Source organism: Roseovarius sp. YIN77 (assembly GCF_057219155.1).
Map to the genome: position 1 here is coordinate 1 of NZ_JBXVVI010000003.1, position 56,910 is coordinate 56,910.

Below are 56,910 nucleotides of genomic sequence, written 5' to 3' on the forward strand. Positions count from 1 at the left end.
CATGCCCGTAAGGCAGCAAATTGTCGCTCGATATCCCAAGCTTCTCCCCAATCTCAATGATCGGACGCTTGACAGCCTCGCGAGCTATCTCAATGTCAGACTTGTAACTCATATATAGGATCCCCCTTTGGTTCCTTAGACCTAAGCGGCCATGTTTCTGATTTTGTGTTGGTTTTTAACTCGGTCCCTACACAACATATTTGACCGATGTTTCAATCGCATGCAGGAAAGATCCCGCTGTGGACCAGGCGGACAGAAGCAAGAAGCTGTCGCCGTCTTCTGCCACGATGGTTGATCCCATATGTTCCATAACCGTTCGCGCCACTGCCCCGGGCAGAAACACATCCGGATGGATGTCAATCTGACAAGTACGTTGCAATGCTTCGCGGGCATGACCCCCGGACAGGCGCAGCGCCACCCAGTTATCGGACTGGAACGTATAGTATCCGGCATCACCCAGTTTCTCTGCAATCACCCGATCGCCATCGGCACCCGCGTGATCAAAGATTGCGAAGGCCTGATCCGGCCCCATGCCAAGAAATTGAACTGATCCGTCTTCGGATCTGGTCGACTTTCCTGCCGTCGGGAACTCTGCCCCATAAGCAGATTTCATCGCCGCGTTCAGAGCATCCTCCCCTTCGCGTGGAACGGAAATGGACACGATGGAAAGCCCGGTAACCTCTTGGATTTTGGTGTCGCCAAAGGTTTGGTTGAAACCGCCCAAAACCGGGGCTGCTGTAAGCGTATATTCAGACACGGAGACGTTCTCCTTCAGGGTCAACAAAGTGGGCAGAGCAGATCTCTACCTCGATATCGTGGCCACGAACCAGATCAACGGCACGCACAGTGTCGCCCATACGTTCTGATCCGCGCTTGATGAAGCCAAGCCCGACGGAATGGCCGAGCGAGGGTGAGAAGGCGACCGATGTCATGTAGCCCAGGTCGTTTTCCAAGGTCTCTGCCGCACCTTTTTCAAGGAAATGCGCACCGCCGGTCAAAAGGCTCTTGCCATCCACTGGCTTGAAGCCAACCAGACGCAGATCGCCCTCTTTGTTCAATTCGGGTCGTTCAGACAGAGTATTGCCGATGCAGTCTTTCTTCTTCGACACCATCCGGCCCATGCCAAGATTGACGGCCGTGGTCTGACCATTCAGCTCATTCCCGGCTGCGTGGCCCTTTTCAACCCGCATGACACTTAGCGCCTCGGTCCCATAAACAAGGCCACCAAATTTCTGGACTGCCTCGTCCAAAACTCGGATCATGCCATCGCCATAACGCGCCGGAACTGCGAGCTCATAGGCATGTTCGCCAGAGAACGAAATTCTGAATAGGCGTGCGCGCGTTCCGCCGCATACGGTGATGTCACCGCAGGCCATGTAGGGGAACGCCTCGTTCGAGATGTCATGTTCTGGATCAACGATGGTTTGCAGCATCTCACGCACCTTGGGACCTGCGACAGAGAATTGCGCCCATCCATCCGTGGTCGAAATCAGATGTACATCCATTTCTGGGTACAGAACCTGACGGCAGAATTCCATATGCTGATAGACCGGGCCTGCCTTAGCCGTGGTTGTGGTCATGACGAAATGATTTTCGCCCAGACGTGCCGTCGTGCCGTCATCCATGGCTATGCCATCTTCGCGCAGCATCAGACCATAGCGGACCTTGCCCACCGCCAATTTAGCAAACCCGTTAATGTAGAGCTTGTTCAGGAAGTCGGCCGCATCGCGACCCTGAATGTCGATCTTACCCAGCGTGGTTACATCGCAAACCCCGACAGCAGTTCGGGTGGCTGTGACCTCTCGGTTCACGGTTTCGCGCCAATGGCTTTCACCTGATTCCGAGAACCACTGCGCCCGTTTCCACATGCCGGCATCAGTGAAGGTTGCACCTTTTTCTGCGGCCCAGGTGTGGCTCGGCGTCACGCGCAGCGGGCGGAAGCCCATTCCGCGCGCTCGACCGGCCAATGCACCGATGGCAACCGGGGAATACGGCGGACGATAGATCGTCGTGCCGGTTTCGGGGATCGATTTACCGGTGCATTCAGCCATGATGGCCAAGGCCGGGATATTAGCTGTCTTGCCCTGATCGGTGGCCATGCCGAGCGTTGTATAGCGCTTCAACAGTTCGACGGATTTATATCCTTCCTGATGAGCGAGTTTAACATCCTTGACCGTTACATCGTTTTGCTGATCCAGCCAGGCGCGGCCCTTGCTTTCCTTGACATGCCAGAAGGCGCTTTGGCTGACGGGTTCGTCTTCGGCTGCGGGCGCGACCGATGATACGGGGGTCATACCAAGTTCGGTCAGCGCCTGTTTCGCAGCTTCCTGCCCAGCCTCAAGGGAAGAGAAGAGTGACATTTGACCGCTGGCGGCACCGGCGACGATCATCCCCGGAGGTAAATCACTACCCGGAACGAAGGCGGACAAGTCGTCGCGCCATTCAGGCCGACCGCGATGGTGGCACGTCAGATGCACGTTAGGGTTCCAGCCGCCAGAGACAGCCAAACAATCCGCAGGAACTGCGCCGCCTTCGGCGAGGATAATGGATTTCAAGCCCTTGCGGCCTGTGGTGCTGATCACACGTCCGCCCATCTGAATCTTTGCGCCGGGGATATCAATCCGTTGTGCATCTGCGCGGCTATCAATCACCGCAGTCACGTCAATCCCCTTGGCGACCAGATCCTGCGCAGTGCGCCAGCCGTCATCATTGTTTGTGAACACGGCCACCTGTTTGCCGGGGGCAACGCCGTAGCGGTTGACATAGGTGCGAACCGCACCCGCCATCATCACGCCCGGGCGATCATTGTTGCCAAAAGCGATCGGGCGTTCTGTTGCACCGGTAGCCAGAACCGCACGTTTGGAATAAACCCGCCACAAAATCTGACGCGGCTTACTATTGCTGGTTGGCAAGTGATCGGTGACACGCTCTAGCGCACTGTAAACACCGTGATCAAACGCACCCATGATGGTGGTGCGCGGCATCACCTGAACATTTGGCATTGCTTCCAGCTCTGCCCGGGCGTTTGCGGCCCATTCTGAAGCAGACATTCCATCGATTTCGTAGGTCTCGGCGTTCAGGCGCCCACCCAGTTCGAAATCCTCGTCCGCCAGAATGACTCGTGCAGAGGAACGCCCTGCGGTCAATGCAGCCATTAAGCCAGCGGGGCCGGACCCAATAACCAGCAGATCACAATGCAGGAATCCCTTCTCATACGTATCAGGGTCCTCGCGAGTGGACATTGCACCCAATCCGGCCGAGCTGCGGATGAAGGGTTCGTAGACTTTTTCCCAGAACGCTTTGGGCCACATGAAGGTTTTGTAGTAAAAGCCTGCCGAAAAGAACGGGGCCATCAAATCCAGCCCGCCCATCAAGTCATGTTCGAGCGATCCACGATGGTTCTGACTGGTTGCTGTCAGGCCGTTGAAAAGTTCTGCCACCGTGGCGCGGGTGTTGGGTTCTGTATGGGCTCCGCCACGCAGATGGACCAGCGCGTTAGGCTCTTCACTGCCGGCGCTCAGAACGCCGCGCGGGCGGTGATATTTAAACGAGCGCCCCATCAAAACTTGCCCGTTGGCAAGCAAAGCAGAGGCGAGCGTATCGCCCTGATAGCCCTGCATCTGGCGACCATTGAAGGTAAAATTCAAAGGTGCGCTGCGATCAATCAGGCCGCCGGATATACGATTTGTCTGCGTCATTTGCTCCGCCCCCGCGAAAGCGCGACATCGCGCGCCAATTCTACGTTGGTGATTTCATGTGTGGTGGTGTCACGGGTCACGACCAGCCAGGACCGGTCGCCGTTTTCGTGAAACCAAAGCTCTTTGTGCAATCCAGCAGGGTTATCGCGCAGGTACAGATATTCATAGAATTCGTCCTGAGCGGTTTCACTCTGCCAATCTGGTCGATCGATCAGCTGTGCATCGCCGAAATAGCGAAACTCGTTGGCGTCGCGGGGGCCAAGGAGCGGGTGGTTGATAATCATGTTTCCGTTCCTTTCCGTCAGTGCAGGTTGGGCTGTGCGCCCTGACCTTTTTCGTCGATCATGTGGCCACGACGGAACCGGTCAAGCCGGTACTCTGTTGCAACTTTGTGGGGCTGTTCGGTGGCGATCAGATGGGCGTAGGTGAAGCCTGAGGCAGGCGTAGCCTTGAACCCGCCATAACACCAACCACCATTGAAGAAGAGCCCATCAATATGGGTCTTGTCGATGAATGGTGAGCCGTCCATCGACATGTCGACATTACCACCCCACGCGCGAAGAAGCCGAGCCCGGCCAATCATGGGCATGATCGCCATGCCGCCTTCGCAGACATCCTCGATTACCGGCAGGTTTCCACGTTGGGCGTAAGTGTTGTACATGTCCAGATCGCCACCAAAGACAAGGCCGCCCTTGTCTGACTGGCTAACATAGAAGTGCCCGGCACCAAAGGTCACAACACCCGGGATCAAGGGTTTCAACCCCTCAGACACGAAGGCCTGCAGAACGTGGCTTTCGATGGGCAAGCGCATCCCGGCCTTGGCCATGACCTTGCCAGAATTACCGGCGACAGCGACAGCCACTTTTTTCGCCTTGATCGCACCGCGTGAGGTCTGAACGCCGGTCACGACGCCATTGTCGACGTCAAATCCGGTGACTTCGCAGTTTTGGATGATGTCGACACCGCGCATGTCCGCCCCACGGGCATAGCCCCAAACAACACCGTCATGACGGGCCGTGCCACCACGGGGTTGCCAGATGCCGCCCTTGATCGGGAAACGTTCGTTGTCGAAATTCAGGAACGGGCACATCTTGCGCACGCCCTCGCGATCCAGCAAAACTGCATCTGCACCGGCCAGACGCATCGCGTTACCGCGACGGGCAAAGGCATCATGCTGGTTGTCGTTATGGCTGAGATTCAGGATGCCACGTTGGGAAATCATCGCGTTGAAGTTCAGCTCCTGCTCCAGATTCTCCCACAGTTTCATGGAGAATTCGTAGAAAGGTTCGTTGCCTGGCATCATATAGTTGGAACGGATGATCGTCGTGTTCCGCCCGGCATTGCCGCCGCCGATCCACCCCTTTTCCAGCACGGCAACATTGGTGATGCCGTGTTCCTTTGCCAAGTAGTAGGCCGTGGCCAGCCCGTGCCCGCCGCCGCCGACAATGATGACGTCATATTCGTTTTTTGGTTCCGGATCTCTCCAGGCGGGTTTCCACCCGGTATTGCCTTTCAGACCTTGCAAGAACACATTCAAAGCAGAGTATCGCATGTTCACCCATCACGTTTATCTGATTCCCAGTTTCTACCTTTACGTCTGCTTTGACTTTTACAAAACGGACATATAATTTCAAAAAATGGACGCAGGTGAAAAAGGTTTCACATTTGGAAAACACTCCAGAATTGGGGTGTTGATCATTGATGACTTTGCATTGATGTCTTTCGCGTCCGTGGTAGAGCCATTTCGCGCTGCCAATCTGATCGCAGGAGAGGAGCTGTATGAGATCCTTTATTTCCCAGCTTCAGGTGCTGTTGCGACCAGCAGTAACGGCATTCAGGTTCGATCACATGGCGACATTCTTAATTCCGGGAAGCTTGATTTTGTCTTTGTGGTCGCAGGGGGCAACCAAAGGGAGATACTAACTGCCCCTGTGGCACCCATCCTACGGCAGCTTGATCATCGGGGCGTCACTTTGGGGGGTGTCTCGGGCGGGCCCCTGTTGCTGGCTCATGCCGGGTTGATGGCCGGGCGCCGAATGACGGTTCACTGGGAACATGCTGCAGCGCTTGCAGAACTATCGCCCGCACTTTTGGTTGAACGGTCGCTTTATGTCATTGATCGCAACCGGGTAACTTGTGCTGGCGGAATTGCCCCCATGGACATGATGCACGCGCTGATCGCGGATCGTCACGGCAATGAATTCGCCCGTAAGGTCAGTGATTGGTTCATGCATACCGAAATCCGGCCATCTGCCAGTTCGCAACGGTCAAGCCTGGCAGAACGCTATGGCACAAACAATCAAGCGGTTCTGGATTCGATTGAACTGATGCGAAGCCATGTCGCAGACACTTTGCCATTGCCGCGGCTGGCTGAGTTTTCCGGCGTTGGAGTGCGGCAACTGAACCGGCTGTTCAACAACGAGCTTGGTATGACCGCCATGGCGTTTTACATGGATCTTCGCCTGGAATTGTCAAAAAATCTTCTGCGAAACAGTTCTCTGCCAATGACGGAAATCGCGCTGGCCTCTGGTTTTTCCAGTTCCTCGCATTTTTCGACTGCTTTTCGAAAAAAATATGGTGTTTCCCCTTCGAAATTGGCAAGCTCGTAGTTAAATTAATCTTATGTCAGTAAAATCTAACAGGGGGTCGGCTATCGCGACGATCCCCCTTAAAACCAAAGGCGGCATGTAATGTCCTCCGAACTCCGAGATGCTCATGAACTTTCCGCAAGCGACCGTGGGTCGCTCTTGCAGCTTGCCATTGGTCGGCAAATCCGAAAACTGAGACATCTAAAGAACCTGACAGTGACCGATCTGTCCAAGGCATCATCGGTATCTGTCGCGATGATTTCAAAGATCGAGAATGGACAAACCTCGGCTTCTCTCACCACGCTGGAACGTATTGCAGAGGGTCTAAGTACTTCAATTACCACACTTTTCACTCAGTACGAGGAGCACCGAGATGTATCATATGTCCGTGCCGGTGAGGGGCTGGAGATTGAGCGGCGCGGGACGCGCGCCGGGCATCATTACCGTCTGCTGGGCCATGGTGTTCGGGGTGAAGTTGATGTCGAACCCTATTTGGTAACGCTCAGCGATAAGGCTGATGTCTTTCCCTGGTTCCAACATAGCGGCGTGGAATTTCTGCATATTCTGGAAGGCGAAATGGATTATCGCCACGGCGATGAGATTTATGAAATGGGCCCGGGTGACAGTCTTTTCTTTGATCCGCTATCCGTTCACGGCCCGGAAAAGCTGAAAAAATTTCCAATCCGGTTCCTGGCGATCATCAGTTACGAACGCAAAGCTTAACCTGGATTAAACGTCGGTATTGCGACTGTATTTCGTCGGTATTGGATTTTGTGCGTCAATCTCTTGGCAATAAAAGTTCATACCAGGATCTGTCGAATTCCCATTCCAAACAAACAGCTCAAAACGAAAAACGCCGGCCTGAGGGCCGGCGTCTGTTTCTCTGGGTGTCGGGATCAGTCCGCGCGTGCGCGGGCCTCCTCGTCAAACACCCTTTGCAATCTTTCTGGATTGCGGGCTTCGGCTTCGTCCGCCTCAAGCTCCTTGGCTTCGATCTTGCTCTGGATGACGTGGAACGCCAGCCAGAATGCCAACCCGATCAGAAACAGTATGAACTCTGTTCCCACCATCGGGTAGATCGGACCAATTTGCGACAGATCTGCGCCTGCCCAGGTTTCGATTCCTGTCGTAGACATATCAGTACCTCCTTAAAGCAGTCCGATTCTCTTGGCTTCTTCGATATCAGCTTGTGACACTGCGATTGCATCTGCCTCTTCGGCAAACTCTTCGCTCATGTCCAAACCAACCAGCTCAACCGCTGCCGGTATCCGCAACATGCCCATGCCGGACAAAATCTTGGATACGACAAATGCTGGGATGAAGCCTAGGACGATGGCCATGATGCACGCACCGATGAACTGACCCCACGGCGTGATCACCGCAACTTCAGCGTGGTACGCGGCAGTTGCCGGGTGACCCCAAAGAACGAAACCACAGATGATCAGACCGATGAAACCAGCATAACCGTGTACAGCGACAGCGCCAACCGGATCGTCGATTTTGAACTTACGCTCGACCCAGAAGTGCAGCTTGTAGGCACAGTATGCACCGATGGCACCAATGATCATGGCCTGGATCGGATGATACAGGTCATTACCCGCAGATGCGGTAATCACACCGGCAAGTCCAGCAGAGTAAGTCCAGAACGCTTCGCCCTTGGACACCATGTAGCCCATGATCAGACCGCCCGACAAAGACATCAGGAAGTTGAACACGATGGCCGACAGTGTGGTTGGTGTCAGGTAGATTGTTGTCGCGGTAAAGTTCACGACACCTTCTGCACCGCCCAGCGCCTGGTGATCAATGATCGGCACGTTACAGGCCACGTAGAAGCCCCAGAAACCGGTGTAGATCAGGAACAAGCCGATTGTGACCAGCCACTTGTTGTGCGGGTTGATGTTGCGCGGGGTTCCATCGGGGGCAAATTTGCCGATCCGTGGACCCAAAACAACGATAACACCCAAGGCAAAGCCGCCAGCAATCGCGTGGATAACACCAGAAGCGTAGGCGTCATGATACCCCAGTTGGGTAACCATCCACCCGTCAGGATGCCAGCCCCAGGCCGCATCGATGATCCAGGTGAAGGAGCCGATGACAACCGCCAGAATCCAGAAGGCCGAAGGACGAATCCGTTCGATAGTGGCCCCGGACACGATCGAAGCTGCTGTCCAAGAGAACAGCAGGAACGCCGCCCAGAACACACCATTCAAGCGGTTCCAAAAGCTGTTGCCAAGTTCAACACCGTAGCCTTGCGCAGAATCCAGCGCCGGGCCAGGACCACCCAAGTGTGTCCCCATCAGTTCCGACCACGGAACAGCATTATCTGATTGCGTAATGCCGCCGGTGATACCCGGACCATTGGGGAAGGCGAAGTAAATCCACCAGCCAAAGAAGAAGAACGTGACGGTAACCAGCGGGATAAGCATGGTGTTTTTCATCACCGTGTGCATGTGGTTTTTGTGACGGGTCGCGCCAACCTCATACATACAGAACCCGACGTGAATCAGGAACATGAGTGGAATTGTTACCCAATAGTAGAATTCAGTGAATATCACTGTCAGGGCACCGATATCGGTATCCATTTACACCTCCATGTGTTGCGCGGCCTTCCCGCCGCAGTTTTACGAGTATGCGCTCCCAAATTCGACGGTTTGGACAATGTGCCCTTTGTCGGGATGCCCCTTGAGGGGTTCTTCCTGGGGGATTTTTTGCGCATTCCCAGATTTATAGTGAAAAAATTTTCACTGCCGGTCAACTTTTATTTCCGGGTGAATATGTTTCCACCAGCGATGCGGGGCATGGTTCATGCCCCGCATTGTAATGGCTTAGACATCCAATCCGTTGCGACGTTCCCATTCAGAGAAGTGGTGCATGAAGTCAGTCCATTCGTCCTGCTTGAGCTTGAGATAGGAACTGCACAGCTCCTCCCCCAAAAAGGCAGGCAGATTGGATGATTCTTCGAACAGACGCATGGCGTCGACCATATTCAACGGTAGCTTTGGCGCATCCTTGATGGTGTGCCCCTCTGCATACATGTCGATGTCATAGCGCTTACCCGGATCTGTCTTGTTCATGATCCCATGCAAACCGGCGCCCGCGACCGCGGCCTGCAACAGATAGGGGTTTGCGGCCCCATCAGGAAGGCGACATTCAATCCGGTTGCTGGCCGGGACCCGGATCATATGTGTCCGGTTGTTTCCAGACCAGGTCACCGTATTGGGGGCCCAGGTCGCGCCAGACGAGGTTCGTGGCGCATTGATTCGTTTGTAGCTGTTGTGGATCGGATTCAGGATCAGCGTCATCGCAGCGGCATTTTCCAGAAGGCCGCCAATGAAGTTCAGTGCGAGCCCTGACAGGCCCAACTGATCGTCACCCTTCATCAGGTTGGTTTTACCATCTGCCGTCCAGACCGAAGCGTGGCAGTGCGTGCCGTTGCCGGTAAGACCCTGGATCGGTTTCGGCATGAACGTGGCGCGCAGCCCGTGTTTTTCTGCCAGGGTTTTGACCATGTACTTATAGAATACGTGGCGGTCTGCGGTCACTAGAGAATCTGCCGGACCCCAGTTCTGTTCAAACTGGCCATTGGCGTCTTCGTGGTCGTTCTGATACGGGCCCCAGCCCAGCGACTGCATGTGATCATTCAGCTCTGCGATCAGATCATAGCGCCGCATCACAGCCTGCTGATCGTAGCAAGGTTTGGCACGGGTATCGAATTCGTCTGCGACAATCGTCCCATCGGGAGTGAGCAAGTGGAATTCGCATTCCACCCCAGTCAAGATACTGTAGCCTTGGTCATTCGCGCTTTTCAGAACGTTTTTCAGAACCGTCCGGGGACAGTGGCCGAGGCGTTCTTTGCCCAGAAACAGATCACCGGGCACCCAAGCGACTTCTGGTTTCCATGGCAACTGGATCATATAATCCGGGTCGGGCAACGCGGTCATATCCGTATCCGCCGGTGACAAATCCAGATGCGCGGCGAACCCGGCAAAACCGGCGCCGTCTTCTTGCATCATGTCAATCGCTTCTTTTGGCACCAGTTTCGAACGGGTTACGCCAAACAAGTCGGTGAAGCTGCACAGGAAAAAGCGAATGCCTTTTTCTTCTGCGACTTTTTTGAGGCTCGTTGCCATTTTTATCCTCCCAATTCTGTATATGAGAACGGCGCCTCAAGAGATTGAAGCGCCGCCCGTTTGTATTATTCGCGTCCTGGCACCCAGTTGGTACCAGCCAGCGGAATGCCGGACATTGCTGCCGCCTCGACAGTCAAGGCGACCATGTCTTCGGGTTCCAGGTTGTGCACCGAACTTTTTCCGCAAGCCCGGGCGACTGTCTGAACCTCCATCGCCATGACGCGCAGATAGTTGGCCAGACGATTGCCCGCCGCGACCGGATCAAGGCGCGAGGCCAGTTCCGGTGTTTGGGTGGTGATCCCGGCAGGGTCAAACCCGTCTTGATAGTCCTCCCAGCAGCCTGCGGAAGAGCCGAGTTTTTCATATTCAGACTGTAACGCCGGATCCTGATCGCCCAAGGCAATCAATGCCGCCGTGCCGATGGAACACGCATCTGCGCCCATTGCCAGAGCCTTGGCCACATCTGCACCCTTGCGAATGCCGCCGCCAACAACCAATTGAACCTTGCGGTGCATATCGAGGTCTTTCAGGGCCTGAACGGCCTCTTTCACGGCAACCAAGGTTGGCAGACCAATATCTTCGATGAAAACGTCCTGCGTTGCAGCGGTGCCGCCCTGCATGCCATCAATCACCACAACATCAGCGCCTGCTTTCACAGACAGGGCCGTGTCATAGTAGGGACGGGCCGCGCCAACCTTGATATAGATCGGTTTTTCCCAATTGGTGATTTCACGCAGTTCGCGGATTTTAATCGCCAGATCGTCCGGGCCGGTCCAATCCGGGTGACGACAGGCAGAGCGCTGGTCAATGCCAACCGGCAATGTACGCATCTTACCAACACGTTCGGTGATTTTCTGGCCTAGCAACATGCCGCCGCCACCGGGTTTCGCACCCTGGCCGACGACAACCTCGATCGCATCAGCACGGCGCAAGTGATCAGGATTCATGCCGTAGCGCGATGGCAGATATTGATAAACGAGTTGAGTGGAATGGCCGCGCTCTTCTTCGGTCATGCCACCATCACCAGTCGTGGTAGACGTACCGACGGCGGACGCGCCACGACCCAGAGATTCCTTGGCCTGACCGGAGAGCGATCCAAAGCTCATCCCGGCAATAGTGATCGGGATTTTCAGCTCAATAGGCTTTTTTGCAAAACGAGTGCCCAAAGTAACACTAGTGTCACATTTTTCCCGGTATCCTTCGAGCGGGTAACGCGAAATCGAGGCCCCGCGCATCAAAAGATCGTCAAAAGTTGGCAAGTCACGCTTGGCGCCAAACCCACGGATTCTGTAAATTCCGGTTTCTGCCGCACGACGGATGTAATCGATCGAATAATCGTCGAATGCTGCCGACGGGCGCTGCTTCATAGTACGCGTAGTCATGGATCGATCCCCCCTTAGTATTCGTTACCGTCGTTCCAGTTATAGAGCTGGCGAGCAGATCCATAACGTTTGAACTCTGATGGCTTCATGTCGTCAAAGCCAGCTTGATCAAGCAGGGCCTGCAATTGATCCAGGTGCTCTTGTTTCATCGGTTTTTCGATGCAATCGGCACCCAAGCTTTTGACAGATCCGCGCACATAGATGCGGGTTTCATAGAGTGAATCACCCAGCGCATCGCCAGCGTCACCTCCGACAACAAGCGTACCCGCTTGTGCCATGAAGCAGCTGAGATGGCCGACACTACCGCGCACAGCGATATCGCACCCTTTCAGAGAAATTCCGCAGCGTGACCCGGCATTGCCCTCGATGATCAACGTGCCCCCATGGGCGGTTGCACCAGCGGAAGACCCTGCATCGCCCTTGACGTGAACGCGGCCCGACATCATGTTTTCCGCCACACCCTGCCCGGCATTGCCATTGATGGTGATATTGGCGGTTTTGTTCATGCCAGCGCAGTAATATCCGGTGTGACCGTTGATGGTCAGATCGACCGGAGAGTCGAGACCGACACCTAAAGCATGCGATCCCAACGGATGTTCCAGCGTGAAGGATGATTTGCTATCTGTCCCATTTGCCGCCTGCAAGGCGACATTGACCTCGCGCAGGTCCTGTTTGGACATATCCAGAACTGTCGTCATCAGTGGTTGCCTCCCCAGCTATAGACCGTTGCGGGTTCGGGTTCCCATACTTTTGCCTCTTCGATCCCCGGCAGGGTCACCAATGCGTGGTATTCGGAGGCAAACGCGACATAGTCGTCGGTTTCGGCCAGAACGGCTGGCTTACAAGCGATGGGGTCACGCATCACGGCAAAGCCATCGCGGGTGCCGGCAACGAAAGTATAGAACCCATCGAGCGCATCTAGGCAGTCCTCGAACGCTTCGTGAAGCGTGCGGCCCTCTGCCATCTGATTGGCAATATAGGCGGCGCCGACCTCTGTGTCGTTCTGCGTGCGAATTTTAACACCCTTATGGGTGGTCAGATGTTCGCGCAAGCGATTGTGATTGGACAGCGACCCATTATGCACGAGGCACAGATCAGACCCGGTTGAAAACGGGTGAGAACCATCAGTGGTGACCGCGCTTTCAGTGGCCATACGCGTGTGGCCGATGATATGCGTACCCTTCATATTCTTCAGATGAAAGCGCTCTGCCACTTCGGCGGGCAGCCCGGTTTCCTTGTAGATCTCGATCCGGTCGCCATAGCTGGTGACGTTCAGATCGGGATCGTTTTCGTGTATGGCATCCACAACGGCAACCGGATCGGCGGTGGTTGTGATCAGGCAATGCGATTCATAAACAGTGTCTTCGAAATCACCGCTGAACTGATCGCGCAGGCTGTCAGTCAACTGGCCCCAGTGAAAGCTTGGATCCGGGTGATAGACTGTGATCTTGGCTGACCCAGCCTCTGCCGGGTTGTGATAAATCGCAAATCCAGCACTGTCAGGGCCGCGATCTGTCATCTTTTCCAACAAGGGGACGAAAAGCTCCCCCAGCTGATCTTTCAATTTCTCATTCTTGAGATAGAGACCAACGATTCCGCACATTGAAACCTCCCATTAGCGTTTTACTCTCAAGAAAGTTATTTCACCAATAGTATTATGTCAATCCGTTTTGCAGTGACTTTTTGAGGGGATCATTAAAAACCCGGCACTTTGAAACCCTGGGCGACTTACATCTTTGAAATTTAACAATTTAATTGAAGGACTTCTGCTACAGAAAGCATTAGGGCCGATGCCCCAACCATGCGAGATTTAACTTTCCAATTGCAATTGTTGATTGCCAAATAGGACACTAGGCAATTGTAAACCAATGATTTTTCATGTCGTGAAACCGGATGTCGGCTGAATGGGTGCGAAACGCACCTGCTTCACTCCCCCGTGTCCCTAGTCTTGCACTGAGGGGAAACCGGCAATGCCGCAAAAAAACACGCCGCGAATCTCGCGGCGTGTCGATTGGGCCCGATGTCGGGAAACTTTAGCTTAGATCGACGACCTGTGCGTCTGGGGCGTTCCGCTTTACAGAATCGATCCCATTGTCACGGCCTGATGTGCTGGTATAGCTTTCAGACGTGCCGATCACCTGGCCATTCGTGGCTTTCAGATTGAACATATGTCCACCGGATTTGGTTTCCTTACGTTCATACCGGTCATCGTCTGAGGCGTTCTTTTTGACTGACTCGATGCCGTTTTCGGCGCTTGCCTTTTGCTTGTATCCTTCGCTTGCCAGAATGATTTCGCCATTCCCGGCTTTCAGGCGGAACCGGTATTCCCCGGCCTTATCTGTATAGAGTTCAAATTTTCCAGCCATACGCACTGTCTCCCTGTTACGTTAACTACAATTGCGCCGAAACTATCGGACAGATTTGATTTGGTTGCAAATGGTGATCCCAAAGCTTACGCAACGTTGTCCAATCCCCGCCCACGTAGAAGCGCCGCTACCCCCGGCATGCGACCCCGAAACAGGGTGTAGAGGTCATCAGCATCAACCGATCCGCCGCGTGACAGGATGTTGCGTTCCAGATTTTCAGCCATCGCCGGATCAAAGGGGCCGTTTGCCTCCTCAAACGCTGCGAATGCATCTGCATCCATGACTTCTGACCACATATAGCTGTAATAGCCGCTGGAATAACCGTCACCAGCAAAGACATGGGCAAACTGCGGGGTGCGGTGGCGCATTTCAATCGCCTCTGGCATGCCCAACCCGACCAGAACCTCGGCTTGTTTTGCCATCACATCTGAGGGCGCCGGTCCATCATGGAAGGCCAGATCGACAAGGGCAGAGGCCACATATTCCACGGTTTGATAGCCCATGTCGTAGGTTTGCGCCGCCAAGAGCCGGTCCAAAAGTTCTTTGGGCATCGGTTCGCCAGTGTCCGCATGCGTGGCAAATTCTGCCAGAACCTCGGGCACCTCCAACCAATGTTCATAAAGCTGGCTGGGCAGTTCGACGAAATCACGGGCAACCGAGGTGCCGGAAATCGATTCATAAGTCACATCTGACAGGATGTGATGCAGGGCATGGCCGAATTCGTGAAACAGAGTGCGCGCATCGTCATAAGAGAGTAGCGCCGCCTGACCCTCTGGCGGTTTGGCGAAATTGCAAACATTCACCACGATAGGCCGCACCGTGCCATCCAGCTTTTTCTGCTGGCGCATGGCCGAACACCACGCACCAGATCGTTTCGATCCGCGGGCAAAATAGTCAGCCACGAAAACCGCCATCAGATCGCCATCGCGGGAGATTTGCCATATGCGGACGTCCGGGTGGTACTTCGGTGCATCAATTTCCGTGAAGGACAGGCCAAACAGACGGTTTGCGCAAGCAAAGGCGGCCTCGATCATCCGATCCAACTGAAAATAAGGTTTCAGCTCTGCCTCATCCAGATCATGTTCTTCTTCGCGGCGCTTGCTGGAATAGTAATGCCAATCCCACGGCATTAGCGGACCATTGATCCCGTCTGCCTGCATGCGTTCCGCCAAAATGGTCGCATCCTTTTCAGCCTGAGCCTTCGCGGGCACCCAAACCGCCATCAACAGATCGCGCACTGCCTCGGGTGTTTTCGCCATTTCGGTTTCAAGTTTATAGGCCGAAAAGCTGTCATAACCCAAAAGACGCGCCCGTTCTTCGCGCAGGGTGAGCGTTTCTGCGCAGATCGCGCGATTGTCCGTTTCGCCCCCATTTGCACCGCGCGCCGCCCATGCCTTGTAGGCCGTCTCGCGCAGGACGCGGTTTGGGCAAAACTGCAGAAAGGGCACGATCAGGGATCGCGACAGAGTGACAACAGGGTCATCTGCGCCCCGCTCTGCGCCAGCGGCCGTCATCGCGCTGACCAGAAATTCAGGCAGGCCTGTCAGGTCATCGACCGGCATCGACCAGTCGCGTTCATCGGCCAGCAGGTTTTGTGTGAACTCGGTCCCCAGCACCGCCAGTCGTTCCTTGACCTCTTTCAGTCGATCCCGATCTCCCCCCGTTAGCGCCGCACCTGACCGGATAAAATTGCGCCGGTAGAGCATGAGGAGTCTGGACTGCTCATCATTCAGGTCTAACGTATCCCGCGCCTGCCAAAGCGTCTCTATCCGGGCAAAAAGCGCTGGATTCATCGTCAGTTCCGATGAATAGGCCGCGAGTTTCGGAGCAAAGTCGCGTTGCAGGTTCTGGCGGGCCTCATTGCTGTCAGCACCGGCCAGGGCATAGAAGACAGACAGCACGCGACCTAACAGGTGATCCGCGCCTTCCAATGCCTCTATCGTATTTTCAAACGTCGGCTCGGCGGAATTGTTTGCAATCTTTGTCAGATTGGCGCGGGCCTCTTCCATCGCAGCCTTGAATGCGGGGGCAAAGTCTTCGTCAGAAATCTGGTCAAATGGGGGCAGTTCGAACGGTGTCTTCCAGTCGGATAGAAGCGGATTGGTCATGAAAGCTCTCCTTTGAGGGGAAGCTATGGCGACCGGTTCCAAAGTTCCAGAGGGGATAGATCACAATAAAAATATTCGGGGTCACACCGCCCCGTTCAGAGGCTGCTTAATCCCGGGGAATGCGATTGCGCATCTTTTCTTCCAGTTTTCGGAGCATCAGCGACAGGGTGACTGTTAGTGTCAGATACAGGATCGTAACCACATTATAGGTTTCAAAATATCGGAAATTGGCCACTGCGGTCAGCTTGCCCAACTGTGTGATATCCAGCACCCCCAGAACCGAGACCAAGGAGGAATCCTTGATCATAGCGATGAAATCATTGCCGAGCGGCGGCAGGATCGTGCGGATCGCTTGCGGAAAGATGATCAGCCGAAATCTGTGCCAGCCATTCAGGCCCAGCGCTTCTGCCGCCTCGATCTGGCCTTCGTCAACTGACAGCAACCCGGCCCGAAAGACCTCCGCAATGAAAGCCGAATAGCCGATCATCAGCGCGATGATTGCGCGCCACAGAAAGGTAAAGTCACGGCTGCGCATCGGATCCAGACCGACACTTTCGGCGATCCAGTTCCACCCCACGACAAGCGCAGGGGCCACAACAAAAGAGACATAGAGCAGGATGACAAGGATCGGCAGCCCGCGGATCACCTCTATATAGAACCGGGCGATCTGGCGCAGGATAATAAAGCGGGACAAGCTGGCCACCGCCAGCAGCAATCCGATCAGCGATGCCGCAAGAAAACCGATGAGCGAGACGAAGACCGTAATTTTCACGCCTTTGGAAAGTTTTTCCAATACGTCATAATAATGTGGAGAGGCCACAATCCAGCCAAAGGCCCCCACGCCCAGCACCACCAAAGCGACCAGCCAATAGGGAAAGTCCTCTTTCTGCCGGGAGGGTTTGGTGATCATCGCAAGGGGACCTTTTGATCAGGTTTGATCAGAATGTCAGTTGCCGAGCTTGTATTCCAGAAACCACTTCACATTCAGCGCCTCTAGCGTGCCGTCTGCCCCCATCGCGCCGATCGCGGCATTGATCGGCGCGACCAGGTCAGAGCCCTTTGGGAAGATGAATCCGAAATCTTCTGTGCCCAGAGGCTCACCAATGACCTTCAGCCCACCATCACTTGCCGCGACATAACCGTTGGCGGCTGTGCTGTCTGACAGCGCGAGATCCACATCGCCGGTGCGCAGGGCCTGAAGGGCCGCGCCAAAGGTTTCAAAAAGCTGGATCCTTGGATTGGATTCGTCGCCGTCCAGGATATCGTAAACCGTCACATAGAACGGTGTCGTGCCGGGTTGGGCACTGGCCAACAGATCGGGATTGGCGGCGAAACTCGCGGCGTCGGTGAACCGATCCTCATCGCCTGCTACCAGCATCAACATCTGGGAGGTCATGTATTTATCAGAAAAATCCACCGCCTCCATCCGATCCTCGCGGATGGTGATGCCGGTCATGCCCAGGTCAAACTGCCCGTCACTGACAGCCGGGATCATCGCGTCCCAACTGATGTTTTCATAAGTCACCGTGATGTTGATGCGTTCGGCAATTTCGGCCATCGCATCATATTCCCAGCCGACCGCATCGCCCGAGGACGGGTCAATGAATTGCAGCGGGGGATAGGCGTTTTCGGTCACCACAACGACTTCGCGTCCGCCAAGATCGGGCATCTCCGCAGCCAAAGTCAATGTCGTGCTGGCCGCCAATGCGCCCGCGAACATTAGTCCTGCAAGTTTCATGTCTTAATCCCCCTGTCACCGAAAATTTAAGTCTACCGGGCGTAGTATTTATCAGATTTGGCCAAAGGCCAAGCATTCATAACGCAGCGCAGGTCGGGCAATCTGCGCGCCGCTTCACCGTAAACTGGCGACTTTCGCCGTAAAGCGCGTCATAGATCAACATGGAACCACGCAGGGGCGTGCCTGCATCGGTGATAACTTTCACCGCCTCTACAGCCATCATCGTTCCGATCACGCCGGGTAAGGGGCCCAACACTCCCGCTGCCGCACAGGATGGTGCCAGATGCGGCGCCGGAGCTTCTGGGAAGACGCATTCGTAACAAGGCGCGTCATGTTTGGGGTCGAAAACGCTGAGCTGGCCTTCCCATTGGCTGAGCGCGCCCGACACCAGCGGCACACCCGCCGCCACACAGGCGCGGTTGACCAGATAGCGTGTGTCGAAATTGTCGGTGCCATCCAGAACCAAATCATACTCGGCAATCAGTTCAGTGGCGATTTCCCCGTCCAATCTGCGTTGATAAGGCTTGACGTCTATGGACGGGTTTTGCGCCCTCATCGCCCGTTCGGCGGAAAAGACCTTTGGCGTGCCGATATCCTGATCACGGTGAATGACTTGCCTTTGTAGGTTAGAGTTATCAACCTCATCATCGTCAATCACACCAATCGTGCCGACCCCGGCCGCCGCCAGATATAACAGCGCGGGCGAGCCCAGCCCGCCGGCCCCGATCACAAGCACCCGCGCCTGTTTCAGTTTCTTTTGCCCGGGCCCACCCAATTCGCGCAACACGATATGGCGCGCATAGCGGTTAAGTTCCGTTTCCGAAAAACTGCCCCCGGATTTAGCGGGCGATGGTGTCATCGCGCGCCGGGCCTTCAACATCGCCAACCCGCGCGTATAGGCCCAGATCAGCGCCACAGCGCCCCCGGCCACCAGCCATTCGCCCAAATTACCGCCCAGTTGCCCGCGCAAGGTGCTGCCTTCGGGTAGGACGATCAGTGCCAGAACGATGCCCAGATAAAGCATCCCGATCGTGGACAGACGGGCCCGGATCGGTGCCTTCATCAGCGCCCCAATCCCCCATAAAACCATTGAAGAGGTCGCGAAAAAACCCATCAGCCGCGCCCCGTCGATCCAAAACCGCCGCTGCCGCGCTGGGTATCCTCTAACATTTCAGCCAGTTCAAACCGTGCCTGCACCACTGGGGCGATCACAAGTTGCGCGATCCGTTCCCCATGTTGCACGGTAAAGGGCGTGTCGCCCGCATTCATCACAATCACCCCCAAAGGGCCACGATAGTCGCTGTCGATGGTGCCGGGGCTATTGACCAGAGTAATCCCATGTTTCAAGGCAAGACCCGACCGGGGACGAACCTGCATCTCGAACCCCTCAGGGATTTCAACGCGCATTCCAGTGGGGACGAGCGCCCGTGCACCTGGCCCAAGGACAATCCCACAGGCGCGCTGATCCGCTGGCAAGTTGGCCCTTACGTCCGCCCCTGCCGCACCTGCGGTTTCATAAGAGGGCAGCGCAATGGCGACATCCGCACCGTCGTCACGCAGGATTTTAATGACCGGTCCTGACACAGCACCCTCTGTTTCTTTTTGGTTCAAACACTCTCGCCGAAGGCATGCTTAGCCTTCCGCCAACGCTGACACCACCCGGTCGGCTATACGCTTGGCCACCTGATCCTTTGTCATGCGCGGCCAGTGATCAGCGCCCTCATCCGTGATCAAGGTTACGGCGTTCTCCGTCCCCCCCATAATCCCGGTTTCCGGTCGCACATCATTGGCAACGATCCAATCGCATCCCTTTCGAACCCGCTTCGCCGTTGCGTTGGCGATCACGTCATTGGTTTCGGCAGCAAAGCCCACGACCAGACCGGGCCGCCCCTCGACCCTTTGGGCAATCGTCGCCAGAATGTCCGGGTTTTCGGCAAATTTCAGGGTCGGGACCGCACCGCTGGCATCTTTTTTGATTTTTGAACCGGTTTCTTCGGCCATCCGCCAATCGGCCACCGCAGCGGCAAAGATGGCAGCATCTGCGGGCAGGGCGTTTTCCACGGCCTTCAACATTTGCTGCGCCGTTTCCACACGGATCACATGCACACCTGCAGGCGGGTCACGATCTGCAGGCCCGGTGACAAAGCTGACCTCTGCACCTAGCGCCGCCAGGGCCGCAGCGATAGCGGTGCCCTGCGCCCCTGATGATCGATTGGCGATGTAACGCACAGGATCGATGGGTTCGTGTGTCGGCCCCGATGTTACAATGATATGTTTGCCCGCCAACGGCCCATTGCGCAGAGCATTCTCTACTGCGGATACAATTTCCAGCGGCTCTGCCATCCGTCCAGGGCCATATTCGCCGCAGGCCATATCGCCCTCATTCGGACCAACAAAGTCTATGCCATCATCCACCAGGGTGATCCGGTTGCGCCGGGTGGCCGGATGCTGCCACATGCGAACGTTCATCGCCGGTGCGATCAAAACCCGCGTATCTGTGGCCAAAAGCAACGTCGATGCCAGATCATCGGCATGTCCCTGCGCCATCTTTGCCATCAGGTCGGCTGTGGCTGGTGCAACCACAATCAGATCGGCAGACCGGGACAGTTCGATATGGCCCATCTCAGCCTCATCGGTCAGATCAAAAAGATCGCGATAGACTTTGTTTGCCGCCAGCGCTGACGCAGAGAGGGGCGTGACAAATTCCTCTGCTGCGCGGGTCAGAACCGGCGTCACAGACGCCCCGCGTTCGCGCAACCGACGAATCAAGTCCAGCGATTTGAATGCTGCAATTCCGCCCCCAATGATCAGAAGAATGCGTTTGCCTGCCAGCATGTCCGGCCCCTTCCATGGCTATGCCACAGGTTTAGGCCCGGGGCAGGCCGCTGGCAAGCGCGTTTGGTTCAGCCATGTGTACCGCGCAAGGCCCGGATATGTTCGTCCCAGCCATCATCCAGCGCCATGATCAGGGATAATGGTGTTTCACCGTTCAGCGCCCCCAATCCAGAATGGGTCAGGGTTAGGCGTGTCCCTTCGCCCGCAATCGGATGCAAAACCCAAGTGACGATCGTCTCCCTCCCCTCCAATGGTTTAATGTTAAACGAATATGTCAATTCCTTCGGCGGGTCGGCTTTTAGCACCCGCCCCCAGATCAAGGGTTTTCGCCCGCCATCCTCTGTTGGGCACATCAGGTGATACTCTGCCCCTTCTTCCAGATCGACATTCGCCGGGTGGAACCATTTTCCAAGCTTTTCTTTGTCCGTCAGCCACTCCCACAGATCTATAGGTGGAATGTTGAAACAGGCCGTTTTGACCAGATCAGTCATGATTATTTCCCCTTTTCGGTATCAATTGCAGCTTGCAGACGGGACAGTTTATCATCCCAGAAGCGGCTGAAGAATTGCAGCCAGTCATCAACTTGTTTCAGGCCCAGAGGCTCCAAATGGTTGATCCGTTCCCGGCCTGACTTGTGGGTGGAGATCAGGCCACCCTGTTCCAGAATGATCAGGTGTTTTTTCACCGCCGCGCGGGTCATGGTGAAGTTTTCGGCCACATCGGCGACGGTCATGTCCCGTTTGCTGAGCATCATCAGAATGTCGCGCCGGGAGGGATCGGCCAAGGCCCGAAAGGCTTGTTGGGCGGTCATGTGTCTCTCCAATACAGTACCATATGGTATCTCTTTTATGATACCTTTAGGTACCATGTCAAGAATTTCGCTTAACGCAGTAGTCCATGCTTGCTAGGTCTGGCCAAAGATTCGCGGATGGAAACACCATGCTTCCCAAATTGACCCTTGTCATCGGCGGTGCCGCATCAGGCAAATCGCGCTATGCGGAACAGATGGTCATGGCGACAGAACGGCCGCGACGCTATATCGCCACGGCACAGATCTTTGATCCCGAGATGCAGGAAAAGATCGACCGGCATCTAAAACAGCGTGGAACTGATTGGGTCACCGTGGAGGCCCCGTTCGATGCGGCGCAGGCTCTATCACAGGCCAAATCGGATGAAGTGGTGCTGTTTGATTGCGCGACCCTGTGGCTGACCAACCACCTGTTGGCAGAACATGATTTGGATGCCGAAGGTAAAGCCTTGATCGCCGCTTTGCAGAATTGCCCAGCTCGGGTTGTGGTCGTTTCAAATGAGGTGGGGGCCGGTATCGTGCCTGACAACGCCTTGTCACGTCAGTTTCGTGAAGCACAAGGCCGGTTAAACCAACGCCTGGCGACACAGGCTGACTTGGTGATCACCGTCATCGCAGGATTGCCCTTGGCGCTGAAAGGCGCGCTGCCGGAGCTTTCGCAATGACAACCTGGTGGTGGGTGCGCCACGGTCCAACCCATCGCAAGGATATGGTCGGCTGGACCGATGCACCCGCCGACCTGTCGGATACCGCGCATCTGGATTGGTTGCGTCAGGTGTTACCCGAAAATGCGCCAATTGTGTCTTCGGACTTGTCCCGCGCGATTGAAACGGCGGATGCCATACAGGGTGCGCGAATGCGGCTGAACCATTCCCATTCCTTGCGCGAAATTCATTTCGGCGACTGGGAAGGGAAGCATTTCGATTACATCAATCAGGCCTCTGGCAGCCAAATTCGAAAATTCTGGGAGGAGCCCGGCGACATCAAGGCGCCGAATGGCGAAGGTTGGCATGATCTGGCCATGCGTGTATCCGGCTTTGTGGATGCCCAACCGCCAGTCACGGATATCATCGCCGTGGCCCATATGGGCACGATCCTGACGCAGGTGCAGCGGGCCTTGTCGCTGTCCAACTATGACACACTTGGCCACCGGATCGACAACCTGTCCGTGACAAAGCTCTGCTATATCCAAGGCCACTGGCGCGCGGAGTGCATCAATCAACTTCCTTGATCATCAAGTTCAAAATCTTTCGTTTTTCTCAGCCAATCTCAAAGGATAGATTGCAGGCAGATCGGTCGTCATCGGGCATGGCCGCACCCCTCGTTTATTGCAACACAGGAGTTTCGCCTTGACCTATCACCTCTTCCTTGGCGACCGATCTTATTCCAGCTGGTCCCTGCGCGCCTGGCTCTTGTTTGAACGTTTCGGCATTGAGCGCCGAACCAGTTTTGTCGGCTTTCACACGCAGGATGTGGCTCGGCAACTGGCCGATGTTGCACCCGCCCGCACGGTGCCTGCGTTAAGATTGCCGGACGGAACCGCGATGTGGGAGTCGTTGGCCATCGCCGAGGAACTGGCAACACGCCACCCCGACCTTGAACTCTGGCCTTCTGAACCATCTGCGCGCGCCGTGGCCCGGACCATTGTGTCAGAGTTTCACGCCGGTTTCTTTCATCTGCGCAATGACTGTCCGATGAATCTGCGCATGGCCTATTCGGATTTTCATCCTTCATCCGAATTGCAGGCAGAGATCGCACGTCTTGAAACCCTGTGGGATTATGGGCGGCGGATGCAAAAGGATGATGGGCCGTGGCTGTTCGGGGCCTATTCCATTGCTGATGCCTTCTTTGCCCCGGTGGCAGCGCGGATTGCAGGATATGGCCTGCCTGTTGGGCCGAGGGCTGCGGATTATGTCGCCGCTCATCTGACAGACAGCGCCTTTCGCCGTTGGCGCGCTATGGCCCTGATCAGGGGTGAAACTCTGCCCTGGTATGCGAAGGACAATCAAAGGGCCGATTGGCCGGGCCCGCGCCCACTGGCGGCAAAACCCGTGGACGCAACGGTGGCTGAAAACAGCCGCTGCCCCTATTCCGGCGATCCCGTAACTCATTATCTGAATCAGGACGGTCGCACTTTCGGATTTTGCAATGCGTTTTGCCGCGATAAAACCGGTGCCGATCCAGAGGCTTGGCCGGAATTCATGGCCGTGTTGTAAATCCCGTCCCCAAACAGCCGTTGCGTGGGATTCGGCCTGCGGCTTATACTGCCTGTGGGCGCGGCGGATATGGCCGCGATAAGCAATAGACAGAACCCATGGCAGACGCAGAAACAGTGGAACAGGCCCTTCCCCGATGGTTGGAAGATATTCGCCCCGGCACCTCGGGCGAAGGCTTTGTTGAAAAGCACCTGCGCCACAGCCTGATTTTTGTGCGCCGTCCGGTCAAACGGTTGTTTGTCAGCTTTGACAACCTGTCCAATGTCAACAATTCGGATCTGGACCGCGAGCCCTGGGGGTTTAAGTTCGCTCAGGACAACAACATCTCTCATCTCGGCATCATGGCCCATGTCAGTGATTGGTACCGCGATCCGGCCCTAATCGAACGGATGCAAGACCTAGCACGGGATGGCTTTTTTGACGGCTACGATCGGGTAATTTTCGCTGGCGTGTCCATGGGGGGATTTGCGGCGATTGCCTTTGCCTCATTGGTGCCGGGGGCCCATGTCGTTGCCATCAATCCGCAAAGCACGTTGGATCCAGACATCGTCCCCTGGGAGACGCGGTATGTGAACGGGCAGCGTCAGGACTGGACCCTGCCCTTGTCTGACACGGCAAAGCTGACTGATGAGTTGGACCGGGTGAACGTCTTTTACGATCCGCGCCATGAATTGGATCATCAGCACGTTTCACGCTATTCCGGGGATAATATCCGGGTGTTTCGGGCACGGTATTCACAGCATAAGACCGCCGTGTTCCTGCGCAAGATCGATGCATTGAAGCCGATCATGCATCACGTGATTTTTGACGAGCTGACGGAGGGCGAGTTCTATCGCCTCTATCGCGGCCGACGAAACTTACCCTGGTTTCGCGGGTCCGTTGATGCGTATTTCCGGGAACAAGGCCGGAACAACATTGCCGATCGCTTCACCCAAGAATTTCGAAAACAAAAGCGGGCATTAGGCGAGGCCCCGGCTACAGCCGCACCAGCGGTTGAGATCGCCGAACCAAATATCAAGATTGTCGGCCCACGCGGCCCCTACGCGCCGCCCACCGGTCGACAAGAGCGGCGCCTGATTGTCACCACGATGAAAAACGAAGGCCCGTTCATGTTGGAATGGATCGCCTTCAACCGCATGATCGGGTTTACCGATTTTCTGATTTACACGAATGATTGCGATGACGGCACCGACAAGATCGCCCAGCGCCTGCAGGAACTGGGAATCGCCCAGCACCGGGAAAACGTGTTCAAGAAAGGCAACAGTCCCCAACGTATCGCGCTGCGAAGATCTCGCGAAGAGAGTGTTTTTAAAGAAGCAGATTGGGCAATCTGTGCCGATTGTGATGAGTTTCTGAATATTCGTGTGGGCCGAGGCACGTTGGACGATCTTTTTGAAACGGTCGGCGACGTCGATGCCATTTCGATCTGCTGGAAGCTTTTCGGAAATAGCGGGCGGGTGGAATACGAACCGGAGCTGGTTGTGGCGCAGTTTGATGCCTGTTGCGCAGAGGATCAGTACCCCCACTTTCGCGCTGCCGGAATGAAAACGATTGTTCGCAATAACAAACGACTGGAACGTTTGCGCATCCACCGCCCTGCATTTCGGACCGACCAAGGGGATATCGCCTGGGTAGATGGCGGAGGAAAGGCCCTACCGAACGTTTATCTGGATCAAGGCTGGAAGGCTTATGGTGGGTTCAAGCATGACCACGCCCGGCTACACCATTACGCGGTGCGTTCTGTCGAGAGCTTTCTTGTCAAACGCGACAGAGGCCGCACCAATCATGTAAACGATGATCAGGGTCTGGGTTATTGGTCAACAATGAACCATAACACTCAGACCGATCAATCTCTCTACGAAAAGTTACCAGTGCTGCGAAATGCGATGGCAGACTTGTTGAAAGATCCGATCCTACAAGACCTTCACGCAACGGCCTGCGGCTGGCACCGCACCAAAATCGACAATCTGCTGTCCCGCAAGGAATGGAGCAGCTTTCGTGACAGAGTTGCCGAGATCAACCGGCGAGAGCCGGTCGAGACTAGATAATGGTGCAGAGCGAGGAAACCCCTTATGTTGTGATCCATGGTGGCGTTCACAAAACCGCCACCAGTTATTTACAATCGATCCTGCAACGTAACGCCGGCAAACTGCGTAAACGTGGTGTGCATTATGTTCATCATCGGGATACGAGAAAGAATTACACCTATCCATGCCAGCTGAACGGGTATTTGAAGCTCGACCTCGGGTACCGTACCAAAATGCCTGATCAAAAGCTGGCACAAGTGGCAGAGGCATTTTTCCAGAAAATCCCGGCGCAACCCGGCGACCGTATAATATTGTCGGATGAAAACATGCCGGGGCATTGCGGGCATTGTATAGGTTCCGGGCTTCTCTACGTCCGACGTGAAACCTTGCTCCCTATATTCGCTGAGTCCATTCCTTATCCGGTTAGGGAGGTACATATTGCGATACGAAACTACGCAGACTTCTTTGCGTCGGCATATGTCGAGTATCTGAGGTCGGCCAGAGGTGACACGGTAATCGGCGAGACCGCGTTCAAGCGAAATGTTATCTCTCGTGTACCGAGCTGGTCGGCATATCTTGAGTTGGTCGCGCACTGCTTTACGAATGCCCATATTCACGTTTGGAAGCACGAAGATTTTCACATCTTGGCGGAACAGATTGTCAGCGCCATATGCGGGTCGGTCCACGCGACAGAACTTGTCGCTCCCAAGCGCAAACAGCAGCGCCCATCAGCTTCTCACCGTGCTGTTCAGGAGTTGCTTGATTTAATCCAAAGCAAAGGAGCTGAATATGCACTGGCGCGACGCGTTGAGATTCAGGAAAAATACCCCCGCAGTGATGAATGTCCCGGTTACGATCCCTGGACAGAACATGAGCGCACGCATCTGATGCGATTGTATGAGAGAGACGTGACGCAGATAAAAGCGATGGATCGGGTGCAGTTTTTGACCGCACCGTCACACACGGCATCTTCTGTATGATGCTCATCGATTGACCACGGTATTCATTTACGCAATCATTGAGAAAAACGAGCACTGGCAATGAACACAGAATATAGAATTGCGATGCTGTGGGTCGAAGGGCCACTCAGCTTTCTGGAACGCTTGTGCATAAAATCGTTTCTGGATGTCGGTCACCACGTGACACTTTATCACTATGGTGAAGTAAGTGGTGTGCCCGAAGGTACTGAATTGGCGGATGGCAATGATGTATTACGGCGTGATGATTTTGTAACGCATGCCCGTACAGGAAGCCTGGCCCTGTTTTCGGATGTATTTCGGTACCACCTTCTGTCCAAGTTTGATCGCACGATCTGGGCCGACACGGACGCCTATTGCGTGAAGCCTTTTGAAACGCCAACAGGGCATTTCTTTGGTTGGGAATCTGATCATCACATCAATGGTGGAGCGCTTGGCTTGCCGCAGGACAGCGAGGCGCTGCGCCAGTTACTGGAGATGACAACGGACGAGTATTGGATCCCTGAGTGGTATGAGGGACGGGCGCTTCGCAGACTTAAAGCGCAGAAAGAAGCCGGGAAACCTGCACATGTTAGCGAATTGCCTTGGGGAGTATGGGGCCCCCATGCGATTACCCACTTCACCCACAAAACTGGCGAAAGCAAATATGCATTCGCACCCGAATATCTATATCCAATCCCATTTCCTGACAGGCGTTGTCTGGTCAAAGCCGCAAAGCGCCAAAGGGCTGAACGCTACCTCACGTCAAACACTGTATCGATTCATTTCTATGGGCGTCGCATTCGCGATTTTCTGGAAAAGCGCAACAACGGCATACCTGAATCCGGGAGCCTTCTCGATCACCTAATGCAACAACATAGAATTGGTGTAGAAGACGTATCCACACCGGAATTGGTTTCTTCTGAAAGCGACTTGAAAGACGATAAGCCGAGATTGAGTGTTGGATCATGACAAATCTGACCGACCTTGCCGATAAATATGGCTCTGATAAGGGATCGATAAAGCATCGCTATACGGAGCTTTATCACATGCTTTTTCACCCCTATCAGGACCGCGAGTTTAGTTTTCTGGAAATGGGCCTGCTAATTGGCGGCCCTGAGCACGGGCACAGCGCGGACCGCCCGACCAATGATGCACCATCCGTCCGTATGTGGCTCGAATACTTCACCAAGGCACATATCCATGGCCTTGATATTTCTGATTTCTCATGGCTGAAAGATCCCCGGTTTAGTTTTCACCGCTGTGACATGGATGATCGACAGCAAATCGCCAAAGCGATTGCTGCTATCACTCCAGCACCAACCATTGTGATCGACGATGCCAGCCATGCCTCACATCACCAGCAAAACGCGTTTCTGGAGATTTTTCCGCAACTTGAATCCGGTGGGTTATATGTGATCGAAGACTTGCGATGGCAGCCAAAAACTTATGAAAAATCTGGCATAACAAAAACCGCGGCCCTGTTTCGAAGCTGGTTGAATGAGCGGGAGTTTCAGCATTCAGATCCGCAGATCGCACAGGAATTTAACGCCCTCGCCCCACTGATATCAGGATGTATCATCGAACCCGTTCGATACCAAAAACAACGAAAGGATCAGGTTGTTGTTGTGCACAAACGGTGAGGATTCCAATTATATGCGATGGGGGCAACTTCGCAAACTGGAATCCCACCAGCAAGTAAGATCAGAGAGTGGGAAATCAATGTGAAACTGTCTCCTTATGATTGCTCTCCGGGTCACCTTTCCATATCCAGCGTGCCCCACCATGTTGGACAGCGTGATATCGCGCCGGAGCTTTGCGCTCTCGGTCCAAATGTGTGTGAGCAGTATGACCGTAGTACTCTGTTTTATGACGTCTTTCATGGGAAGTCATCGGATGGAACGGACTGTGTTTATGCGATAGGAGCCGCTTTCAAATCTGCATTTCGAAAGATTGTCAAACGAGGAAGGTTTTACATTGACGGTAAACTTTCTACGCCGATTGAAATCAGTAACTCTAAGCGCGCGTCCATACTGGAATTCAAATGCACCCAACCGACATCTAGCCAGTTGGTATTTGAGCATCCAATGTTTTCAGTTGCCATACCAATTAACTCTTCAGAATTATTTGAGTATTCAGGCATGAATTCCTTAGTGACATTAAGCAGAAACAACGATCTGAACTGGATACATGATTGGGCAAAATACCATGTCTTTTCCCACCATGTTGACGCACTGCTTTTTTTTGACAACGGTTCTGATCAATACAGCATGGACGATCTAAGAGAGGTGTTTTCTGAGATTTCCGGTTTGCAAAAGTTTGCTGTAGTCAGTGCTCCATTGCTGTATGGTCCGTCAGGCCATACAAGATTAGTCATAAATTCACGCTTTTTGCAGTTTGGGCTTCTTGAAATTGCCAGGCTCAGGTTTCTGGGCAATTCAAATGCCGTGCTTCAGATTGATATAGACGAACTTGCCTACAATCGCGGCAACGTTTCACTGTTCGATCGGGTTCACCAGGATCAAGTCGGTTATCTCACTTTGAGCGGGCGTTGGCGGTATACAAAATCCACATCCAATCCTCGACACGCGGATCACATATACAAATCGAATCAAAGTGACATCAAGATTAACTCCAAATGGATAGTTGATCCGACAGGACCGATGAAGTCCGTTCCTTGGCGCACCCATGGGTTTCAAGGTTACCCGGACAACCTCAGTGACGAGTGCGGGTTTTATCATTGTCGAGGGATATCGACAAACTGGGACTATCAGCGGGCAGATCAAAGGCCCGAAGATGTAGTCAAAGACCTAAAAACTGTCTCTGATCTCAGCATTTTAAACGAAAACTCATCGAAGAAGGCCGTTTGATGCCCAAACCAACAATCGCTTGCGTGACAATGCAAAGAAGAGACTCCCTCTTCTTGAATATTTGGCGTCGATATTACGGAAGAGAGGTTGGTCAGGATAATCTGTTTGTGGTGTCTCATGGAACATCTGAAGGGATAGAGGAAGACTGGGGCAACCACGTTACCATCCCCTATCAAGGGCTGCATGAACATTTCGACGCGCAACGTTGGCGATATCTGTCTCAGTTTGCGTCCAGCCTAACCGAATACTATGATTTTGTAATTTGCGGTGACGTTGATGAACTTATCTGTCCAGATCCGGCGGCGTATCAGGGTTTACCGGACTATCTTGAACAACACAAACATTGTGATGTCATCACCCCATTTGGGCTAGAGCTGGTGCATATGGAAAATGAATCGGGTGTGAAAATGTACCTGGAATCCGTTCTCAACATCCGCCGATATGTGGTTCCGCATGGGGCCTATTCAAAACCTTCTATCATTTCACGCGGCACAACGTTTGGCGCAGGCGGTCACAATCTGATGTCTGACAATAAAGTCCACTACTCGGATGATTGTTTCAATTTCCACCTGAGATTTTTCGACGAGGGCCTTCTTCGTGCACGCCTCGGCTTACGAAGTCGCGAATATGCAGAAACAACGTCATACTCGAGCAATTATCGTCGAAAAAAAGGACGAAATCTGAAGATTGGTGAGTATTGGTCGAAAGATGACGAAGATAGCGAAATTCTGACGACATTCAAAAAGATTCGCTCTTTGGAACGAAATGACAAAGCCTGGGACATTGCGGAGTTGCACGGAAAGAAACAAAGATGGCCCCGATCGCGACTGCTTGGAGAGCAAGCTTTACGCATTCCCGAAAAATATTGCGGTTTATTCTGACGCTCTACTGCCAATCCGCCCAATGACCTATTCCCCTTGCAATACAGGCCGAAACCCACTAAAGCCCCCCCTGTCAATAAGGCGAAAACGCCGTGAAAGAGTGAGATGAGCAGGGTCGGAGCGAACCGGCCCTCTTTATTTTGCTTTCTTTGTTTTACGGCGGCCGAAGGACCAAACCCCAAGACCGGTGGAGACAACCACCCGGCCAGAAACATGAGTATAGGAAACGAACGCCACATGGCTAACAACACATCTATGGAGGAATTCGAAGCCCTCCTGCAAGAAAGCTTCGAAGTTGACACGCCCGAAGAGGGTTCCGTTGTCAAAGGTAAGGTCATCGCAATCGAAGCAGGCCAAGCCATCATCGACGTAGGCTACAAAATGGAAGGCCGCGTTGAACTGAAAGAATTCGCAAATCCTGGCGAAGCCCCTGAAATTGCTGTTGGTGACGAAGTTGATGTCTTCCTTCGTGCGGCTGAAAACGCCCGCGGCGAAGCTGTTATCAGCCACGAAATGGCCCGCCGCGAGGCTGCTTGGGACCGTCTGGAAAAAGCATATGCTGATGAGGAGCGCGTCGAAGGCGCCATCTTTGGCCGCGTCAAGGGTGGCTTCACTGTCGATCTGGGTGGCGCTGTTGCGTTCCTGCCCGGCTCTCAGGTTGATGTGCGCCCTGTGCGTGATGCCGGGCCGCTGATGGGCCTGAAGCAGCCGTTCCAGATTCTGAAAATGGACCGTCGCCGTGGCAACATCGTTGTGTCGCGCCGTGCGATTCTGGAAGAATCACGTGCCGAACAGCGCGCTGAAGTTATCGCCAACCTGACCGAAGGCCAGACTGTTGATGGTGTTGTCAAAAACATCACCGAATACGGTGCCTTCGTTGATCTGGGCGGTGTTGACGGCCTATTGCACGTCACCGACATGGCCTGGCGCCGCGTCAACCACCCGTCTGAGATTCTGACAATTGGCGAAACCATTCAGGTTCAAGTCATCAAGATCAACAAAGACACTCACCGTATCAGCCTTGGCATGAAACAGCTGCAGGCCGATCCGTGGGATGCCGTTGCCACAGCTTATCCGTTGGAATCTGTGCACACAGGCCGTGTCACCAACATCACTGACTACGGTGCATTTGTTGAGCTAGAAGCCGGCGTTGAAGGTCTGGTTCACGTGTCTGAAATGTCCTGGACCAAGAAAAACGTCCATCCGGGCAAGATTGTTTCGACCTCTCAGGAAGTCGAAGTCATGGTTCTGGAAATCGACGAAGCCAAGCGTCGCGTCTCGCTGGGCCTGAAACAAACCATGCGCAACCCATGGGAAGTCTTTGCTGAGACTCACCCAGAGGGCACCGAAGTTGAAGGTGAAGTGAAAAACATCACTGAATTCGGTCTGTTCATCGGTCTGGACAACGACATCGACGGCATGGTTCACCTGTCTGACCTGACATGGGAAGGCCGTGGCGAAGACGTAATCGGCGATTTCCGCAAAGGCGATGTTGTCAAAGCGGTTGTCACTGAGGTTGATGTCGAAAAAGAGCGTATCTCTCTGTCCGTCAAAGCCTTGGAAAGCGATCCGTTTGCCGAAGCCGTTGGCGGCGTGAAGCGCGGCTCTATCATCACTGTCGAAGTCACCGCGATCGAGGATGGCGGTATCGAGGTTGAGTACGAAGGCATGAAATCATTCATCCGTCGTTCCGACCTTTCCCGTGACCGCGCAGAACAACGCCCAGATCGTTTCGGCGTTGGCGACAAGGTGGATGTTCGCGTCACCAATATCGACAGCAAAACCCGCAAGCTGGGCCTGTCGATCAAGGCACGCGAAATCGCTGAAGAGAAAGAAGCCGTTGAACAATATGGTTCTTCCGATTCTGGCGCATCGCTGGGCGATATCCTGGGTGCCGCACTGAAGGGCGACAACTAGGAGATCTCGTTGAGATAGCTATTCAAAGGGCTCCGTTGTTAAGACGGGGCCTTTTTTATTTGCGAATCGCATCAGAAATTTAAACTGTCCGTACCGGCGACTTAGGAGTGCTGATCACAAGCCAAAGGTCAAACGCAGGCCGTGTTTGAAAATTTTTTACGTTTTTTTTGACTTCAGCGCTGGCTAAATGTTTCTAAACTCCAGAAATTTGCCTATAGTCCCCTCACAAAGAACACATAAACGTGCTGCACTGGTTCCAACCTTAGGGGGGCAACAGGATGATCCGCTCGGAATTGATCCAAAAGATTGCTGACGAAAATCCACACTTATACCACCGCGACGTAGAGCGGATCGTAAACACCATTTTTGAAGAGATCATTGAGGCAATGGCCCGCGGTGACCGGGTCGAACTGCGTGGCTTTGGTGCGTTCTCAGTGAAAAAACGCGACGCCCGCGTTGGCCGCAACCCTCGTACTGGCGAATCTGTTCAGGTCGAGGAAAAGCATGTGCCGTTTTTCAAAACCGGAAAGCTGCTGCGGGACCGCCTGAACGGGAAATAACGCGTGATGCGCTATATCAAATATGCCTTTCTACTGGTGATTGGCGTCTGTTTGCTGACTGTCGCCCTTGCCAATCGTGGGATGGTCAGCTTGCGGCTTTTGCCTGAAGAAGTCGCCGAGCTTGCCGGGCTGAATACTTCTGCCGAACTTCCTTTGTTTCTTGTCATTCTCGGCAGCATTGTTGTTGGGCTGTTGATCGGATTCGTTTGGGAATGGCTGCGTGAGCATCGCTATCGTCGTGACGGGGCCCGCGCCAAGCGCGAGGCCCGGCAAATGGGCCAAGAGGTAGCTCGTCTGAAAGGCGGTGACCCGGAGAAGGGTGATGATGTGCTGGCCCTGCTTGAGACAGGCAGCAAAGCACGTTAAACCCCGAGCATGTCAAACATTCAGGTAAAGATTTGTGGGCTGAAAGAGCGCGCTCATGTTGAGGTCGCAACCCAAGCAGGTGCACGCTATATTGGTTTCAATCTGTTCGAAAAATCCCCGCGGTATGTCAGCCCCGAAGATTTGCGCAACCTAGCGCTTGCGGTACCGGCAGGCGTGGCCAAAGTCGCCCTAGTGGTTGACCCCGATGACGCGTTTTTAGATGCGCTTTTGGGATCAGTTCCAATTGATATGATCCAGCTTCATGGCACTGAAAGCCCCGATCGCGTATCAGATGTCAGGCAACGATTTGGATTGCCGGTGATGAAGGCCGTCGGAATCGCCAATGAGGAAGATCTGCCAGCTCTAGACACCTATCAGCAGGTTGCGGATCAAATTCTGGTGGACTCCAAACCCCCCAAAGATGCCGTTTTGCTTGGTGGAACTGGTATCCCGTTCGACTGGCGACTGTTGCAAGGGCGCAAATACTGGCAACGCCCCTGGATGTTGGCCGGGGGGCTGACTGCAAAAAATGTAAAAGAGGCGATTCGGCTGACGGGTGCGCAACAGGTTGATGTTTCATCTGGTGTTGAAGCTTCTCGCGGCGTAAAGGATAGCCAGATGATCAAGGCGTTCATAGACGCCGCCCGGGCCTGATCCCGGACCAGACCAAGCGAGATTTCAGATGAATGACCTCTTCAACAGCTTCATGACCGGCCCCGATGAACAAGGCCGCTTTGGCCAGTTTGGCGGGCGTTTTGTGTCCGAAACCCTAATGCCGCTGATCCTTGATCTTGAGACCGAGTATGAGAAGGCCAAGACGGATCAAAGCTTCTGGGATGAGATGAATTATCTGTGGACCCATTATGTGGGACGTCCCAGCCCGCTCTATTTCGCAGAACGTCTGACCGAACATCTGGGTGGGGCCAAGATTTACCTGAAACGGGATGAGCTGAACCACACCGGCGCACATAAAATCAACAACGTGCTGGGGCAGATCATTCTGGCCCGCCGCATGGGCAAGACCCGGATCATCGCCGAAACCGGCGCCGGTCAGCACGGTGTGGCCACGGCTACGGTCTGCGCCAAGTTCGGCCTGAAATGCATCGTCTATATGGGCGCGCATGATGTTGAACGTCAGGCCCCGAATGTATTTCGTATGCGCCTGCTGGGCGCAGAGGTCATACCGGTCACATCTGGTCGTGGGACGCTAAAGGATGCGATGAACGACGCGTTGCGTGATTGGGTGACCAATGTGCGCGACACTTTCTATTGCATCGGCACCGTCGCAGGCCCGCACCCCTATCCGGCGATGGTGCGTGACTTCCAATGCATCATCGGCAAAGAGGCCAAGGCCCAGATGCAAGAAGCCGAAGGCCGCCTGCCCGATACCATTATCGCCGCCATCGGTGGTGGGTCCAACGCAATGGGTCTGTTCTTCCCCTTCCTCGACGATACGTCCGTTCGGATCATCGGGGTCGAGGCCGGCGGCAAAGGTGTGAACGCTAAGATGGAACATTGCGCGTCACTCACTGGCGGGCGCCCCGGCGTTCTGCATGGCAACCGGACTTATCTGTTGCAGGATGATGATGGCCAGATATTGGAAGGCTTCTCGATCTCAGCAGGTCTGGACTATCCGGGCATTGGGCCTGAACATAGCTGGCTGCACGAAATTGGCCGCGCCGAATATGTCGCGATCACAGATGTCGAGGCGCTGGAAGCGTTTCAGTTGTCTTGCCAGACCGAAGGTATCATCCCGGCACTGGAGCCCAGCCACGCACTGGCCCATGTGATGAAAATCGCGCCCGATCTACCCAAGGATCACATCATCTGCATGAATATGTGCGGTCGTGGCGACAAAGACATCTTCACCGTCGCGCGGGCCTTGGGCATGGATATGGGCGAGGGGGACTAAAACCCATCCATAACCTTTGGTTTATGCACCTAGCATTAATCCAAATATACGGTGTCATAACCTTCTGGCATATGGCGCAATGGGAATTGCGCCCCATCTTCCTGACAGACCACGCACTGGATTGAGGAAGACAATGAAGACGATAACAACGAAGATAGCGAACATAGTCACGACAGCGATGGCGATTACCGGAGCGATCGTAATGATGATCATGATGATGGCCACTGTTAAGACTGAAGGCGGACACGATCATGTTCAATCGGTCTGAATACAGAAAGTAACATATTGCGGGGCAGCACAATTCGTTCCCGCACATTCTTTCAAATTGGGCCAATAAGCTGCCCCAGACTAACCCACTGCCAGCTTTTCCAACACATCCATTGGCACAATGTCCAATGCGCGCTGATGTGTTGCGCTCAGATTGACCCTAGGCGCGCAGCCCTCGTCATAGGCTTGCATAAAGCGATTGGCGCAGAGGCACCAATTGTCACCTGGCTTCAGACCGGCGAATCCCAGATCGGGCCGTGGCGTGGACAGGTCATTGCCGACATATTTCGAAAAGGCCAGAAATTCAGCGGTCATAATCGCACAGACTGTATGGCTGCCCAGATCCTCTGCACAGGTATTGCAATGCGCATCGCGAAAATACCCGGTCACAGGATCAGATGAACAGGATTGCAATGCTTCCCCAACGACGTTTATTGACGGCTCTTTTTCCATGGTATGACACTGTGCCTATGCTGCGGGATTTGCAAGAGCACCCAGCGCAGAATTGATCAGGAAAACTTGTCGATCAACCGTTGCAAGGCCGATTTTTGCGGTGCGGGCTCTGGCGGTTCATCCGCTGTGGCCTGCATCTTTGGTTTTTCAGATTGTGCGGTGCTTGGTTCCGCCGGAGGGCGGGCTTGGGCGATTGCATTCATAAATCGGCCCTGATCGCCGGCGGCCAGATCGACCGCACCTTTTGAAATCCCGCGCATCAGATCATCCAACCAATCCTGATCGGCACGGGCAAAATCATGCAAGACATAGTGCGATACCAGTTCCTTGCGCCCCGGATGGCCTATACCAAGACGCACGCGTCGGAATTCCGGCCCGATATGGGCATCTGTGGACCTTAATCCGTTATGCCCGGCATGTCCGCCACCGGTCTTAACCCTAACTTTGCCCGGCGCCAGATCCAGCTCATCGTGGAACACCGTGACATCATTCGGATTGAGCTTGTAGAAGCGCATCGCCTCTCCCACAGATTGCCCGGACAAGTTCATGAAGGTTTCGGGTTTCAGCAACAGAACCTTTTGTGTACCCAGCCGACCCTCGCTGACAACCCCCTGAAATTTGGACCGCCACGGACCAAATCCATAATCCTCGGCAATGCGATCCAGCGCCAAATAGCCGATATTGTGCCGGTTGGCGGCGTATTTCGGGCCCGGGTTTCCCAGGCCGACAAACAGGATCATGGCGCAGACTCAGTAATCAAAATCAGGGTCAGATTAGGCGCTCCTGCAACTCTGTTCAATCAGAACTGAGCTATGGAATTCTGCGCAGGTCGCAATTTGACATGTTCAGTTCAGACAGGGTGATAGCCTGACATAGACCGTCCGGATCACAGAAGGCCCCGTCACATGTACAATCAACGCCAAAATCACCTGCGTACCCGCATGTCAGATCAAAACATCGATGTCGCATTTATCACCGATGATGACAGTGTCTATTATCTGACCGGGTATTACGACTATCTGCACATGGACTTCGGCAGGCCAACCATTCTGGTGGTGCATAAAGGCGGCGAAAGCGTCCTGATCACCCCAACAATGGAACTGGATATGGCCGAGGCCGCCGCACATGTAGATCGCATTGCGCCTTGGAATGATGGCATGGGGGAGGAATGGCGCAGTGAAATTCCATCTTTGATGAGTGGCGCCAAGTCCATTGCATTGGAGCATAATCGCATGCCGCCGTTGGTCCGACCATATTTTGACAGCCATGTCGGGGCGGCTGCAGTTACCAATATCGAACCCATCATTGCCCGCATGCGAATGGTCAAATCAGCCGAAGAACTGCAACTGGCCCGCCATGCCGGGCAGGTGGCGCAATCGATGATGATGGCGGGGCGTAACGCTATTGGCGCTGGCGTTCCAGAGTTTGAGGTCGCAATTGCCACGTCGCAAGCGGGCACTCGCAAAGCCGCTGAATTGCTGGCGGCACATTATAGTGACAAAACCATGTCACCAAACACGCATTTCCTGCAGATCATGGCCTCTGGCCCCGAGATCACCAAGCCGCACCATCGCGCCTCGACCCGAATAATGAAACGCGGGGAACCGGTTTTTCTGTGTTTTTGCGGCATGACCAATTTTCACCGATTCAAGTTGGGATTTGATCGCACGTTCTGGATCGGTGACGTTGCCGATCCCCTGCACGCAGATGTTTATCAGGTCGCAGTCGACAGCCAGGCCGCCGCGCTATCGGTTCTGGCGCCTGGCGTTACGGCAGAGGAGGTTCACGCGGCCTATGCCGATGTCATTCAGACTGCGGGTTATGACTACCCGTTTCGGTGTGGCCGTGCGACTGGCTACAGTTTTCTGGAAACGCCCGAGCTGGTTTTCGGCGATAAAACCGTACTGCAGCCAGGGATGGTATTTGCCGTTGATGGCTCTGTCACGGTCAAAGGCCAGTTTCGCGCCCAGGTCGGAGACAGCTTTATCATCACCGAAACCGGGTATGAACAGATAACAGATCATCCAAAAGCCTTGGCGGATGTGATCCTGTAGGGATCACGCGCTTTGGCCCTTTGCGGCCTTGAATTTTAGGCTTTCCAAGTGATCGAGACTCGTCTATAGGCACGGCTTCACGCGGGGTTGCAGCCTTGGAGGGACCCCGCCCTTACATTATTGGAGAATACTATGGCTGGACAGATCCCAGATCTTCACGCCACGGTACGGACGGGGACAGGCAAGGGCGCCGCTCGTCAGGCTCGCCGAGATGGCAGCGTACCGGGCATCGTTTATGGTGGTGATGTAGAACCACTGCCGATCAACGTACCGTATAACGTCCTGTTGAAACGCCTGAAAAAAGGCCGTTTCCTGTCGACCCTGTTTAACCTGAAGGTCGAAGGCCACGATGACGTCCGCGTTATCTGCCGCAACGTTCAGCGCGATGTGGTCAAAGACTTGCCAACCCATCTGGACCTGCTGCGTCTGCGCCGCACCACCAAAATCAGCCTGGATATACCCGTTGAGTTCCTCAACGAAGACACCTGCCCCGGCTTGAAAAAAGGTGGCACGCTGACGGTTGTTCGTCCGATGGTGGAACTGGTTGTGACCGCCGGCGATATCCCGGAAAAGATCGAGATCGATCTGGCCGAGGCGGAAATCGGTGATTCAATCAGCATCACAGATGTGACCCTGCCAAAAGGCACCAAACCGACCATCGACCGTGACTTCATCATTGCATCTGTGCAGGCACCTACCACACTGGCTGCGGATGACGAGGAAGAGGGTGAAGGCGAAGAGGTTGCAGCCGATGAGGTTCCAACTGCAGCTGAAGAAGAAGCAACAGCCGAAGACGAATAAGAGCGTTCAAAGCGAATGTTCAAAAGCGGGGCAGACATTGCCCCGCTTTTTTTTGTGATCTACTCAGTCTCGATCCCGCCCTGTCTGCGGCTGTGTGATATTGGCACACCAAAGGCCCCAGAAAACGCACGGCTGAGCGTGGACGCGGTTGAGAACCCGCATCTAAGTGCAATTTGTTCCAGCGATTGATTGGTTTCCTGCGCCAATTCCCGTGCCCGTTTCAGCCGCAACATTCGGTAGTATTTGCCAGGGGTGACACCCAATTCATTTAGGAACAGGCGGTTGAGGTTGCGTTCAGACGTTGATGCGGCCTGTGCCAGCGCGCGTAGAGATACGGGATATTCGATGTGTGCGGCCATTTTATCAAGAGCGCGCAACAGTTGATCCGATCCAACCTGCCGAAATCGGGCGTGATCTGGTCCGGGTTTTTGGCTTTGCCGGTGGGCATCGTACAAAAACATCGTCGACGCATCAAAAGCCGCCGCAGTCCCGAAATCCTGACGGATCAGCTCCAACATCATTTCCAGCGTGCTGCTGGCGCCCCCGCATGTCAGATATCGCCCCGCGTGCACGAAGCTTTGCCGCATGACATTCACCTTGGGAAACTGTTCTGCAAAGGCTTCCAGATCATGCCAATGCATGGTGGCACGATGGCCATCCAGAAGACCCGCATGGGCCAGCATCCATGGCGCGCCATCAACCGCGATGATCCGCTCTGTCGCGTTTTGCGACTGGCGCAAAAGGGTAGAAATGCGTTTCAGGTCCATGCTCTGGACCCCATACCCGGCAACAAGGATCAGAACATGTCGCTGTCGTCTGGGATCAAATTTCTGCTCTGGCGTGACATTGACTTGGCTGGAGCTTTCAACCGGGTCGCCGTCAAGGCTGCTGATTGTCCATCTCAATTGCGCCCCGATTGTGCGCAGTTTGACATCACGCAATGGTTCCATCGCATTGGCGAGAACCATGTTTGAAAATCCATCAAACAACAGAAATTCATAAATCGGCATATCGGTTGTCATTAAGTGTCATGGATATGGCAATAAGTGTAAAAATGCAATCCGTGGCCGGGTGATAGTCTGCTTGCAAATTTGGGTGTCGGATGTCGATATACCGACGATATGAACACCGCTGAAAGACCCGATATGACCACTGCAGACATCCTTTGGACACCCGACGCTGAAACTGCCAAATCCACGCCGATGGCGCGGTTCTGGGACCATGTGCGAGACGTGACCAAAGAACCTTTGGCGCAGTATGACGACCTTCATGCCTGGTCGGTAGAAAATCCTGATAAATATTGGCCTTTGGTTTGGGATTTTTGTGGACTGGTCGGCGATCAGGGTGACGTCCCCTATGTTGGTGACGCGGACCCTATGCAGGTACAGTTCTTTCCCAACGCACGCCTGAATGTTGCCGAAACCTTCCTGAAAAATGCCGATGGCCGGCCCGCGATCATCTTTGTTGGCGAGGATGGCCGCCGCATTGAATGGTCACGGGCAGAGCTGAAGCGAGAGGTTGAGATGCTGGCCGCCGCCCTGCGGGCCGAAGGCATCGGCAAGGGTGACCGGGTTGTGGGCTATGTGCCAAACATGCCGCAAAGCATTGCCGCCACTCTGGCCACGGCATCATTGGGGGCTGTCTGGTCGTCTTGTGCACCTGAAAGCGGGCCAGATGTGGTCGTGGATCGGTTTGGCCAGATCGAACCCACCATCATGTTTGCCGCAGATGGGTATTTCTACAACGGCAAGACTTTTGACACCCGCCCCGCAATTGCCGAGGTCGTCGAACGTGTGCCATCGATCAAGAAGGTCGTGATCTGGGGATATGCGGGCGGTGCTGAAGACCTGCCTGAGATCTGGGTCGCGTATGATAGTTTCAAGGATCAGGCGGCGGGCGCGCTGCAATGCGAACCAATGGGGTTTCGCGATCCGCTTTATGTGATGTTTTCGTCCGGCACGACCGGGAAGCCCAAGTGCATAGAGCATTCCGGCGGTGGGTCATTGCTGCGTGCCATGACCGAGCAACAGTTGCACAGCGATCTGCGATCGGGCGATCGGCTGTTTTACTTTACCACCTGCAACTGGATGATGTGGAACTGGCTGATAGCGGGGCTGGCGTCAGAAGCCACCGTTATCCTGTATGACGGCAATCCGATGTACCCCGACGTCAAACGCCTGTTTGACTTGTGTGATGCCGAAAATGTCACCCATTTCGGGACCTCCGCGAAATATATCGACTTTTCTCTGAAATCGCACAACCGCCCGGTGGAAACGCATAAACTGAATGATCTACGCGTGGTTTTGTCCACAGGATCACCGCTGTCCCCGGATGGGTTTGCCCATGTTTATGCGGATTGGAAGGCCGATCTGCAGCTGGCCTCGATCTGTGGCGGCACGGATATTCTGGGCTGTTTCATTGGTGGCTGCCCGGTTCTACCGGTCCATAAGGGGGAAATTCAGGCGGCGTCGTTGGGATTGGATGTGGCGACACTGAATGAACATGGACACGAAGTGGACGGCGTCGCCGGGGAACTGGTCTGCCGCAATGCTCATCCGTCGATGCCGGCGCGTTTTCTGGGCGACCCCGATGGCACGCGGTACAAATCATCCTATTTCGACACCTATCCCAATATCTGGCGACAGGGAGATTTCACCATTCACACTGATAGTGGCGGGTTTGTTGTTCTTGGGCGATCAGACGCCACGTTGAATCCCGGCGGCGTGCGGATCGGCACGGCAGAGATCTACCGTCAGTTGGATAAAATCGACGACATCCGCGACGCCGTTGTTGTGGGTCAGAACTTCGACAATGATGTGCGCGTGGTTCTGTTTGTCATGCTGGCCGATGGTGTGGCGCTGGATGAGGCGCTGATCAAACGGATCAAAGGGGAAATTCGTAAGAATGCCTCCCCCCGTCATGTGCCTGCAAAGATCATCGCGGTGGCCGATGTGCCGCGCACTAAATCAGGCAAAACTGCCGAATTGGCGGTGCGCGATGTTGTTAACAATGAACCGGTCCGAAATCTGTCCGGCCTCACCAACCCAGAGGCCCTGGATTTGTTCAAAGACCTATCAGACCTTCAGGATTAGTGGCTTAAAGGAGCTCTATCATGCCTCTTACTATGAACCGCGAAGTTTTCATCACCTGCGCTGTGACCGGATCGGGCAGCACGCAGGATCGATCCCCCCATGTACCGCGCAGCCCCAAGCAAATCGCGGACAGTGCGATTGCCGCCGCCAAGGCGGGTGCTGCGATCGTGCATTGCCATGTGCGGGACCCGGAAACCGGCAAGCCGTCCAGAAAACTTGAATATTATCGGGAGGTTACCGACCGTATCCGCGACGCAGAGGTCGATGTGGTTCTGAACCTGACCGCTGGCATGGGTGGTGATATGGTCTTTGGCCCGACAGAGGCCCCGCTACCGGTGAATGAGGCCGGAACGGACATGATCCCGGCGTCCCAGCGGGTGGCGCATGTGGCGGAATGTTTGCCGGAAATCTGTACCCTGGACTGCGGCACCATGAATTTTGCCGAGGCTGATTATGTGATGACCAACACCCCCGGCGCGCTGCGTGCCATGGGGCAGATGATGACAGATCTGGGTGTGAAGCCCGAAATCGAGGCCTTTGACACCGGTCATCTATGGTTTGCCAAGCAGTTGGTTTCCGAAGGCATTTTGACCGACCCCGCACTGGTGCAACTGTGTATGGGTGTGCCGTGGGGGGCACCGAATGATCTGAATACCTTCATGGCGATGGTCAATAACGTGCCGTCTGACTGGAACTGGTCGGCCTTTAGCCTTGGCCGCGATCAAATGCCTTATGCCGCCGCCGCAGTGCTGGCCGGGGGCAATGTGCGCGTGGGTCTGGAGGATAACCTGTTCCTGGACAAAGGTGTTCTGGCCGAGAACTGGCAGCTTGTCGAACGCGCCAATACCGTCATTTCCAACATGGGTGCACGGGTGATCGGGCCGGCGGAAGTCCGTGAAAAACTGGGCCTAGTGAAGCGCGCGCCAAAGGGTTGATCACGGCAAATGGGGCCCGCTGTATTGCGACTGCATCACGTCGGTATTGCGTCGGTATAAAACTCAGCAGGGCCTCAACGGCATTTGAATTCATCGGAGCGGCACATTCGTGCGCTCCATCCTCTAATCCTACGATACGGCGTCAGGCATCGGCCCGTTATTGGAGACACGCATGACAAACACAGCGGCAATTATCGGCGGCGGGGTGATCGGGGGCGGCTGGGCCGCGCGATTCCTGCTTAATGGCTGGAACGTTCAGGTCTTTGACCCGGACCCGGAGGCAGAGCGCAAAATCAGCGAAGTGATGGCCAATGCCCGACGCGCGTTGCCATCGCTTTATGACCGGGCCTTACCGGCGGAAGGCAAACTGACCTTTCATACCGAAATCGCCGATGTGGTGGTCGGGACGTCCTGGATACAGGAAAGTGTGCCAGAACGGCTGGACCTGAAACACAAGGTTTATGCGCAGTTGATGGAACATGCGCCTACGGATGCGGTGATCGGGTCCTCGACCTCGGGCTTCAAACCGTCCGAGCTAAACGAGAAAGGCGCCAACATCATTGTCGCCCACCCGTTCAACCCGGTTTACCTGCTGCCGCTGATCGAACTGGTGGGCGACGCGGTGATTTGTGACAGGGCCGCAGACATTCTGCGCGACGTCGGGTTCTTTCCCTTGAAAGTACGCAAGGAAATTGACGCCCACATCGCCGATCGTTTTTTGGAGGCCGTCTGGCGCGAAGCTTTGTGGCTGGTCAAGGACGGCATCGCCACGACGGAAGAGATCGACGAGGCCATTCGCATGGGCTTTGGCCTGCGTTGGGGTCAGATGGGGCTGTTTGAAACCTATCGCGTTGCCGGGGGCGAGGCGGGCATGAAACACTTCATGGCGCAGTTCGGCCCTTGCCTGCAATGGCCCTGGACCAAGCTGATGGATGTGCCCGAGTTCACAGATGAGCTGGTCGATCTGATCGCCGGGCAGTCTGATGCACAATCCGGCCATCTGTCGATCCGCGAGTTGGAACGCCTGCGCGATGACAACCTTGTCGGCATGATGCGGGCGTTGAAAAAATCAGGCTCTGGTGCGGGCGGCGTGATCAATGCGCATGAGGCCGCGCTGCCGGAACCAGCAGCAGGTGATCTGCCCGTCACCGTCAGCCGCCAGATCCCGCAAAGCTGGACCGACTATAACGGCCACATGAATGAAACCCATTATCTGGAGGCCGCGTCACACGGCTCTGACCGGTTTATGGAAATGATCGGCGCGGATGCCGATTATGTTGCAGGCGGCAGCAGCTATTTCACCGTGGAAAACCACATTCGTTACATTGATGAGATGACGGCGGGGGAGGCCCTGGAGGTCACGACACAGGTTCTGCAGGGCGAAGGCAAGAAAATGCGCCTGTTCCATTTCATTCGTGGCGAAGGCGGCAAATTGTGTGCGACAGTCGATTCGATGCTCTTGCATGTGGATCTGACCACACGGGCAACATCGTTGCCATCGGAAGCGGTTGCCGCGAAGCTGGCGGACTATGCAACGGCCCACGCCAATCTGCCGGTGCCGGCAGAGGCCGGGCGCGGGGTAGGGCAACGGGGCTGATCGTTAGCCCTTGCGGCCCTGCCAATCGAGCCAGGCCGCCAGTATCAACAAGGCCAGTCCTGCCCATTCAACGATGGGCGGGACAAACCCGTGCATATTGGCGATCACCATAACCGCACCAACTGCGGCCAGACCGAAGGGCAGGTTTTGCCCGCTTCGCTGACGCCGCCGCCAAAAGGCTGCCACGGCAACCAGCACGGCCACGTCCACAGCGGCAGCCCACAGACCCAACGGGATGTCCACGGTCAGGCCGACCGCTGCCAGAATGACAGTCAGCGCCAAAAGCCCCTTGCACAGAAAAAGCGCAATCGCCACCGACCAGATCGGCCACAGCTTCGTGCGCAGCGCGCTTGCCATTCCATATTCTGACATGTGTGACCTCTTTTACCTGCCCGGATTTTCAGAACATAGCATAGTTGCTGATCCCCTGTCTTTGGGCGTTACGGGCTGAACGGTATGTTGGCAACGATGCGAAGCGGGCCGCCTGATCCGCCCTCAATCTTCATCGGCAGGGCAACAATCAGGCTGCCCGTTGGGGGAAGATCGTTCATATCAGCAACGTTTTCAAAGGCTGGGACATTGTGAGTCATCAACGCAACATGCGCCGCAAAATCCGTGGACTGGCCGTAATCGATAGAGGGTGTGTCGATCCCGACCGCGCCGATCTGGCGCGCCACCAACAGGGTTGCGGCCTCTGCGCTTAGCCCCGGGAAATGCAGTTTGGCCACCGCCTCTGGTCCGCGTTCTGCGGTGCCCATATAAGCAGCACGATCAGGATACAATCCGGCCCGACCGGTGTTGAGCAATACGATCGCACCGGCGGGAATAGGCCCATGCGTTTCCTCAAAGGCCTCAATGTCACCGACGCTGACCAAGTAATCGGGATTCTGCGCCGCCTGTATACTGACATCGATCACGATCCCCGGCCCGATCAACCGGTCTATGGGCACCTGATCCGTTGTGTGTGCGCCCTCGGCAAAGTGAATGGGCGAATCCATATGCGTGCCACCATGTTCGGCAGCGGCGAAATCATAGGCCGCGTAAAACCAACCACCGTCGGTATGGCCGTGATAGACCTCTGTCTTGGTAAAGGTCGTGGCGGTTGGCCAATAGACAGACGCCTCGTTGAACGGATGGGTCAGATCCACCCAGTGACCGTCCGTGATATCCTGCGCTGCTGCGCTGAGTGTCGAAGAGAGCAGGCCTGCAATAATAAGTCTAAACAATGTATCACCCTCACTACGTTGAACGGGCGTATCACCATCGACGCCCGCAGACAGTTTAGCCACTGCCCGGCGGTTTGGGCGAGAAAATTGTCGGCCCCTACAGCCCCAGCACATCCACCATGTCATAGCTGCCAGGTTTTTGGCCCTGACCCCAGAGCGCGGCCTTGAGCGCGCCGCGGGCAAAGATACCGCGGTCGGTGGCCATGTGGCGCAGCACGATGCGTTCGCCGGGGCTCGCGAACAGAACATCATGTTCGCCGACAATGTCGCCGCCACGAATGGCGGTGAAACCAATATCGCCGCGCTTGCGTGCGCCTGTGATGCCGTCGCGGCCACTGTCGCGGATAACTTTCAGGTGCTTGCCACGCCCCTCTGCCGCGGCCTCGCCCAGCATCAGGGCAGTTCCTGATGGCGCATCGACCTTGTGGTGGTGATGCGCCTCGATCACCTCGATATCGAAATCCTCATCCAGCGCGGCGGCAACTTTCTTGGTCAGTTGCACCAAGAGGTTCACACCGAGGCTCATATTGCCGGCCCGCACCACAACCGCATGGCGCGCCGCACGGTCGATGGCGGCGATATCATCGTCCGTCAGGCCGGTGGTGCCGATCACATGCACAGCGCGGGCTTGCGCCGCCAATTCTGCAAATCCGACGGTCGCGGCAGGAGAGGTGAAATCAATGATCGCCTGTGCCCTGGCAAAGGCAGACAGTGCATCATCAGTGACCGTCACACCGATCGGGGCGCCGCCCATCGCCTCGCCCACATCGCGACCGACCCAGTCATGGCCTTCGCGTTCAACCACGCCCACCAGCTTTGCCGCCGGGCTGGCCTTGATCGTGTTGATCAGCATCTGGCCCATGCGGCCTGATCCACCTGTGACGACTATACCTGGCAGCGACTCTGTCATAGCAAAGCTCCTTTAACATCTTGGGCATTCGATAGCCGTTTGCGCCGCGAATGCAAAGCCCCGCTTGTGCAAAGACCAATCTGCGCTTAGATGGGCGGCATGGCGAAGAATTCATACAATAGCGGGCGTGGCCCATCACAACGGCAGCTACGGGTCGGCGAAGTGATCCGCCGCACCATGTCGGAACTGCTGATGCGGGGCGAAATTCACGACCCGGACCTGAACCGGCTGTCGATCACTGTATCCGAGGTGCGGGTGACACCCGATCTGAAAGTGGCAACCGCCTTTGTCCTGCCATTGGGTGGAAAGGGCAAGGACGAGGCCATCGCGCTCTTGGCGAAAAACGCGGGCGAGCTGCGCCGTATGGTGACCAAGACCGCAGGCCTGAAGCATTCGCCGCAACTGAAATTCAGGATCGACGACACGTTTGACCGGGTGGATGAAACCCACCGGTTGCTATCCCAAGACGCCGTGCGCCGTGATCTGGAACGGGATGACGCCAAGGGTGACGGGGACGCATGATCCGGGTTTTGACCTTGCTGGGAATGTTTTTCGCTGCAGGGTCAGTACAGGCGGCCTGTCAGAACATCGACTATGACAACAATGGCTATGTGATCTGCGAGGCCCGCGCGGGCGACGACCTGCGCCTATGGCACAGCGATGATCAGGGTCGGCTCTTGGGGTCGTTTGGGGGCGTTCAGGATGTTCTGGGCGAGGGCGAAGACCTGATCTTTGCGATGAATGCCGGGATGTATCATCAGGATCGGCGTCCGGTCGGGCTTTATATCGAAAACGGGGTTGAAACCGCGCCCCTGCAGGATGGTGGCGGTTATGGCAATTTCGGCCTGACGCCCAACGGTGTTTTCTGTATCGCAGACGGCTGGGTGCGGGTGATCGAGACCAACGAGTTTCGCAACACCACCCCCGCCTGTCAGTTTGCAAGCCAATCCGGCCCGATGTTGGTGATCGATGGCAAACTACATCCCAAGTTTCTGCCCGAATCCAACTCCCTGAACTATCGCAATGGGGTCGGCACCAGTGCCGATGGCCAGGCCGTGATTTTCGCCATATCTGAACAGCCCGTGAACTTCTTCGACTTTGCAATGTTGTTTCTGGATCATCTGCAGATGCCGGATGCACTGTTTTTTGATGGCAAGGTTTCACGGCTATTCGCGCGCAATCTGAACCGCCATGATGCGGGGTTTCCGCTGGGCCCGATTGTCGGGCTGATTGGACGCGCTGGCAATTGACGGGCGGGGATGCTTGGGCTAACCCCGCTTCCTGATCATCGCAAAGGCATAAGATATGGGACGCAAACGCAAAGGGCGCGATATTTCTGGTTGGCTGGTTGTGGACAAACCTGCCGGGTGGTCCTCTAACGCCATTGTCAACAAGGTGCGCTGGGCGTTTGACGCCAAGAAGGCCGGCCATGCGGGTACGCTGGATCCAGAGGCCACAGGTGTGCTGGCCATTGCACTGGGCGAAGCCACGAAAACCGTACCCTTCATCACCGATGCGCTAAAAGCTTACACTTTCACCGTGCGTCTGGGGCAGGCCACCAACACCGACGATGAAGAGGGTGAGGTTATTGCCACATCCGACCTGCGGCCCAGCGATGATGACATCAAATCCGCCCTGCCGCAGTTTGTCGGTGAGATCATGCAGGTCCCGCCAAAGTTTTCGGCAGTGAAGATTGGCGGCCAACGCGCCTATAAGCTCGCCCGCGATGGCGAGGATGTTGACATTGCCGCGCGTCCGCTTTGGGTCGAGGAACTGACCCTGATCGATCGGCCCGATGCCGATCACGTGACGCTGGAACTGGTGTGTGGCAAAGGTGGCTATGTCCGCGCCATTGCCCGCGATCTGGGCGCTGCGCTGGGCTGTCACGGCCATGTGAAAGAGCTGCGCCGCACTTGGTCCGGCCCGTTTGAGGTTGGGGGTGGCGTCAGCATCGAGGTGATCGAAAAACTGGCAAAATCCGACGACTTGGATCAATATCTGCACCCGCTGGAAACCGGGCTTGCCGATCTGCCGGAAGTGCCAACCACGGCCGACGGCGCCGCAAAGCTGAGGCATGGCAATCCAGGCATCGTTTTAACTTCTGACGTGGAATACGGGGATGAATGCTGGGCCTCACTTAACGGTCAGGCCGTGGCGGTGGGGGTTTACAAGGCAGGTGAGCTGCACCCCAACAGGGTATTCAATCACTGAATGTTCATGCCAACGTGACGAATATTTCGGCAAAATCTGTTATACTGTCCCTGATTTAGCCTGGATGGGGCCGGGTTTTCAGCATTTTTCGTGGCTGCGGCCCCGCAGTTATGGAGGGTGTTATGGTCAAAACAATCGGTAATCCACTGTCTTGGGGCGCGCAATCCGTGGGCGCTGTCGGATCTGTGTTTGGCAACGCGGTCGGCGGGTTGCGAAGCGATGACAACACCGCGATGGCGGTGCCTGAGGTGCGAACATTAACAGTTGATGACCTGATGGAGGCGCTGAACAAAGGATTTCGCGACTTCACCACGTTTCGCACCGATGTGATGTTTCTGGTCATGATGTATCCGGTGATCGGCATGCTGTTGGCCTGGGTTGCCACGGATGCCGCCCGGTTACCGATGCTATTTCCGTTAATATCGGGTTTTGCGTTGCTGGGACCCGTGGCCGCTGTGGGTCTTTATGAGCTCAGCCGCCGGAACGAGGCCGGTCAAAGCGCGCGTTGGGGGGATGCGTTTGGCGTTTTGCAATCCCCGGCGCTGGCGCCCATCCTGGCATTGGGAATTTACCTTTTCGGTATCTTCATCGTCTGGCTGGCGGTGGCCAATGCCATCTATTCCGCCACGTTGGGGCCTGAACCCCCGGCATCAATGATGGGATTTGCCATGGATGTGGTGATGACCGGGCCGGGCTGGATGATGGCGATCATCGGTTGCGGCGTCGGATTTGTCTTTGCCGCGATTGTGCTTGCGACCAGCCTGATCTCCTTCCCGATGCTGCTGGATCGGCATTGCGGATTGCCGTTGGCGGTGGTCACCTCGATCAATGTGGCCCGCAAAAACATGCGCGTGGCCGCCATTTGGGGGATAATCGTGGCTGGATCACTGGCTTTGGGATCAGTGCCCTTTTTCCTGGGCCTGATCATCGTGATGCCGGTTTTGGGTCATGCCACGTGGAATCTGTATCGCCGGGCGGTGGTGTTTGAACACTAAGGGGCTTTGCCCCTCTGTCCCGGGGCTCCGCCCGTTCGCGGCTGAATTGATCCCCCGGATCAATTCCCAGACGCCGCTCACCCCAAGGTATTATTGGCGAAAGGAAGAACGCGGGATATTGCAATCCCGGGTCGCCCCGATCACAAAGCAGGCATGATCACGCGCACCCATCAAAAAGGCGATGCCGCCTCTGAGGCGATCTATTCGACTTGTGAAAAATACCGCTATGCGTTGAGCCGGGTTTGGGATCAATCCCGGGGCCGCGTGGCGTTCATCATGCTGAACCCGTCAAAGGCCACCGAGGTGCAAAACGACCCGACGATTGAGCGCTGCGAGCGCCGGGCGCGGGCGCTGGGCTTTGGCGGGTTTCGGGCGGTCAATATCTTTGCCTATCGCGAAACCGACCCGGCGCTGCTGCGCAAGGCGGCTGAACCCATTGGATCGGGGAATGATGCCGCATTGCTGGCGGCCTGTGATTGGGCGGATCAGATCATCTGTGGCTGGGGTGTGCATGGCGAACACCATGGCCGGGGTCCCGCGGTTGAGGTCCTTTTGCGCGATGCAGGGCACGAATTGCAGGCTTTGGGTCTGACCAAGGCGGGACATCCGCGCCATCCGCTGTATATTGGGTACAAAGTGCAGCCCGAATTGTGGGAAGGGGCCGATGACGGAGAGTGACCAGACAGAACTGCAGGCTGAAATCACGGCGCTGCGGACAGAGGTAAACCGTTTGAACCGCAACCGGTTTGTACGGCTGCATCGCAGCCTGACCGGCATGTTCTTTGCCCAGTTTCTGCGCGGATTGGCCTTTGGCCTGGGATCTGTTGTGGGGGCGACGATTTTGGTGTCTTTCCTGGTCTATGCGCTGTCACAGATCGATTTCATCCCGGTGATCGGCGAATGGGCGAAGGATATCGCCGATATCATTAAGACGCCGGTTGAGGCGGCTGAATAGGCCGCAAGAATCCCCTTTCCTTTGCACAGGGAATCCCCTATACGCGCCCATCGGCGTGAAAATCGCTGATTTCTCCATGGGCCTGTGCTGGACGACATCCCGGCCTGCGCCATCAACCTTAACCTTTAAAGGAGACCCCGATGTCGATCACTGTTGAAGAAAAAGCCCGCGTGCTGAAAGACTTTGCAACCAAAGAAGGCGACACAGGTTCGCCCGAAGTGCAGGTTGCGATCCTGACCTCGCGCATTACCACGCTGACCGAGCACTTTAAAACCCACAAGAAAGACAACCACTCTCGTCGTGGTCTGTTGAAACTGGTGGCACAGCGCCGGAAACTGCTGGACTATCTGAAAGGCAAAGAAGAGGCCCGTTACCAGGACCTGATCAAACGCCTTGGCATCCGCCGCTAATCGCGGACGGATACCACCAGGAAGGGGCCGCTGGGCCCCTTTTTTTATTGCTGCAAACAGGTGCGTTGTAATCACATGACCCACCGCTGATGAAAAGACAGAGCCCGTGAAACAAGCCCTTCGTGATGCGCTGGACGCGCGTGGATACACCGACCTGACACCGGTCCAAACTGCGGTTCTGGATCCGGAAATGGACGGGCGTGACCTGTTGGTATCTGCCCAGACCGGATCGGGTAAGACACTGGGCTTTGGCCTGGCGATTGCACCCACGGTCTTAGGGCAGGCCGAACAGTTCGGGGCGGCGGGAACGCCGCTGGCGCTTATCATCGCGCCAACTCGTGAATTGGCCCTGCAGGTCCGGCGCGAGCTAAGCTGGCTTTATGCGCAGGCGGGGGCGATTGTGACGTCCTGCGTTGGTGGCATGGATATGCGCGATGAACGCCGGGCCCTGGCCCGTGGCGCCCATGTTGTTGTCGCCACGCCAGGGCGGTTGCGCGATCATATCATGCGCGGGTCGATCGATCTGTCAAATCTGAAGGCGGTGGTTCTGGATGAGGCCGACGAAATGCTGGATCTGGGCTTTCGCGAAGATCTGGAATTTATTCTGGGCGAGGCCCCCGCAGACCGTCAGACCCTGCTGTTTTCGGCCACAGTTTCGAAATCCATCGCTGATCTGGCAACCAACTACCAGCGCGATGCGGTTCGGATCGTCACAAAATCTGAAACGCCGCAGCATGCCGATATCGACTATCGCGCCATGATGGTGGGTGACCGCGACACGGAAAGCGCCGTGATCAACACGTTGCTTTATTACGCGGCTCCAAATGCGATCGTATTTGCCAATACACGGGCAGCGGTGAACCGGCTGACCACGCGGCTGTCCAACCGTGGGTTCAGGGTCGTTGCCCTGTCTGGCGAGCTGTCGCAGGCTGAACGCAGCCATGCGTTACAAGCCATGCGCGATGGGCGCGCTGATGTCTGTGTGGCCACCGATGTGGCCGCCCGTGGGATCGACTTGCCCAATTTGGATCTGGTCGTACATGCCGAACTGCCGGGCAGTCATGAAACGCTGTTGCACCGATCCGGGCGCACGGGACGCGCCGGGCGCAAAGGGGTCAGCGCCCTGATCGTGACCAAGAAATCGCGCAAAAAAGCCGAACGCATTCTGGGTATGGCCAAGCTTAAGGCCAGCTGGACCCCCGGCCCATCGGCCGAGGATGTCTCTGCCCGCGAAGAGGAACGCCTGTTTGCCCATCCCGATTGGCACACACCGGCACCGGAAACAGAACAAGAGCTGGTCGCCAAACTGGCAGATCAATTTACCCCGGCGCAGATCGCAGCGGCCTATCTGCGGCTTTATCGCGCCCAGCGCTCTGCCCCTGAAGAACTGTCCGAAGTAACCACAGCGCCAGAACCACGGGCCGAATTTGGGGCCAGTATCTGGTTTTCCGTCACCGGAGGCCGCAAGGCGGGTGCCGATCCGCGGCGTCTGCTGCCGTTGCTGTGCAATGCCGGGGCGATCACCCGCGATCACATCGGTGCGATCCGCATTCAGTATGATCTCAGCTACTTCCAGATTCTGGAGACGAAGGTTGCAGGCTTTTTGGCGGCCGTCGGTCCGGATATGACGTTGGAGCCCGGCGCTGTGATTGAACAACTGGCAGAAGCACCGAACCTGAGTAGCGCACCAAAACCCCCACACAAGAAACGCCGTCATGACAACCCGGATCGGACAGAGGGGTTTGCACCGCGTGCGCCCCGCAATACGGACGATCAGGATGCGGAAAGACCCCCGCGCGCAAAAGATCGCGACGCCACGCCGCGCAAGCGCGATGACGCCACCCATCGTCAGATCGGTCCCAAGCCTGGAAAAAAGATCAAGACCGGCGACAAGCCCAAAGGTCCGCCGCCCCCCAAAGGCAGGCCCAATAGCAAGAAGAACAAGGCGCGCGCCGCGGCTGCAGCAAAGGAAAAGGCTGCAAAATCCCCAAAGGCACGGAAATCCTGAGCCCCGTTTCTTTTTGGCGGAAATACTCCCGCCAGAGGCGCCCGAGGACGGGTCCGATAGGACCCTGACGAGATAAAGCGCGCGCGCCGCAGGCGCGCCTTTAAATCAGGGGCGTATGGGCGCACGCCCACCCTTCCCATTTCCACAAAACTCCTGTATGGGCGGCATATCTGAGACGTGATGCCTTTGACCCCGGGCGCATGATGAAAGATTGGGGTCGGCGGCAATGGGGCCGCCATTGAAACGGGAGACCCGGAGGGCCGGGAGCGCTCCTTTTAGGATACGAAAATGTTCGAAATTACGAAAAAGTCGATGCAGTGGGGGGAAGAAACCCTGACACTGGAAACGGGCAAAGTTGCTCGTCAGGCAGATGGCTGTGTCATCGCCACCCTGGGTGAAACGTCCGTCATGGCGGCGGTCACTTTTGCCAAGAGCCAAAAACCGGGGCAGGATTTCTTTCCGCTGACGGTTCATTACCAAGAAAAATACTATGCAGCCGGTAAAGTTCCCGGTGGCTTCTTCAAGCGCGAGGCGCGCCCGACGGAAAAAGAGACGCTAACTGCGCGTCTGATCGACCGTCCGATCCGCCCGCTGTTTGTGCCGGGCTTCAAAAACGAAGTTCTGGTCATGTGTACAGTGCTATCTCACGATCTGGTTAATGACCCGGATATCGTGGCGATGATCGCCGCCTCTGCCGCGCTGACAATTTCCGGCGCGCCCTTCATGGGCCCGATCGCTGGTGCCCGCGTTGGCTTCTCTGACGGTGAATATATTCTGAACCCCGAAGTTGACGACATGCAGAACCTGCGTGCCAATCCGGATCAGCGTTTGGATCTGGTTGTTGCCGGGACCAAAGACGCCGTCATGATGGTGGAATCAGAGGCCTATGAGCTGACCGAAGAGGAAATGCTGGGTGCTGTGAATTTTGCGCATGAGCAAATCCAGCCGGTCATCGACCTGATCATCGATCTGGCCGAAGAAGCGGCGAAAGAGCCGTTTGATTTCCAACCTGCCGATTACTCTGACCTCTATGCCGCCGTTAAGGCAGCGGGCGAAGACAAAATCCGTGCCGCTTATGCGATCACCGACAAGCAGGAACGCACCACGGCCGTTTCCGATGCCAAAGCCGCGATCATCGAGGCGTTGAGCGAAGAGCAGCAAGAAGATGCAAACCTTGGCTCTGCACTGAAAAAGCTCGAAGCCAGCGTTCTGCGTGGCGACGTTGTCAAAACCGGCAAGCGGATCGATGGCCGGGCGCTGGATACGGTTCGCCCAATCGTGTCGGAAACCGGCTTCCTGCCGCGGACGCATGGCTCTGCCCTGTTTACCCGTGGCGAGACCCAAGGTCTGGTTGTGACCACACTGGGCACCGGCGATGATGAACAGATCATCGACGCGCTGCATGGCAACTTCCGCTCCAACTTCCTGCTTCACTACAACTTCCCACCCTATTCCGTGGGTGAAGCTGGCCGCGTGGGCCCTCCGGGTCGTCGTGAGATTGGTCACGGGAAACTAGCGTGGCGTGCATTGCAGGCCGTTCTGCCAGCCCCGACCGATTTCCCCTACACCGTGCGTGTTGTGTCTGAAATCACCGAATCCAACGGTTCGTCTTCGATGGCGTCTGTTTGCGGTGGTTCCTTGTCGATGATGGATGCAGGCGTTCCGCTGAAAGCACCGGTTGCCGGTGTGGCCATGGGCCTGATCCTGGAAGATGACGGGTCCTATGCGGTTCTGACCGACATTCTGGGTGATGAGGATCACCTGGGCGATATGGACTTCAAGGTAGCGGGGACTGAAAACGGTATCACGTCGCTGCAGATGGACATCAAGGTTGCCGGTATCACGCCGGAAATCATGCAAAAGGCGCTGGCGCAAGCCAAAGAGGGCCGTTTGCACATTCTGGGTGAGATGGCCAAGGCCCTGACCGAGGCTGGCGATTTCTCTGTCCACGCGCCGCGCATTGAAACCATGCAGATCCCAACCGACAAGATCCGTGAAGTCATCGGCTCTGGCGGTAAAGTGATCCGCGAGATCGTCGAAGTGTCTGGCGCCAAAGTCGACATCAACGACGAAGGCACAATCAAGATCGCATCGCCCAATGGCGATTCGATCCAGAAAGCCTATGACATGATCCACGCGATCGTGGCAGAGCCAGAAGTTGGCGAGATCTACAACGGCAAGGTTGTAAAAATCGTTGATTTCGGTGCCTTCGTGAACTTCTTTGGCAAGCGCGATGGTCTGGTCCACGTGTCCCAGATCGAAAACCGCCGCCTGAACCATCCGTCAGATGTTCTGAAGGAAGGCCAGGACGTGAAAGTGAAGCTCTTGGGCTTTGATGATCGCGGCAAAGTGCGTCTGGCAATGAAAATGGTCGATCAGGAAACTGGTGAAGAGATCAAGAAAGAAGAAGCCGCAGAGGGCTGATTTAGACTGATCACCACGTAACAATTGAGAGGAGCCCGCACCCAACAGTGCGGGCTTTTCTTATTTGAAACCCGGCATCCGCTTTTCAAGCTTGGCGGCAAGGCTTTCGCGAAATTCGTCAGAGGGCAGCTGATCGACAAACCATGTGAGTTCCCGGGTCAGTTGGGCGCGTATCTGGTCGCGGTCGTGGCCCACCAATGCCTTGGTCCGGCGGATCGCGGTGGGGGCCGTTCGGGCAATCTGTTGGGCGGCAGAGAGTGTTTCACCCAACAGATCGGCAGGTTGACAAAGACGCGAGGCGATACCGTGTTGAACCGCCTCTGCCGCCGACAGCCGGCGCCCGGTCAGAAACATATCCTGTGCCAAGGCCCTGCCAACGGTGGCGGGCAACAGGATCGAGGCCCCGGCCTCTGGTACCAGACCCAGACCTGCGAAGGGAACCGACAGATGCGCGCCCTCGGCAATGAAGACCAGATCAGACAAAAGCAACATCGTTGTGCCGATGCCAATGCCATCGCCATTAACGGCGCACAGGATCGGTTTTTCCGCTTCGATCAGGGCGTGAAGGAATTTGGCCACCGGAAAATCGAGGGTGAAGTTACCATCGGCAAAATCCTTTAGATCATTGCCAGCGGTGAACATGTCGCCAGTGCCAGTAATTATCAGGGCGCGCAAATTGGGGTCAGCTGCGTATTCCGTCAGCGCATCGGCCATCGCGCGATACATATCGTGGGTGATGGCGTTTTTCTTATCAGGGCGGTTGATCGTGACCGTGCGGATGCGGTCACGGTCTTTAATAATGATGAGGTCGCTCATGCGGCTTTCGCCGCGCCGCCACCGTAAAAACTGCTGCCTTTGCCCACCACGTCGCGCAGCAATGCCGGGGTGGTGAACCGTTCCCCATGGCGTGCGGTCAGATCATCGCAGGTTTCCACCGCCTTGACCGCACCGATCATATCCAGATAACCGAACGGCCCGCCAGACCACGGCATGAAGCCCCAGCCAAGGATCGCGCCCACGTCGCCCTCTCGAATATCTTCCAAGACGCCCTCTTCCAATGCCCGCACGGCCTCCAGCACCTGCGCCATGATCATGCGGACCTGCACGTCGTGCAGGTCCGGTTGGTCGGCGGCGTGGGGGTATTGGGCTGAAAGGCCGTCCCACAAACCAGTGCGTTTGCCTTTATCGTCATAGGCATAAAATCCGGCGCCTGC

General features: G+C 55.6%; 57 protein-coding genes (1 of these 57 only partly in view). 30 read left to right on the forward strand and 27 right to left on the reverse strand.

Annotated elements, in window-relative coordinates; translation table 11 throughout:
• Positions 1 to 187 precede the first annotated feature (187 nt).
• From AC2D8P_RS05270 to AC2D8P_RS05285, 4 genes are read right to left on the reverse strand one after another with little or no spacing between them, the layout of a single operon-like run.
• Positions 188 to 757 carry a sarcosine oxidase subunit gamma gene (locus tag AC2D8P_RS05270; RefSeq protein ID WP_484701124.1) on the reverse strand — a complete coding sequence of 190 codons (570 nt, stop codon included), beginning with the start codon at positions 755 to 757 and terminating at the stop codon, positions 188 to 190.
• Positions 750 to 3,698, reverse strand: coding sequence for a sarcosine oxidase subunit alpha family protein (locus AC2D8P_RS05275; RefSeq protein WP_484701126.1), 2,949 nt, complete (start codon positions 3,696 to 3,698; stop codon positions 750 to 752). The genes AC2D8P_RS05270 and AC2D8P_RS05275 overlap by 8 nt, the downstream gene beginning before the upstream one ends.
• The gene (locus tag AC2D8P_RS05280) at positions 3,695 to 3,982 is read right to left on the reverse strand and encodes a sarcosine oxidase subunit delta (RefSeq protein ID WP_484701128.1); all 288 of its coding nucleotides are present in this window, start codon (positions 3,980 to 3,982) and stop codon (positions 3,695 to 3,697) included. Before AC2D8P_RS05280 ends, AC2D8P_RS05275 begins: the two co-directional genes overlap by 4 nt.
• Before the next feature lie 17 nt (positions 3,983 to 3,999).
• Positions 4,000 to 5,250 (reverse strand): sarcosine oxidase subunit beta family protein, encoded by a 1,251-nt coding sequence (locus tag AC2D8P_RS05285; RefSeq protein ID WP_484701131.1) that lies wholly within the window; start codon positions 5,248 to 5,250, stop codon positions 4,000 to 4,002.
• Between the two features lie 85 nt (positions 5,251 to 5,335).
• On the opposite strand from AC2D8P_RS05285, the gene AC2D8P_RS05290 reads away from it, so the two are divergent.
• Together AC2D8P_RS05290 and AC2D8P_RS05295 are read left to right on the forward strand one after the other, a co-directional pair.
• Entirely contained in the window at positions 5,336 to 6,307 is a 972-nt protein-coding gene (locus AC2D8P_RS05290; protein ID WP_484701132.1) for a GlxA family transcriptional regulator, read from the forward strand.
• Positions 6,308 to 6,388: 81 nt separating this feature from the next.
• Complete coding sequence (locus AC2D8P_RS05295; RefSeq protein ID WP_484701134.1) at positions 6,389 to 7,009, forward strand: helix-turn-helix domain-containing protein; 621 nt, start codon at positions 6,389 to 6,391, stop codon at positions 7,007 to 7,009.
• A 173-nt stretch (positions 7,010 to 7,182) separates the two neighbouring features.
• On the opposite strand, the gene AC2D8P_RS05300 is transcribed toward AC2D8P_RS05295, so the two are convergent.
• The 15 genes from AC2D8P_RS05300 to AC2D8P_RS05370 all read right to left on the reverse strand — a co-directional run bounded on the left by AC2D8P_RS05300 (position 7,183) and on the right by AC2D8P_RS05370 (position 21,656).
• Positions 7,183 to 7,422: a hypothetical protein gene (locus AC2D8P_RS05300; protein WP_484701136.1), complete on the reverse strand. Its 240-nt coding sequence runs from the start codon at positions 7,420 to 7,422 to the stop codon at positions 7,183 to 7,185.
• 12 nt (positions 7,423 to 7,434) lie between these two features.
• Positions 7,435 to 8,868 carry an ammonium transporter gene (locus AC2D8P_RS05305; protein WP_484701139.1) on the reverse strand — a complete coding sequence of 478 codons (1,434 nt, stop codon included), beginning with the start codon at positions 8,866 to 8,868 and terminating at the stop codon, positions 7,435 to 7,437.
• 243 nt (positions 8,869 to 9,111) lie between these two features.
• Complete coding sequence (gene glnT, locus AC2D8P_RS05310; RefSeq protein WP_484701141.1) at positions 9,112 to 10,416, reverse strand: type III glutamate--ammonia ligase; 1,305 nt, start codon at positions 10,414 to 10,416, stop codon at positions 9,112 to 9,114.
• Between the two features lie 65 nt (positions 10,417 to 10,481).
• A complete protein-coding gene (locus AC2D8P_RS05315; RefSeq protein ID WP_484701143.1) occupies positions 10,482 to 11,798 on the reverse strand; it encodes an FMN-binding glutamate synthase family protein in 1,317 nt (438 codons plus the stop codon).
• A 14-nt stretch (positions 11,799 to 11,812) separates the two neighbouring features.
• Complete coding sequence (locus AC2D8P_RS05320; RefSeq protein ID WP_484701145.1) at positions 11,813 to 12,496, reverse strand: protein GlxC; 684 nt, start codon at positions 12,494 to 12,496, stop codon at positions 11,813 to 11,815.
• Positions 12,496 to 13,401, reverse strand: coding sequence for a class II glutamine amidotransferase domain-containing protein (locus AC2D8P_RS05325; protein WP_484701146.1), 906 nt, complete (start codon positions 13,399 to 13,401; stop codon positions 12,496 to 12,498). Before AC2D8P_RS05325 ends, AC2D8P_RS05320 begins: the two co-directional genes overlap by 1 nt.
• A 430-nt stretch (positions 13,402 to 13,831) precedes the next feature.
• Complete coding sequence (locus AC2D8P_RS05330; protein WP_484701148.1) at positions 13,832 to 14,164, reverse strand: YegP family protein; 333 nt, start codon at positions 14,162 to 14,164, stop codon at positions 13,832 to 13,834.
• A gap of 86 nt (positions 14,165 to 14,250) precedes the next feature.
• Positions 14,251 to 16,272, reverse strand: a complete 2,022-nt coding sequence (locus AC2D8P_RS05335) for a M3 family metallopeptidase (protein ID WP_484701150.1) — start codon at positions 16,270 to 16,272, stop codon at positions 14,251 to 14,253.
• A 106-nt stretch (positions 16,273 to 16,378) separates the two neighbouring features.
• Positions 16,379 to 17,182, reverse strand: coding sequence for an amino acid ABC transporter permease (locus AC2D8P_RS05340; RefSeq protein WP_484701152.1), 804 nt, complete (start codon positions 17,180 to 17,182; stop codon positions 16,379 to 16,381).
• A 36-nt stretch (positions 17,183 to 17,218) separates the two neighbouring features.
• Positions 17,219 to 18,010, reverse strand: coding sequence for a transporter substrate-binding domain-containing protein (locus AC2D8P_RS05345; RefSeq protein ID WP_484701154.1), 792 nt, complete (start codon positions 18,008 to 18,010; stop codon positions 17,219 to 17,221).
• A gap of 76 nt (positions 18,011 to 18,086) precedes the next feature.
• Entirely contained in the window at positions 18,087 to 19,124 is a 1,038-nt protein-coding gene (locus AC2D8P_RS05350) for a HesA/MoeB/ThiF family protein (protein WP_484701156.1), read from the reverse strand.
• Entirely contained in the window at positions 19,124 to 19,594 is a 471-nt protein-coding gene (gene dut, locus AC2D8P_RS05355; protein ID WP_484701384.1) for a dUTP diphosphatase, read from the reverse strand. Before dut ends, AC2D8P_RS05350 begins: the two co-directional genes overlap by 1 nt.
• A gap of 48 nt (positions 19,595 to 19,642) precedes the next feature.
• A complete protein-coding gene (gene coaBC, locus AC2D8P_RS05360) occupies positions 19,643 to 20,845 on the reverse strand; it encodes a bifunctional phosphopantothenoylcysteine decarboxylase/phosphopantothenate--cysteine ligase CoaBC (protein ID WP_484701158.1) in 1,203 nt (400 codons plus the stop codon).
• Positions 20,846 to 20,913: 68 nt separating this feature from the next.
• Positions 20,914 to 21,336, reverse strand: a complete 423-nt coding sequence (locus AC2D8P_RS05365) for an SRPBCC family protein (protein ID WP_484701160.1) — start codon at positions 21,334 to 21,336, stop codon at positions 20,914 to 20,916.
• Between the two features lie 2 nt (positions 21,337 to 21,338).
• The gene (locus AC2D8P_RS05370; RefSeq protein WP_484701162.1) at positions 21,339 to 21,656 is read right to left on the reverse strand and encodes an ArsR/SmtB family transcription factor; all 318 of its coding nucleotides are present in this window, start codon (positions 21,654 to 21,656) and stop codon (positions 21,339 to 21,341) included.
• Positions 21,657 to 21,784: 128 nt separating this feature from the next.
• Between AC2D8P_RS05370 and cobU the strand changes: the two genes are divergently transcribed.
• The 14 genes from cobU (at position 21,785) to trpB (ending at position 35,358) form a co-directional block, all read left to right on the forward strand.
• Complete coding sequence (cobU, locus tag AC2D8P_RS05375; RefSeq protein WP_484701164.1) at positions 21,785 to 22,318, forward strand: bifunctional adenosylcobinamide kinase/adenosylcobinamide-phosphate guanylyltransferase; 534 nt, start codon at positions 21,785 to 21,787, stop codon at positions 22,316 to 22,318.
• The gene (locus tag AC2D8P_RS05380; protein ID WP_484701166.1) at positions 22,315 to 22,884 is read left to right on the forward strand and encodes a histidine phosphatase family protein; all 570 of its coding nucleotides are present in this window, start codon (positions 22,315 to 22,317) and stop codon (positions 22,882 to 22,884) included. The genes cobU and AC2D8P_RS05380 overlap by 4 nt, the downstream gene beginning before the upstream one ends.
• Positions 22,885 to 23,002: 118 nt before the next feature.
• Complete coding sequence (locus AC2D8P_RS05385; RefSeq protein ID WP_484701168.1) at positions 23,003 to 23,869, forward strand: glutathione S-transferase; 867 nt, start codon at positions 23,003 to 23,005, stop codon at positions 23,867 to 23,869.
• Between the two features lie 98 nt (positions 23,870 to 23,967).
• On the forward strand, positions 23,968 to 25,917 hold the full coding sequence (locus AC2D8P_RS05390) for a glycosyltransferase family 2 protein (RefSeq protein WP_484701170.1): 1,950 nt from the start codon (positions 23,968 to 23,970) through the stop codon (positions 25,915 to 25,917).
• Positions 25,917 to 26,876, forward strand: coding sequence for a hypothetical protein (locus AC2D8P_RS05395; protein WP_484701172.1), 960 nt, complete (start codon positions 25,917 to 25,919; stop codon positions 26,874 to 26,876). The genes AC2D8P_RS05390 and AC2D8P_RS05395 overlap by 1 nt, the downstream gene beginning before the upstream one ends.
• Before the next feature lie 60 nt (positions 26,877 to 26,936).
• A complete protein-coding gene (locus AC2D8P_RS05400; protein WP_484701174.1) occupies positions 26,937 to 27,824 on the forward strand; it encodes a hypothetical protein in 888 nt (295 codons plus the stop codon).
• A complete protein-coding gene (locus tag AC2D8P_RS05405) occupies positions 27,821 to 28,495 on the forward strand; it encodes a hypothetical protein (protein WP_484701176.1) in 675 nt (224 codons plus the stop codon). The genes AC2D8P_RS05400 and AC2D8P_RS05405 overlap by 4 nt, the downstream gene beginning before the upstream one ends.
• A gap of 81 nt (positions 28,496 to 28,576) precedes the next feature.
• Positions 28,577 to 29,722, forward strand: coding sequence for a hypothetical protein (locus AC2D8P_RS05410; RefSeq protein WP_484701178.1), 1,146 nt, complete (start codon positions 28,577 to 28,579; stop codon positions 29,720 to 29,722).
• Positions 29,722 to 30,603, forward strand: a complete 882-nt coding sequence (locus AC2D8P_RS05415; RefSeq protein WP_484701180.1) for a hypothetical protein — start codon at positions 29,722 to 29,724, stop codon at positions 30,601 to 30,603. Before AC2D8P_RS05410 ends, AC2D8P_RS05415 begins: the two co-directional genes overlap by 1 nt.
• A gap of 237 nt (positions 30,604 to 30,840) precedes the next feature.
• Positions 30,841 to 32,520: a 30S ribosomal protein S1 gene (gene rpsA, locus AC2D8P_RS05420; protein WP_484701182.1), complete on the forward strand. Its 1,680-nt coding sequence runs from the start codon at positions 30,841 to 30,843 to the stop codon at positions 32,518 to 32,520.
• A 278-nt stretch (positions 32,521 to 32,798) separates the two neighbouring features.
• The gene (gene ihfB, locus AC2D8P_RS05425; protein ID WP_484701184.1) at positions 32,799 to 33,080 is read left to right on the forward strand and encodes an integration host factor subunit beta; all 282 of its coding nucleotides are present in this window, start codon (positions 32,799 to 32,801) and stop codon (positions 33,078 to 33,080) included.
• A gap of 6 nt (positions 33,081 to 33,086) precedes the next feature.
• Complete coding sequence (locus AC2D8P_RS05430) at positions 33,087 to 33,446, forward strand: lipopolysaccharide assembly protein LapA domain-containing protein (protein WP_484701186.1); 360 nt, start codon at positions 33,087 to 33,089, stop codon at positions 33,444 to 33,446.
• 9 nt (positions 33,447 to 33,455) lie between these two features.
• Positions 33,456 to 34,100: a phosphoribosylanthranilate isomerase gene (locus AC2D8P_RS05435; RefSeq protein ID WP_484701187.1), complete on the forward strand. Its 645-nt coding sequence runs from the start codon at positions 33,456 to 33,458 to the stop codon at positions 34,098 to 34,100.
• Between the two features lie 28 nt (positions 34,101 to 34,128).
• Positions 34,129 to 35,358, forward strand: a complete 1,230-nt coding sequence (gene trpB / locus AC2D8P_RS05440; protein WP_484701189.1) for a tryptophan synthase subunit beta — start codon at positions 34,129 to 34,131, stop codon at positions 35,356 to 35,358.
• A gap of 348 nt (positions 35,359 to 35,706) precedes the next feature.
• Here the strand turns inward: trpB and AC2D8P_RS05445 are convergent, their stop codons facing one another.
• Both AC2D8P_RS05445 and pth read right to left on the reverse strand, forming a co-directional pair.
• A complete protein-coding gene (locus tag AC2D8P_RS05445; RefSeq protein WP_484701190.1) occupies positions 35,707 to 36,078 on the reverse strand; it encodes a DUF2237 family protein in 372 nt (123 codons plus the stop codon).
• 56 nt (positions 36,079 to 36,134) lie between these two features.
• A complete protein-coding gene (gene pth, locus AC2D8P_RS05450) occupies positions 36,135 to 36,818 on the reverse strand; it encodes an aminoacyl-tRNA hydrolase (protein WP_484701192.1) in 684 nt (227 codons plus the stop codon).
• A 165-nt stretch (positions 36,819 to 36,983) separates the two neighbouring features.
• On the opposite strand from pth, the gene AC2D8P_RS05455 reads away from it, so the two are divergent.
• Entirely contained in the window at positions 36,984 to 38,132 is a 1,149-nt protein-coding gene (locus AC2D8P_RS05455) for a M24 family metallopeptidase (protein WP_484701194.1), read from the forward strand.
• A gap of 132 nt (positions 38,133 to 38,264) precedes the next feature.
• Complete coding sequence (locus AC2D8P_RS05460; protein ID WP_484701196.1) at positions 38,265 to 38,933, forward strand: 50S ribosomal protein L25/general stress protein Ctc; 669 nt, start codon at positions 38,265 to 38,267, stop codon at positions 38,931 to 38,933.
• A 59-nt stretch (positions 38,934 to 38,992) separates the two neighbouring features.
• Here AC2D8P_RS05460 and AC2D8P_RS05465 read toward each other — a convergent pair whose 3' ends face one another.
• The gene (locus AC2D8P_RS05465; RefSeq protein WP_484701198.1) at positions 38,993 to 39,955 is read right to left on the reverse strand and encodes a GlxA family transcriptional regulator; all 963 of its coding nucleotides are present in this window, start codon (positions 39,953 to 39,955) and stop codon (positions 38,993 to 38,995) included.
• Between the two features lie 123 nt (positions 39,956 to 40,078).
• Between AC2D8P_RS05465 and AC2D8P_RS05470 the strand changes: the two genes are divergently transcribed.
• From AC2D8P_RS05470 to AC2D8P_RS05480, 3 genes are all read left to right on the forward strand, one after another.
• Positions 40,079 to 42,025, forward strand: coding sequence for an acetoacetate--CoA ligase (locus tag AC2D8P_RS05470; protein ID WP_484701200.1), 1,947 nt, complete (start codon positions 40,079 to 40,081; stop codon positions 42,023 to 42,025).
• A gap of 20 nt (positions 42,026 to 42,045) precedes the next feature.
• Entirely contained in the window at positions 42,046 to 42,960 is a 915-nt protein-coding gene (gene bcoG, locus AC2D8P_RS05475; RefSeq protein ID WP_484701202.1) for a 3-dehydrocarnitine:acetyl-CoA trimethylamine transferase BcoG, read from the forward strand.
• Positions 42,961 to 43,132: 172 nt separating this feature from the next.
• On the forward strand, positions 43,133 to 44,557 hold the full coding sequence (locus AC2D8P_RS05480; RefSeq protein WP_484701204.1) for a carnitine 3-dehydrogenase: 1,425 nt from the start codon (positions 43,133 to 43,135) through the stop codon (positions 44,555 to 44,557).
• Positions 44,558 to 44,560: 3 nt separating this feature from the next.
• Here AC2D8P_RS05480 and AC2D8P_RS05485 read toward each other — a convergent pair whose 3' ends face one another.
• The 3 genes from AC2D8P_RS05485 to dapB form a co-directional block, all read right to left on the reverse strand.
• On the reverse strand, positions 44,561 to 44,929 hold the full coding sequence (locus tag AC2D8P_RS05485; RefSeq protein ID WP_484701206.1) for a MerC family mercury resistance protein: 369 nt from the start codon (positions 44,927 to 44,929) through the stop codon (positions 44,561 to 44,563).
• A gap of 68 nt (positions 44,930 to 44,997) precedes the next feature.
• Positions 44,998 to 45,783 carry a cyclase family protein gene (locus tag AC2D8P_RS05490; RefSeq protein WP_484701207.1) on the reverse strand — a complete coding sequence of 262 codons (786 nt, stop codon included), beginning with the start codon at positions 45,781 to 45,783 and terminating at the stop codon, positions 44,998 to 45,000.
• Between the two features lie 97 nt (positions 45,784 to 45,880).
• Positions 45,881 to 46,693 carry a 4-hydroxy-tetrahydrodipicolinate reductase gene (gene dapB / locus AC2D8P_RS05495; RefSeq protein ID WP_484701209.1) on the reverse strand — a complete coding sequence of 271 codons (813 nt, stop codon included), beginning with the start codon at positions 46,691 to 46,693 and terminating at the stop codon, positions 45,881 to 45,883.
• A 99-nt stretch (positions 46,694 to 46,792) separates the two neighbouring features.
• Here dapB and rbfA point away from each other — a divergent pair, with 99 nt between their 5' ends.
• From rbfA to pnp, 9 genes are all read left to right on the forward strand, one after another.
• On the forward strand, positions 46,793 to 47,215 hold the full coding sequence (gene rbfA, locus AC2D8P_RS05500) for a 30S ribosome-binding factor RbfA (protein WP_484701211.1): 423 nt from the start codon (positions 46,793 to 46,795) through the stop codon (positions 47,213 to 47,215).
• Positions 47,212 to 47,943 (forward strand): phosphodiester glycosidase family protein, encoded by a 732-nt coding sequence (locus AC2D8P_RS05505; protein ID WP_484701213.1) that lies wholly within the window; start codon positions 47,212 to 47,214, stop codon positions 47,941 to 47,943. The genes rbfA and AC2D8P_RS05505 overlap by 4 nt, the downstream gene beginning before the upstream one ends.
• A gap of 55 nt (positions 47,944 to 47,998) precedes the next feature.
• The gene (truB, locus tag AC2D8P_RS05510) at positions 47,999 to 48,904 is read left to right on the forward strand and encodes a tRNA pseudouridine(55) synthase TruB (RefSeq protein WP_484701215.1); all 906 of its coding nucleotides are present in this window, start codon (positions 47,999 to 48,001) and stop codon (positions 48,902 to 48,904) included.
• Positions 48,905 to 49,026: 122 nt separating this feature from the next.
• Positions 49,027 to 49,899 (forward strand): DUF2189 domain-containing protein, encoded by an 873-nt coding sequence (locus AC2D8P_RS05515; protein ID WP_484701217.1) that lies wholly within the window; start codon positions 49,027 to 49,029, stop codon positions 49,897 to 49,899.
• A 153-nt stretch (positions 49,900 to 50,052) separates the two neighbouring features.
• Positions 50,053 to 50,577: a DUF1643 domain-containing protein gene (locus AC2D8P_RS05520; protein WP_484701218.1), complete on the forward strand. Its 525-nt coding sequence runs from the start codon at positions 50,053 to 50,055 to the stop codon at positions 50,575 to 50,577.
• A complete protein-coding gene (locus AC2D8P_RS05525) occupies positions 50,564 to 50,854 on the forward strand; it encodes a DUF5665 domain-containing protein (protein ID WP_484701220.1) in 291 nt (96 codons plus the stop codon). The genes AC2D8P_RS05520 and AC2D8P_RS05525 overlap by 14 nt, the downstream gene beginning before the upstream one ends.
• A gap of 140 nt (positions 50,855 to 50,994) precedes the next feature.
• Entirely contained in the window at positions 50,995 to 51,264 is a 270-nt protein-coding gene (rpsO, locus tag AC2D8P_RS05530) for a 30S ribosomal protein S15 (RefSeq protein ID WP_484701222.1), read from the forward strand.
• Positions 51,265 to 51,370: 106 nt separating this feature from the next.
• On the forward strand, positions 51,371 to 53,272 hold the full coding sequence (locus tag AC2D8P_RS05535) for a DEAD/DEAH box helicase (protein WP_484701224.1): 1,902 nt from the start codon (positions 51,371 to 51,373) through the stop codon (positions 53,270 to 53,272).
• Between the two features lie 288 nt (positions 53,273 to 53,560).
• A complete protein-coding gene (gene pnp, locus AC2D8P_RS05540) occupies positions 53,561 to 55,696 on the forward strand; it encodes a polyribonucleotide nucleotidyltransferase (protein ID WP_484701225.1) in 2,136 nt (711 codons plus the stop codon).
• A 60-nt stretch (positions 55,697 to 55,756) separates the two neighbouring features.
• On the opposite strand, the gene AC2D8P_RS05545 is transcribed toward pnp, so the two are convergent.
• Entirely contained in the window at positions 55,757 to 56,512 is a 756-nt protein-coding gene (locus AC2D8P_RS05545; RefSeq protein WP_484701227.1) for an enoyl-CoA hydratase/isomerase family protein, read from the reverse strand.
• Positions 56,509 to 56,910 carry the 3' portion of a 3-hydroxyacyl-CoA dehydrogenase NAD-binding domain-containing protein gene (locus tag AC2D8P_RS05550; RefSeq protein ID WP_484701229.1) on the reverse strand. 1,785 nt of this gene lie beyond the right edge of the window, so only the last 402 of its 2,187 coding nucleotides appear in the window; the start codon falls outside the window, past its right edge; the stop codon is at positions 56,509 to 56,511. Before AC2D8P_RS05550 ends, AC2D8P_RS05545 begins: the two co-directional genes overlap by 4 nt.

Excerpts from the sequence above, each read along its gene's own strand:
- AC2D8P_RS05505 (WP_484701213.1), top strand. The coding sequence starts at position 47,212 with ATGATCCGGGTTTTGACCTTGCTGGGAATGTTTTTCGCTGCAGGGTCA.
- AC2D8P_RS05275 (WP_484701126.1), bottom strand. The coding sequence starts at position 3,698 with ATGACGCAGACAAATCGTATATCCGGCGGCCTGATTGATCGCAGCGCA.
- AC2D8P_RS05525 (WP_484701220.1), top strand. The coding sequence starts at position 50,564 with ATGACGGAGAGTGACCAGACAGAACTGCAGGCTGAAATCACGGCGCTG.
- AC2D8P_RS05285 (WP_484701131.1), bottom strand. The coding sequence starts at position 5,250 with ATGCGATACTCTGCTTTGAATGTGTTCTTGCAAGGTCTGAAAGGCAAT.
- AC2D8P_RS05435 (WP_484701187.1), top strand. The coding sequence starts at position 33,456 with ATGTCAAACATTCAGGTAAAGATTTGTGGGCTGAAAGAGCGCGCTCAT.
- rbfA (WP_484701211.1), top strand. The coding sequence starts at position 46,793 with ATGGCGAAGAATTCATACAATAGCGGGCGTGGCCCATCACAACGGCAG.
- rpsA (WP_484701182.1), top strand. The coding sequence starts at position 30,841 with ATGGCTAACAACACATCTATGGAGGAATTCGAAGCCCTCCTGCAAGAA.
- AC2D8P_RS05325 (WP_484701146.1), bottom strand. The coding sequence starts at position 13,401 with ATGTGCGGAATCGTTGGTCTCTATCTCAAGAATGAGAAATTGAAAGAT.
- AC2D8P_RS05370 (WP_484701162.1), bottom strand. The coding sequence starts at position 21,656 with ATGACCGCCCAACAAGCCTTTCGGGCCTTGGCCGATCCCTCCCGGCGC.
- AC2D8P_RS05315 (WP_484701143.1), bottom strand. The coding sequence starts at position 11,798 with ATGACTACGCGTACTATGAAGCAGCGCCCGTCGGCAGCATTCGACGAT.
- AC2D8P_RS05295 (WP_484701134.1), top strand. The coding sequence starts at position 6,389 with ATGTCCTCCGAACTCCGAGATGCTCATGAACTTTCCGCAAGCGACCGT.
- AC2D8P_RS05480 (WP_484701204.1), top strand. The coding sequence starts at position 43,133 with ATGACAAACACAGCGGCAATTATCGGCGGCGGGGTGATCGGGGGCGGC.
- AC2D8P_RS05430 (WP_484701186.1), top strand. The coding sequence starts at position 33,087 with ATGCGCTATATCAAATATGCCTTTCTACTGGTGATTGGCGTCTGTTTG.
- AC2D8P_RS05470 (WP_484701200.1), top strand. The coding sequence starts at position 40,079 with ATGACCACTGCAGACATCCTTTGGACACCCGACGCTGAAACTGCCAAA.
- cobU (WP_484701164.1), top strand. The coding sequence starts at position 21,785 with ATGCTTCCCAAATTGACCCTTGTCATCGGCGGTGCCGCATCAGGCAAA.
- trpB (WP_484701189.1), top strand. The coding sequence starts at position 34,129 with ATGAATGACCTCTTCAACAGCTTCATGACCGGCCCCGATGAACAAGGC.
- AC2D8P_RS05335 (WP_484701150.1), bottom strand. The coding sequence starts at position 16,272 with ATGACCAATCCGCTTCTATCCGACTGGAAGACACCGTTCGAACTGCCC.
- pth (WP_484701192.1), bottom strand. The coding sequence starts at position 36,818 with ATGATCCTGTTTGTCGGCCTGGGAAACCCGGGCCCGAAATACGCCGCC.
- coaBC (WP_484701158.1), bottom strand. The coding sequence starts at position 20,845 with ATGCTGGCAGGCAAACGCATTCTTCTGATCATTGGGGGCGGAATTGCA.
- AC2D8P_RS05400 (WP_484701174.1), top strand. The coding sequence starts at position 26,937 with ATGAACACAGAATATAGAATTGCGATGCTGTGGGTCGAAGGGCCACTC.
- bcoG (WP_484701202.1), top strand. The coding sequence starts at position 42,046 with ATGCCTCTTACTATGAACCGCGAAGTTTTCATCACCTGCGCTGTGACC.
- AC2D8P_RS05515 (WP_484701217.1), top strand. The coding sequence starts at position 49,027 with ATGGTCAAAACAATCGGTAATCCACTGTCTTGGGGCGCGCAATCCGTG.
- AC2D8P_RS05460 (WP_484701196.1), top strand. The coding sequence starts at position 38,265 with ATGGCTGGACAGATCCCAGATCTTCACGCCACGGTACGGACGGGGACA.
- AC2D8P_RS05415 (WP_484701180.1), top strand. The coding sequence starts at position 29,722 with ATGCCCAAACCAACAATCGCTTGCGTGACAATGCAAAGAAGAGACTCC.
- AC2D8P_RS05340 (WP_484701152.1), bottom strand. The coding sequence starts at position 17,182 with ATGATCACCAAACCCTCCCGGCAGAAAGAGGACTTTCCCTATTGGCTG.
- AC2D8P_RS05485 (WP_484701206.1), bottom strand. The coding sequence starts at position 44,929 with ATGTCAGAATATGGAATGGCAAGCGCGCTGCGCACGAAGCTGTGGCCG.
- AC2D8P_RS05330 (WP_484701148.1), bottom strand. The coding sequence starts at position 14,164 with ATGGCTGGAAAATTTGAACTCTATACAGATAAGGCCGGGGAATACCGG.
- AC2D8P_RS05380 (WP_484701166.1), top strand. The coding sequence starts at position 22,315 with ATGACAACCTGGTGGTGGGTGCGCCACGGTCCAACCCATCGCAAGGAT.
- AC2D8P_RS05465 (WP_484701198.1), bottom strand. The coding sequence starts at position 39,955 with ATGACAACCGATATGCCGATTTATGAATTTCTGTTGTTTGATGGATTT.
- AC2D8P_RS05455 (WP_484701194.1), top strand. The coding sequence starts at position 36,984 with ATGTACAATCAACGCCAAAATCACCTGCGTACCCGCATGTCAGATCAA.
- AC2D8P_RS05405 (WP_484701176.1), top strand. The coding sequence starts at position 27,821 with ATGACAAATCTGACCGACCTTGCCGATAAATATGGCTCTGATAAGGGA.
- AC2D8P_RS05395 (WP_484701172.1), top strand. The coding sequence starts at position 25,917 with ATGGTGCAGAGCGAGGAAACCCCTTATGTTGTGATCCATGGTGGCGTT.
- AC2D8P_RS05445 (WP_484701190.1), bottom strand. The coding sequence starts at position 36,078 with ATGGAAAAAGAGCCGTCAATAAACGTCGTTGGGGAAGCATTGCAATCC.
- AC2D8P_RS05545 (WP_484701227.1), bottom strand. The coding sequence starts at position 56,512 with ATGAGCGACCTCATCATTATTAAAGACCGTGACCGCATCCGCACGGTC.
- rpsO (WP_484701222.1), top strand. The coding sequence starts at position 50,995 with ATGTCGATCACTGTTGAAGAAAAAGCCCGCGTGCTGAAAGACTTTGCA.
- AC2D8P_RS05300 (WP_484701136.1), bottom strand. The coding sequence starts at position 7,422 with ATGTCTACGACAGGAATCGAAACCTGGGCAGGCGCAGATCTGTCGCAA.
- AC2D8P_RS05520 (WP_484701218.1), top strand. The coding sequence starts at position 50,053 with ATGATCACGCGCACCCATCAAAAAGGCGATGCCGCCTCTGAGGCGATC.
- pnp (WP_484701225.1), top strand. The coding sequence starts at position 53,561 with ATGTTCGAAATTACGAAAAAGTCGATGCAGTGGGGGGAAGAAACCCTG.
- AC2D8P_RS05345 (WP_484701154.1), bottom strand. The coding sequence starts at position 18,010 with ATGAAACTTGCAGGACTAATGTTCGCGGGCGCATTGGCGGCCAGCACG.
- AC2D8P_RS05280 (WP_484701128.1), bottom strand. The coding sequence starts at position 3,982 with ATGATTATCAACCACCCGCTCCTTGGCCCCCGCGACGCCAACGAGTTT.
- AC2D8P_RS05305 (WP_484701139.1), bottom strand. The coding sequence starts at position 8,868 with ATGGATACCGATATCGGTGCCCTGACAGTGATATTCACTGAATTCTAC.
- glnT (WP_484701141.1), bottom strand. The coding sequence starts at position 10,416 with ATGGCAACGAGCCTCAAAAAAGTCGCAGAAGAAAAAGGCATTCGCTTT.
- dapB (WP_484701209.1), bottom strand. The coding sequence starts at position 46,693 with ATGACAGAGTCGCTGCCAGGTATAGTCGTCACAGGTGGATCAGGCCGC.
- truB (WP_484701215.1), top strand. The coding sequence starts at position 47,999 with ATGGGACGCAAACGCAAAGGGCGCGATATTTCTGGTTGGCTGGTTGTG.
- AC2D8P_RS05365 (WP_484701160.1), bottom strand. The coding sequence starts at position 21,336 with ATGACTGATCTGGTCAAAACGGCCTGTTTCAACATTCCACCTATAGAT.
- AC2D8P_RS05390 (WP_484701170.1), top strand. The coding sequence starts at position 23,968 with ATGGCAGACGCAGAAACAGTGGAACAGGCCCTTCCCCGATGGTTGGAA.
- ihfB (WP_484701184.1), top strand. The coding sequence starts at position 32,799 with ATGATCCGCTCGGAATTGATCCAAAAGATTGCTGACGAAAATCCACAC.
- AC2D8P_RS05290 (WP_484701132.1), top strand. The coding sequence starts at position 5,336 with ATGGACGCAGGTGAAAAAGGTTTCACATTTGGAAAACACTCCAGAATT.
- AC2D8P_RS05350 (WP_484701156.1), bottom strand. The coding sequence starts at position 19,124 with ATGGGTTTTTTCGCGACCTCTTCAATGGTTTTATGGGGGATTGGGGCG.
- AC2D8P_RS05320 (WP_484701145.1), bottom strand. The coding sequence starts at position 12,496 with ATGACGACAGTTCTGGATATGTCCAAACAGGACCTGCGCGAGGTCAAT.